This window comes from Bacillus sp. ISL-18 (genome assembly GCF_018613415.1).
GTDB lineage: Bacteria > Bacillota > Bacilli > Bacillales > Cytobacillaceae > Neobacillus.
The window spans coordinates 230687-288357 of sequence record NZ_JAGGQG010000006.1; the positions used below are offsets into that span (position 1 = coordinate 230687).

Annotated in this window: 56 protein-coding genes and 1 tRNA gene (2 of these 57 running past the window's edge); 38 read left to right on the forward strand and 19 right to left on the reverse strand. The window is 38.7% G+C overall.

All coding sequences use genetic code 11. The features are described 5' to 3' along the window. Together hemG and J7E81_RS10320 are read right to left on the reverse strand one after the other, a co-directional pair. Window positions 1-540: the 5' end (the start) of a protoporphyrinogen oxidase gene (gene hemG / locus J7E81_RS10315; protein ID WP_215042101.1), read on the reverse strand. Its footprint begins 843 nt before the window's first position; only the first 540 of its 1383 coding nucleotides appear in the window; its start codon is at window positions 538-540; its stop codon lies beyond the left edge, outside the window. 192 nt (window positions 541-732) lie between these two features. After that, window positions 733-1158 (reverse strand): YfmQ family protein, encoded by a 426-nt coding sequence (locus tag J7E81_RS10320; protein ID WP_215042102.1) that lies wholly within the window; start codon window positions 1156-1158, stop codon window positions 733-735. A gap of 528 nt (window positions 1159-1686) precedes the next feature. Between J7E81_RS10320 and J7E81_RS10325 the strand changes: the two genes are divergently transcribed. Beyond that, the gene (locus J7E81_RS10325) at window positions 1687-2682 is read left to right on the forward strand and encodes a DoxX family membrane protein (protein ID WP_215042103.1); all 996 of its coding nucleotides are present in this window, start codon (window positions 1687-1689) and stop codon (window positions 2680-2682) included. A 62-nt stretch (window positions 2683-2744) separates the two neighbouring features. Here the strand turns inward: J7E81_RS10325 and J7E81_RS10330 are convergent, their stop codons facing one another. Further along, on the reverse strand, window positions 2745-3215 hold the full coding sequence (locus J7E81_RS10330; RefSeq protein ID WP_215042104.1) for a divergent PAP2 family protein: 471 nt from the start codon (window positions 3213-3215) through the stop codon (window positions 2745-2747). 281 nt (window positions 3216-3496) lie between these two features. Here J7E81_RS10330 and J7E81_RS10335 point away from each other — a divergent pair, with 281 nt between their 5' ends. Then, the gene (locus J7E81_RS10335; RefSeq protein WP_215042105.1) at window positions 3497-4891 is read left to right on the forward strand and encodes an MATE family efflux transporter; all 1395 of its coding nucleotides are present in this window, start codon (window positions 3497-3499) and stop codon (window positions 4889-4891) included. Window positions 4892-4960: 69 nt separating this feature from the next. On the opposite strand, the gene J7E81_RS10340 is transcribed toward J7E81_RS10335, so the two are convergent. After that, window positions 4961-5446, reverse strand: coding sequence for a DUF2798 domain-containing protein (locus tag J7E81_RS10340; protein ID WP_215042106.1), 486 nt, complete (start codon window positions 5444-5446; stop codon window positions 4961-4963). 233 nt (window positions 5447-5679) lie between these two features. On the opposite strand from J7E81_RS10340, the gene J7E81_RS10345 reads away from it, so the two are divergent. From J7E81_RS10345 to J7E81_RS10360, 4 genes are all read left to right on the forward strand, one after another. Beyond that, window positions 5680-6264, forward strand: coding sequence for a DUF2269 family protein (locus J7E81_RS10345; RefSeq protein ID WP_215042107.1), 585 nt, complete (start codon window positions 5680-5682; stop codon window positions 6262-6264). A 292-nt stretch (window positions 6265-6556) separates the two neighbouring features. Continuing rightward, window positions 6557-6961, forward strand: coding sequence for an FAD-dependent monooxygenase (locus J7E81_RS10350; protein ID WP_215042108.1), 405 nt, complete (start codon window positions 6557-6559; stop codon window positions 6959-6961). A gap of 15 nt (window positions 6962-6976) precedes the next feature. Further along, on the forward strand, window positions 6977-7822 hold the full coding sequence (locus J7E81_RS10355) for an FAD-dependent monooxygenase (RefSeq protein ID WP_215042109.1): 846 nt from the start codon (window positions 6977-6979) through the stop codon (window positions 7820-7822). Further along, window positions 7819-8112: a Dabb family protein gene (locus J7E81_RS10360; protein WP_215042110.1), complete on the forward strand. Its 294-nt coding sequence runs from the start codon at window positions 7819-7821 to the stop codon at window positions 8110-8112. The genes J7E81_RS10355 and J7E81_RS10360 overlap by 4 nt, the downstream gene beginning before the upstream one ends. A gap of 232 nt (window positions 8113-8344) precedes the next feature. Here J7E81_RS10360 and J7E81_RS10365 read toward each other — a convergent pair whose 3' ends face one another. Beyond that, window positions 8345-9061: a 3-ketoacyl-ACP reductase gene (locus J7E81_RS10365; RefSeq protein ID WP_215042111.1), complete on the reverse strand. Its 717-nt coding sequence runs from the start codon at window positions 9059-9061 to the stop codon at window positions 8345-8347. Between the two features lie 140 nt (window positions 9062-9201). Then, window positions 9202-10827 (reverse strand): PTS sugar transporter, encoded by a 1626-nt coding sequence (locus tag J7E81_RS10370; RefSeq protein ID WP_215042112.1) that lies wholly within the window; start codon window positions 10825-10827, stop codon window positions 9202-9204. 336 nt (window positions 10828-11163) lie between these two features. Here J7E81_RS10370 and J7E81_RS10375 point away from each other — a divergent pair, with 336 nt between their 5' ends. Both J7E81_RS10375 and J7E81_RS10380 read left to right on the forward strand, forming a co-directional pair. Continuing rightward, complete coding sequence (locus J7E81_RS10375; protein ID WP_215042113.1) at window positions 11164-12768, forward strand: acetate--CoA ligase; 1605 nt, start codon at window positions 11164-11166, stop codon at window positions 12766-12768. A 270-nt stretch (window positions 12769-13038) separates the two neighbouring features. Further along, window positions 13039-14121: a sulfate permease gene (locus tag J7E81_RS10380; protein WP_215042114.1), complete on the forward strand. Its 1083-nt coding sequence runs from the start codon at window positions 13039-13041 to the stop codon at window positions 14119-14121. A 76-nt stretch (window positions 14122-14197) separates the two neighbouring features. Here J7E81_RS10380 and J7E81_RS10385 read toward each other — a convergent pair. Continuing rightward, a tRNA-OTHER gene (locus J7E81_RS10385) sits at window positions 14198-14283 on the reverse strand. A gap of 218 nt (window positions 14284-14501) precedes the next feature. Between J7E81_RS10385 and J7E81_RS10390 the strand changes: the two genes are divergently transcribed. Next, entirely contained in the window at window positions 14502-16655 is a 2154-nt protein-coding gene (locus J7E81_RS10390) for a sensor domain-containing protein (RefSeq protein WP_215042115.1), read from the forward strand. Window positions 16656-16724: 69 nt separating this feature from the next. Here the strand turns inward: J7E81_RS10390 and J7E81_RS10395 are convergent, their stop codons facing one another. Then, window positions 16725-16904, reverse strand: coding sequence for a hypothetical protein (locus J7E81_RS10395; protein ID WP_215042116.1), 180 nt, complete (start codon window positions 16902-16904; stop codon window positions 16725-16727). Window positions 16905-17023: 119 nt separating this feature from the next. Between J7E81_RS10395 and J7E81_RS10400 the strand changes: the two genes are divergently transcribed. Then, the gene (locus tag J7E81_RS10400) at window positions 17024-17521 is read left to right on the forward strand and encodes a hypothetical protein (protein ID WP_215042117.1); all 498 of its coding nucleotides are present in this window, start codon (window positions 17024-17026) and stop codon (window positions 17519-17521) included. Window positions 17522-17535: 14 nt separating this feature from the next. Further along, complete coding sequence (locus tag J7E81_RS10405) at window positions 17536-18435, forward strand: TIGR01777 family oxidoreductase (protein ID WP_215042118.1); 900 nt, start codon at window positions 17536-17538, stop codon at window positions 18433-18435. Window positions 18436-18451: 16 nt separating this feature from the next. On the opposite strand, the gene J7E81_RS10410 is transcribed toward J7E81_RS10405, so the two are convergent. Next, window positions 18452-19504, reverse strand: a complete 1053-nt coding sequence (locus tag J7E81_RS10410; protein WP_215042119.1) for a DUF3231 family protein — start codon at window positions 19502-19504, stop codon at window positions 18452-18454. 142 nt (window positions 19505-19646) lie between these two features. Between J7E81_RS10410 and J7E81_RS10415 the strand changes: the two genes are divergently transcribed. Next, a complete protein-coding gene (locus J7E81_RS10415; RefSeq protein ID WP_215042120.1) occupies window positions 19647-20009 on the forward strand; it encodes a group I truncated hemoglobin in 363 nt (120 codons plus the stop codon). Between the two features lie 52 nt (window positions 20010-20061). On the opposite strand, the gene J7E81_RS10420 is transcribed toward J7E81_RS10415, so the two are convergent. Continuing rightward, complete coding sequence (locus J7E81_RS10420; RefSeq protein WP_215042121.1) at window positions 20062-20436, reverse strand: SET domain-containing protein; 375 nt, start codon at window positions 20434-20436, stop codon at window positions 20062-20064. A gap of 155 nt (window positions 20437-20591) precedes the next feature. On the opposite strand from J7E81_RS10420, the gene J7E81_RS10425 reads away from it, so the two are divergent. The 4 genes from J7E81_RS10425 (at window position 20592) to J7E81_RS10440 (ending at window position 25274) form a co-directional block, all read left to right on the forward strand. After that, the gene (locus J7E81_RS10425; RefSeq protein WP_215042122.1) at window positions 20592-20999 is read left to right on the forward strand and encodes a hypothetical protein; all 408 of its coding nucleotides are present in this window, start codon (window positions 20592-20594) and stop codon (window positions 20997-20999) included. 96 nt (window positions 21000-21095) lie between these two features. Continuing rightward, a complete protein-coding gene (gene ilvA, locus J7E81_RS10430; protein WP_215042123.1) occupies window positions 21096-22307 on the forward strand; it encodes a threonine ammonia-lyase in 1212 nt (403 codons plus the stop codon). A gap of 736 nt (window positions 22308-23043) precedes the next feature. Then, window positions 23044-24261 (forward strand): sensor histidine kinase, encoded by a 1218-nt coding sequence (locus tag J7E81_RS10435; RefSeq protein ID WP_215042124.1) that lies wholly within the window; start codon window positions 23044-23046, stop codon window positions 24259-24261. Between the two features lie 281 nt (window positions 24262-24542). After that, a complete protein-coding gene (locus J7E81_RS10440; protein ID WP_215042125.1) occupies window positions 24543-25274 on the forward strand; it encodes a response regulator transcription factor in 732 nt (243 codons plus the stop codon). Between the two features lie 57 nt (window positions 25275-25331). On the opposite strand, the gene J7E81_RS10445 is transcribed toward J7E81_RS10440, so the two are convergent. After that, the gene (locus J7E81_RS10445; protein WP_215042126.1) at window positions 25332-26057 is read right to left on the reverse strand and encodes a MurR/RpiR family transcriptional regulator; all 726 of its coding nucleotides are present in this window, start codon (window positions 26055-26057) and stop codon (window positions 25332-25334) included. Between the two features lie 236 nt (window positions 26058-26293). On the opposite strand from J7E81_RS10445, the gene J7E81_RS10450 reads away from it, so the two are divergent. The 9 genes from J7E81_RS10450 (at window position 26294) to J7E81_RS10490 (ending at window position 34820) form a co-directional block, all read left to right on the forward strand. Continuing rightward, window positions 26294-27736 (forward strand): glycoside hydrolase family 1 protein, encoded by a 1443-nt coding sequence (locus tag J7E81_RS10450; RefSeq protein WP_215042127.1) that lies wholly within the window; start codon window positions 26294-26296, stop codon window positions 27734-27736. Between the two features lie 761 nt (window positions 27737-28497). Next, window positions 28498-28758 (forward strand): metal-sensitive transcriptional regulator, encoded by a 261-nt coding sequence (locus J7E81_RS10455; protein ID WP_215042128.1) that lies wholly within the window; start codon window positions 28498-28500, stop codon window positions 28756-28758. 84 nt (window positions 28759-28842) lie between these two features. Continuing rightward, window positions 28843-29070, forward strand: a complete 228-nt coding sequence (locus tag J7E81_RS10460; protein ID WP_215042129.1) for a sulfurtransferase TusA family protein — start codon at window positions 28843-28845, stop codon at window positions 29068-29070. A 66-nt stretch (window positions 29071-29136) separates the two neighbouring features. Beyond that, window positions 29137-29616 (forward strand): DsrE/DsrF/DrsH-like family protein, encoded by a 480-nt coding sequence (locus J7E81_RS10465; RefSeq protein WP_215042130.1) that lies wholly within the window; start codon window positions 29137-29139, stop codon window positions 29614-29616. A 28-nt stretch (window positions 29617-29644) separates the two neighbouring features. Next, window positions 29645-29941, forward strand: a complete 297-nt coding sequence (locus J7E81_RS10470; protein WP_215042131.1) for a rhodanese-like domain-containing protein — start codon at window positions 29645-29647, stop codon at window positions 29939-29941. Between the two features lie 52 nt (window positions 29942-29993). After that, the gene (locus tag J7E81_RS10475; RefSeq protein ID WP_215042132.1) at window positions 29994-30569 is read left to right on the forward strand and encodes a sulfurtransferase TusA family protein; all 576 of its coding nucleotides are present in this window, start codon (window positions 29994-29996) and stop codon (window positions 30567-30569) included. Between the two features lie 61 nt (window positions 30570-30630). Then, entirely contained in the window at window positions 30631-31758 is a 1128-nt protein-coding gene (locus J7E81_RS10480) for an MBL fold metallo-hydrolase (protein WP_215042133.1), read from the forward strand. A 44-nt stretch (window positions 31759-31802) separates the two neighbouring features. Next, entirely contained in the window at window positions 31803-32579 is a 777-nt protein-coding gene (locus J7E81_RS10485) for a sulfite exporter TauE/SafE family protein (RefSeq protein ID WP_215042134.1), read from the forward strand. Window positions 32580-32801: 222 nt separating this feature from the next. Beyond that, complete coding sequence (locus J7E81_RS10490; protein WP_215042135.1) at window positions 32802-34820, forward strand: glycoside hydrolase family 3 protein; 2019 nt, start codon at window positions 32802-32804, stop codon at window positions 34818-34820. Window positions 34821-34907: 87 nt separating this feature from the next. On the opposite strand, the gene J7E81_RS10495 is transcribed toward J7E81_RS10490, so the two are convergent. Together J7E81_RS10495 and J7E81_RS10500 are read right to left on the reverse strand one after the other, a co-directional pair. Continuing rightward, a complete protein-coding gene (locus J7E81_RS10495) occupies window positions 34908-36083 on the reverse strand; it encodes a sulfite reductase subunit alpha (RefSeq protein WP_215042136.1) in 1176 nt (391 codons plus the stop codon). Window positions 36084-36487: 404 nt separating this feature from the next. Continuing rightward, window positions 36488-37663, reverse strand: coding sequence for an endo-1,4-beta-xylanase (locus tag J7E81_RS10500; protein ID WP_215042137.1), 1176 nt, complete (start codon window positions 37661-37663; stop codon window positions 36488-36490). Between the two features lie 467 nt (window positions 37664-38130). On the opposite strand from J7E81_RS10500, the gene J7E81_RS10505 reads away from it, so the two are divergent. The 4 genes from J7E81_RS10505 (at window position 38131) to J7E81_RS10520 (ending at window position 42203) form a co-directional block, all read left to right on the forward strand. After that, window positions 38131-39327, forward strand: a complete 1197-nt coding sequence (locus J7E81_RS10505) for an amidase (RefSeq protein WP_215042138.1) — start codon at window positions 38131-38133, stop codon at window positions 39325-39327. 24 nt (window positions 39328-39351) lie between these two features. Beyond that, entirely contained in the window at window positions 39352-41007 is a 1656-nt protein-coding gene (gene ggt, locus J7E81_RS10510; protein WP_215042139.1) for a gamma-glutamyltransferase, read from the forward strand. A gap of 87 nt (window positions 41008-41094) precedes the next feature. Further along, entirely contained in the window at window positions 41095-41676 is a 582-nt protein-coding gene (locus J7E81_RS10515) for a chromate transporter (protein ID WP_215042140.1), read from the forward strand. Continuing rightward, a complete protein-coding gene (locus J7E81_RS10520; protein WP_215042141.1) occupies window positions 41673-42203 on the forward strand; it encodes a chromate transporter in 531 nt (176 codons plus the stop codon). The genes J7E81_RS10515 and J7E81_RS10520 overlap by 4 nt, the downstream gene beginning before the upstream one ends. Before the next feature lie 50 nt (window positions 42204-42253). Here J7E81_RS10520 and uraH read toward each other — a convergent pair whose 3' ends face one another. The 5 genes from uraH to J7E81_RS10545 form a co-directional block, all read right to left on the reverse strand. Then, on the reverse strand, window positions 42254-42607 hold the full coding sequence (gene uraH / locus J7E81_RS10525) for a hydroxyisourate hydrolase (RefSeq protein WP_215042142.1): 354 nt from the start codon (window positions 42605-42607) through the stop codon (window positions 42254-42256). A gap of 45 nt (window positions 42608-42652) precedes the next feature. After that, window positions 42653-44080, reverse strand: a complete 1428-nt coding sequence (locus J7E81_RS10530; protein ID WP_215042143.1) for an NAD(P)-binding domain-containing protein — start codon at window positions 44078-44080, stop codon at window positions 42653-42655. 50 nt (window positions 44081-44130) lie between these two features. Next, the gene (gene uraD, locus J7E81_RS10535; protein WP_215042144.1) at window positions 44131-44640 is read right to left on the reverse strand and encodes a 2-oxo-4-hydroxy-4-carboxy-5-ureidoimidazoline decarboxylase; all 510 of its coding nucleotides are present in this window, start codon (window positions 44638-44640) and stop codon (window positions 44131-44133) included. 16 nt (window positions 44641-44656) lie between these two features. Next, window positions 44657-45982 carry a nucleobase:cation symporter-2 family protein gene (locus J7E81_RS10540; protein WP_215042145.1) on the reverse strand — a complete coding sequence of 442 codons (1326 nt, stop codon included), beginning with the start codon at window positions 45980-45982 and terminating at the stop codon, window positions 44657-44659. 177 nt (window positions 45983-46159) lie between these two features. Beyond that, complete coding sequence (locus J7E81_RS10545; RefSeq protein WP_215042146.1) at window positions 46160-47761, reverse strand: PucR family transcriptional regulator; 1602 nt, start codon at window positions 47759-47761, stop codon at window positions 46160-46162. Window positions 47762-47958: 197 nt separating this feature from the next. Between J7E81_RS10545 and allC the strand changes: the two genes are divergently transcribed. The 5 genes from allC (at window position 47959) to J7E81_RS10570 (ending at window position 53694) form a co-directional block, all read left to right on the forward strand. Continuing rightward, on the forward strand, window positions 47959-49206 hold the full coding sequence (gene allC / locus J7E81_RS10550; RefSeq protein WP_215042147.1) for an allantoate deiminase: 1248 nt from the start codon (window positions 47959-47961) through the stop codon (window positions 49204-49206). A gap of 15 nt (window positions 49207-49221) precedes the next feature. Beyond that, on the forward strand, window positions 49222-50460 hold the full coding sequence (locus J7E81_RS10555; RefSeq protein ID WP_215042148.1) for a pyridoxal-phosphate-dependent aminotransferase family protein: 1239 nt from the start codon (window positions 49222-49224) through the stop codon (window positions 50458-50460). Between the two features lie 117 nt (window positions 50461-50577). After that, complete coding sequence (locus J7E81_RS10560) at window positions 50578-51387, forward strand: spore coat protein (protein ID WP_215042149.1); 810 nt, start codon at window positions 50578-50580, stop codon at window positions 51385-51387. A 182-nt stretch (window positions 51388-51569) separates the two neighbouring features. Beyond that, window positions 51570-52316, forward strand: a complete 747-nt coding sequence (locus J7E81_RS10565; protein ID WP_215042150.1) for a hypothetical protein — start codon at window positions 51570-51572, stop codon at window positions 52314-52316. 187 nt (window positions 52317-52503) lie between these two features. Further along, a complete protein-coding gene (locus J7E81_RS10570) occupies window positions 52504-53694 on the forward strand; it encodes a MalY/PatB family protein (RefSeq protein ID WP_215042151.1) in 1191 nt (396 codons plus the stop codon). A gap of 92 nt (window positions 53695-53786) precedes the next feature. On the opposite strand, the gene J7E81_RS10575 is transcribed toward J7E81_RS10570, so the two are convergent. Continuing rightward, window positions 53787-54140, reverse strand: coding sequence for a c-type cytochrome (locus tag J7E81_RS10575; RefSeq protein ID WP_215042152.1), 354 nt, complete (start codon window positions 54138-54140; stop codon window positions 53787-53789). A 463-nt stretch (window positions 54141-54603) separates the two neighbouring features. On the opposite strand from J7E81_RS10575, the gene tatC reads away from it, so the two are divergent. The 4 genes from tatC to J7E81_RS10595 all read left to right on the forward strand — a co-directional run. Beyond that, window positions 54604-55341 carry a twin-arginine translocase subunit TatC gene (gene tatC, locus J7E81_RS10580; protein WP_215042153.1) on the forward strand — a complete coding sequence of 246 codons (738 nt, stop codon included), beginning with the start codon at window positions 54604-54606 and terminating at the stop codon, window positions 55339-55341. 60 nt (window positions 55342-55401) lie between these two features. After that, window positions 55402-55599, forward strand: a complete 198-nt coding sequence (gene tatA, locus J7E81_RS10585; protein ID WP_215042154.1) for a twin-arginine translocase TatA/TatE family subunit — start codon at window positions 55402-55404, stop codon at window positions 55597-55599. Between the two features lie 87 nt (window positions 55600-55686). Beyond that, window positions 55687-56451 carry a gluconate 2-dehydrogenase subunit 3 family protein gene (locus J7E81_RS10590; protein WP_308162192.1) on the forward strand — a complete coding sequence of 255 codons (765 nt, stop codon included), beginning with the start codon at window positions 55687-55689 and terminating at the stop codon, window positions 56449-56451. Between the two features lie 21 nt (window positions 56452-56472). Then, on the forward strand, window positions 56473-57671 hold the 5' portion of the coding sequence (locus tag J7E81_RS10595) for a GMC family oxidoreductase (protein ID WP_215042155.1). The gene runs 517 nt beyond the window's last position; 1199 of the gene's 1716 nt are visible here — the first part of the coding sequence; its start codon is at window positions 56473-56475; its stop codon lies off the right edge, out of view.

Genomic DNA, 57671 nt, shown 5'->3' on the forward strand with positions numbered 1-57671 from the left:
CAAGTCATTGAGATTTCCCGAGTATACACCGGAAAGGACAGGGGATATTTGTTTTTCCACTATTTCAATACCAAGGAAATACTCAAGAAAGGAACCGATCGAGTCGTTTTTAGTAAAGGTTTCATTTTTTGTATAAAAGTCTTTAAGTGCTGCCACTTTTCCTTCTGCAGAAATGAGCGTGCTGTTAGCCAATGATTCAATACTTGCAGGAATGCCAAAAACAGCATCCTCCGGAATGAGCTTCAATTCTTCATCCGTATAAATATAGGAACGGCCTGTCGCATTATAGACTACTTCTTTTTCTAAACCAAGTTCTTCGATCAGAGTCATCGTCTCCATTTTACGTGCCACAATGGAATCCGCTCCTGTTTCCATGATATATCCACTTTGGTTTATGGTTCTGATTTTCCCGCCAAGCTGCTCTTCCGCTTCTGCTAAAACCAGCCTCACATCTGTTCTATTCGATTTTTTCCATTTTTGTAATTCATACATGGCAGCTAATCCTGTAATTCCGCCACCGATTACTACAATTGTTTTCACTTTTGCCACCTCTTATGTTAGCTCATACTTTGTATCTCCTAGTGTACCATACCATGGAAGTTGAAATCATATTGGCTTACCCGAGAAAATCACTAAAAAAATTGAGGTATAAAAAAGGCCCAGTTTATTGAACTGAGCCATCGTGCATTATTGGTCTTTTTCTGAATGGACTACTTGAAATTAGTGATTTTATTAAAATGAAAATTTCTGAAGGTTATCAGATAGAAGACTATAGGCGATTATTTTCTTCTTGTCCTGTTTCACTACATCAATGTGATCATGATATCGGTACAAAACCAACTTAATCTCTTTTTTGCCTCTTTTGGTATCAATAACGAGTGGAGGCTCACTGGTGTCTGGATTTAAAAATAATTCCTCTGTTCCTGGGAAAATATAGTGTTTCTTTAAAAAGATTGCTTCGTTAAACTCATTAATCACTTTCGTTTTGTTGTCACCTTCAAGCGGTTTTCCATCGATCGTTAAGGTGAGATTCTCTTCATTGAGTTTTGAGTGTGTTTCAAACTTCCTGATTAACCAATTTACAGAACCGGTTGGAAGACAGGTAATTAATATTTTAACTAAACTAAGAAGGATTATTGAAATAATAGTCCATATCATATTGATCATCTCCGTTTAACATCTTACTATATTGGTTATATATTAGGTTAACCAAATGTAAATCCCTAAGGAAATTATGGCTAAAAAAATAATGACAATATAGATTAAAGATAAATTTATGGTGTTTCTTTTTGTTGAACTACTGTAATTTTCGTCAGACTTTCCAGTTAACAGCAGTGTAGCTACAACTGCAATAATTAAAATTAACGTAACTAAGCCAAACATTATATTCATGATACACCTCGTAAACTGATAAAGATTTAATTGTGCTCAAATTTTAATAATTTAATCATAACGTAACTGGATGGAAAATTAACCATCCAATTTACACAAAATTAGACCATCCACTTAAGTAGAAAGACATGATTACCGATTTCATTATTATCGTTCACTGTCTGGGAGGACATTATATTAAGTAATGTGAAACATTTCACAAAACGTTCACGAATAGTCCGGTAACAGGACTCCTTTATCAAGTATATTAACACTATATTCATATTGTTTATGTTATCTAGGGGGATTTTTATTATGAAAAAGATATTTCAGATTCTAGTTATGATGGGCCTGATTATGACGCCAGTTTTTGCCGAAGCACATGTGAAATGGTTCACTACTGTTAAGCCGCATAAGGAGTCAATTGAACATATAGTATCACCGGCATTCCTATTTTTTGCACTAGTCGCAGCGGTTGTGTTAGCTTCATTGACGTTAATCATTCCGAAAATGGCTGAATGGGGACTCATGATCAAGTGGGAAGACCGTTTATCTGGTTTAAGAAAATATTCTCGTTATATACTTAAATATGGAACAGCGATTGCGCTGATCATCCAAATGGTCAACGGAACATTATTTGCTCCTGAGTTTCATATTCATAACACAGTGGCAGTTGTTTTAACATGGATTACGATTGGCTTTTTATTAATCCCGCACCATATCTCCACTAAACTTGGTGCAACAATTTTACTCGGATTATTTATTTATGAAACGATCCACCAAGGCGTATTCCATATGTTAGACTACGGCTTTTATGTTGCCATTATTGGGGTCTTATTGGTAGGAAATACAAAGCTGGAAAAAGTAGGCTTCCCGTTTTTATATTTAGGAACTGGATTGTCACTTAGCTGGGTAGCCGTGGAAAAATGGGTTTATCCGGATATGGCCTTAGATATTGTTGCCCACCACCATGTCCCTACATTTGGTTTTGCACCGGATTTATTTGTGGTCATGGCCGCGTTTATTGAATTTGTTGTAGGATATTTATTAGTAGTCGGTATTTTAAACAGAGTGCTTGGATTTGTTGTAACGGGTATTTTTATCTCAACAACGATGCTATTTGGCATGACAGAAGTGATTGGCCATTTCATGATTCATATCGTATTAGTAATCTTTATCATAGAAGGTGTATCCTTCTACAACCCGCCCATTAAAATGCACAAAACGAAGCTGGACCAATTTATCTTTGTATTCCTGAATTTCATTTTCGTATTAGCTACATTCTTATTGATTTATTATCGATTTGCCTAAGGATGTTTGAAGAATGATTAACCTAAACAATCCACCCTTGTTCATTGGGTGGATTGTTTAGGTTAGAACGGATAAAGATAGTATGTAGCCAAACCAATAATGATCCCAGTGATCGCCCCGCCAAAAACTTCAATGGGCTGGTGACCTAATAATTCTTTTAGTTTTTCGCGAGACTCGGGTTTCTTAATTTTCGGGTTCTTTAATGTTTCAATTAAAGAATTGAAATCAATTAATAAAGCATTTAAAATTGCGGCATGATATCCCGCATGTCTGCGAACGCCTGTCGCATCATGCATAACAATTGCCGAAACGACCACACAAATGGCAAATTCATTTGATTTGAATCCAGACATCAATCCAATCGCTGTCGTTAAGGAGATAATGGTCGATGTATGCGAACTAGGCATTCCGCCGGTGCTGAACATCAAATTCCATTTTAGTTCCCTTGTTGAGATAAAATGGATTGGGATTTTTACAAATTGCGCAATCAGCATCCCCAAAAGGGCAGCCAGAATGGGACAGGATAAAAACATACATAATCCTCCTTATCCTTCAATAAAATTTTATCATCACCTCTAAAACTCCAGTAAGAGTAGAGGCCGTAATCCCAGTTATTTTTATTTACCCTTCATTTAATTAATATAGACTATTTTAAATAAAAAATGGTAAGATTCACAAAATTAATCCCATAAAATTAATCTTGTTTTTATTGCAAAAAAGTTCCTTTTAACATCCAAAAATAGTGCTATAATAGTCCATGTTAATTTGACAATCATTATTAAATTCATAACAAAACGAAAAGAAGTGTAGCGGTATGAACAAACTTGCAGTGAAAATGAAACCTAGAACTGTCTTTTTGTTAGATAAGTATTTTACTGGTGAATCCATTGATTATAAGAAATTATTTGCGATTATCACGCCTATTTTTGTCGATCAAGCTTTCTTAATCATCATGAGTCTATTAAACACCGCCATGGTTAGCTCCGCTGGGGTTGCTGCTGTAAGTGCAGTAAGTATGGTAGATTCATTGAACATATTCTTAGTTAACGTTTTTATTGCGGTAGCAACGGGTGGTACGGTCATGGTGGCGCAATATAAAGGCAGCGGCAATACAGAGATGGTGTCCAAAACTGCCACGCAAGCGATATCAGCGGTAACCTTATTTTCTGTAGTCCTTAGTGCATTAGTTATCACCTTCCACACGCCAACCTTAAACCTTTTATTCGGTAAGGCGGAAGCGGAAGTGTTTCAAAACGCCAGAATTTATCTAATTGGCAGCTGTCTTTCTTATCCGTTTATTGCCATATTTCAAGCCGTAACGGGGGCATTAAGGGGTGTCGGTGAGACCAAACCATGCTTGAATTTATCCTTATTAATGAATGTAACTAATACCATTCTCAATGTTTTACTGATTACCGTTTTTGATATGGGAGTGGAAGGGCTTGTCATTTCCACCATTTTTGCAAGATTACTAGGTGTCGTTGCGGCTATAATTTATATTATTAAATACAATGAAACCATCCGATATAAATTGACCAATGCGTTACATATTGATATTTCTATTTTAAAGAAAGTCATGTTTATTGGACTTCCGTTTGCGGCAGAACAGTTATTCTTCAATGGCGGAAAGCTGTTAACACAAACATTTATAGTCCAATTAGGAACACTTGCATTGACGTCCTATGCAATTGGAAATTCGATTGCCCTGCTATTTCAAATTGGACCCAATTCATTAAGTATTGCAATTGTAACAGTAGTAGGACAATGTATCGGAAGAAGGAACGTCCAAGATGCAAGGAAATTTATTATTTCCATGATGGGACTAGGCACGATCCTGTTTGTAGTGGCGGATGCCGTGTTGCTCCCTTTGTTTCCGATCCTAATTAAACTGTTCAGCCCGCCGGTTGAAATTATCCCAACCATTTTTATGATGATTTTAATTTCGGCAGTAGGTCATCCATTGCTATGGCCAGCAAGCTTTATTATGCCATCGGCGTTAAGGGCAGCAGGGGATTCCAACTTTACATCGATTGCCTCCTTGCTCTCGATGTGGCTCTTGCGGGTCATTTTAGGATATCTATTGGGAATTACATTTGGATTTGGCATTATCGGTGTTTGGGTAGCGATGAATATCGAATGGGGAATGCGGACATTGATCTTTGTTTTGCGATTTAAAGGAAAGAAATGGTATGCGCATAAGCTGGTGTGACGATCATCCAAAATTATAGGTAGAGTATCAAAGAATAAAGCTGCCAAAGCAGCTTTATTCTTTTGATATTTATGCAACACTCATGGAATTCTTTGCTTTAACAATCTTAACAAATAAAAAACGAACAATTGGTCCCATAATTAATAGTTGCAGTGGAAAAGCAACGATAAAGTTCTTAATGACAATGGAGAAGTAGCTAGTAATCATGGATCCTGTCATTCCTCCGTTAGTAAGGAAGGCAGTTCCGAGTCCGTATAAAGACATAAACAGTACCATTCCTACTACCATACAAAAAGATATCGCTAAAATGACATAGACCTTTTTAGATTTGTCATAAGGAAGCATCAATGCCACTTTTTTTGCCGCTGGACCAACAAGAAATAGATCCAAAAGCAATGCAATCATAAATCCAATGGCCCCTTCGATAAACATTTCTCCTACCGACAGTTCACCGATCAATCCATTTAGAAATAAATTATAAACCGACATAAAGAAAACCATTCCAAAACACATCATTGTTCCAAATAAAATACTTTCTTTCTTATTTGTAGGCATTTCTCAATCATCCCTTCCTTTTATCTTTTGTATTATAGCGATAGTGGTAACCTCTTCATAAGTGAACGTTTTGTGAACATTAATTAGAAAACCTAAATACTGTGCTTTTACTAAAAAACTAAGATAATATACCTAAATTCACTATTGGAAATATAGAAATATTTTAAACAAGGACTTTCGCCCTATGAAAAAATTATATATAATTGGAAAGGAAAATTAAGGGGGTATAGGAAGTGCTTTATAGTATTGTATTATTTTTACACATCATAGGCGCTGTGGTTATGTTTGTTGCAGTAGGAATTACGTTATTAGCGATGATTTCCATGCTGAATTCGAAGACTACAGACACTTTGAGAAATTGGGCTGCGTTGGCAGTTAAACTGGATGGGCTGCTGCCTTTCAGTGTTATTTTGATTTTAGTACCAGGGTTATATCTTGTTTTTACTCGATGGGGATGGGGGAACCCTTGGATTGAGCTATCATTGGCTTTGTTGATTGTTATGACATTTATGGGGCCAATTATTAATTTACGGCGATTAAAAGCGATATTAAATGTCGCAAATGCAGAAAAGAATGCAGTGCCATCAGCTGTTTTATTGGAAAAGGTAAGAGACCGGGTGCTATGGAATTCAGTCTTGATTATGACAATGCTTGCGTTAGCGATTGTTTTTTTAATGACTGTGAAGCTATCTATCATAGGTTCGCTTGTTGCGATCGTGATAGCGGTTGTTCTTGGATCTATTGCAGCTAGTAACCTTTTAAATAGGACTTCAACTAAGGTAACAATCTCAAATAAGAAAACAAATTCCATTAATTAAGAGATACATAGAGTAGGGGAGAGTCCGGTTTGGATTTTCTCCTATTTTATTTTAAGCAGCGACTTGTCCGTTCGATTAGAAATATCGAGGGATTTAGACATCGAAGCATTTGAGACCGGGGCTATTTGATTGGGACGAGGAATCGGACAAGGGAAGGTGGAATCTACGGGCCCTGCCCAAATAAGCAAAACAACAACCGTACCTTACGTAGAAAATAAAATATTGATATATTTTCGGTTTGTGTAATAATTAAGAATAGTCAGCAAGTTATGAAAAATAAGGGGAGAGTTAGATGACTAATATCAAAACGGCCATTGTGGTTGGCGGCGGGATTGGCGGACTTGTGACTGCCCTAAAACTTCACCGCGTTGGCGTATCAGTGCGTGTATTTGAAAGTGTAGAAACAATTAAAGCTCTCGGTGTTGGGATTAACCTCTTACCACATGCAGTAAGAGTTTTAACCGAACTAGGTTTAGAGGGCGAACTAGAAAAAATTGGCTTACCTACAGCCGAACTCCTTTATGTAAACAAATTTGGTCAAAATATATGGCGGGAGCCTCGAGGTGTGGAGGCGGGGTACCACTGGCCGCAATACTCCATCCACCGTGGAAAACTGCAAATGTTGTTGTTGGAAGCAGTTAAAAAGGAACTTGGGGAGGCAGCGGTGTTTACCGGCCATCATTTAAAATCTTTTTAAACCTTTGGCGACATAGTGACAGCGCAGTTTGAAAACCGAAAAACGGGCGAAAGTCTTGGGTCTTACTATGCTGACATCATGATTGCGGCCGATGGGATCCATTCCGTTGTAAGGAAATTTTATTATCCGGATGAAGGTCAACCTAAATTTAGTGGCCGAATTTTATGGCGTGGTATTACAGAGTCTTCGCCTTTTTTAACAGGAAGATCCATGATTATGTCAGGCTATCAGGATCAAAAATTTGTCGCTTATCCCGTTTGCCCCGATACCGCTGCAAAAGGAAGTTCGCTTGTTAACTGGATTGCGGAACTAGCGGTTGGTGATGAAATGCCTTCGAGGGCAGATTGGAATCGAAAAATTGATAAGGAGATCTTTGCACCGGCCTTTGCATCATGGGATTTTGACTGGCTGAATGTGCCAAAGTTGATTGATGAAACAGATGCCGTTTATGAATTCCCGATGGTGGACCGCGATCCCCTGCCGCAATGGACTTTTGGGCGCGTCACTTTATTAGGGGATGCTGCACATCCCATGTATCCAATTGGGTCCAATGGTGCTTCACAAGCGATATTAGATGCTGATGCACTAGGTGAGGCCATATTAGAACATCATGATGCCGAACGGGCGTTAAAAGCTTATGAAGATGATAGGTTAGGAGCTACTGCAAATATTGTTTTGACAAATCGTAAAAATGGTCCTGAAGTTGTTATGCAAATTGTTGAAGAACGTGCCCCAAATGGATTTACAACCTTAGACGATGTCATTTCCTATCAGGAACTTGCGGAAATTGCAAATCAATATAAACAGATAGCCGGTTTTGACAAAGAAAAGCTGAACAGTAAAATAGGTGTTCAATCATGATTGAGCATATGGTCTTATTAAAGTTTTCCAAGAGTACGACGGAAGACCAAAAGCTGGAACTGATACGCCGGACATTATTATTAAAAGACAAGATTCCAGGGATCATGGATATTCAGCAGGGGAATAATTTTTCAAATCGAAGTCAAGGATTTGAGATGGGATTGACCGTTCGCTTTGAAGACAGAACTTCTTTGGAGAACTATGGCCCACATCCAGCACACCAAGAGGTTTTCAGTTACTTGAAAGAGATTGGATTGGAAGATAGTATCATTGTTGATTTTAAGATATGATTCTTTTTTGTTTCCTCCCATTATTAAATCTATGATTCAAGTCTTCTGAAGTTTCGTTGATATCTAATATTGGAGGGAAAATAGATAAAAGCAGACTTTTTTAAAAGGTCTGCTTTTGGTATTTGGAAAAATAATAAAGATAAATTTCTCAGAATATGAAGAAGCTGCCTGAATATCTTCCAAGTTCGGACAAGTAAACAGTCCGAAGAGGCTCCAATTCGAAAACCATACTCTAAGGATTTGTCGACCATAGTCCTGCAGATTTAAGGAAAACCCGTGGATGCAGCTTTAAACCAGCAACTAATAAATCTGCCAAGTCTTCCGGCTGCATTACATTTTCAGCATTTCCAGAGATTAGATTGGTTTCAATGGCTAAATCTGTAGCAACAGTACTAGGTGTTAAGGCAGTGACACGGATATTATGCTTTCTTACCTCAAGAGCGAGTGATTCTGTAAGTCCCAAAACCGCAAATTTAGAAGCGCTGTAAGCACTAGTGACAGGTGCTCCTTTTTGACCTGCAGTAGACGAGATATTGACGATATCTCCTGCTTTCCGCTCTATCATCCCAGGTAATACTACTCGTGTAACATTATAAACACCCATCAAGTTTACTCGAATAATATTTTCCCATTCCTCAGGAGCTAAATCGAGAAAGCCGCCAAATTTGGCTACACCAGCATTGTTAATTAAGATATCAATGTTCCCAAAATCAGATTTAATATGACTAACAGCATGAGTGACCGAATCTAGGTCAGATACATCGGCTGTTGCAGCTGAAAGTTGTATATCATATTGTTCGAGTTCAGATGTTACTTTCTCAAGATTCGTCATATTTAATCCAATTAATCCTAGGTTAACACCTTCTTTTGCTAAGGCGATGGCCACAGCCCTACCGATACCTCTTCCTGCTCCAGTGATAATAGCGTTTTTTCCATTTAGTGAAATCATTGTATCAATCCCTGCCTTTAAATTTACGAACAACTATAAATTGAGCAATTACAAGACCCAATATACTTTGATATTGGGTAATATAATGAAATACATATAAAAAAACCCCAGTAATAAAAAACTGAGGTACTTAAAAACGATTAAATCACTAATTCGTTTGTAGTCTTTTTAGGTTCCTGTTTTTTTACTTTTTTTCTAGAAATTTTATTTGCAAAGAAAGTAATAAGAAAGGAACAAACTAAACTTCCAACCATGGCTACAATAAACCCTGTGGCATTATTGGATAAAAACGGGGCCATAAAAGATGGAACATAAGCCGTACCTCGTACATCAAAAAAGCCAACAAGCAAACCGCCTAAACCTGATGAAATGATTGCACCGGCAAAGATCATTTTGTTGGAAAACATGAACGGATATGCCGCCTCAACAAAGGTACCAAAGCCCATGTTAATAGCAAAACCAGGAGCTGCAACAGCTGCCTCACCTTTGTCTCTTGGTGAAATAATATTGGCCAGTGTAATCCCAGCTGATACCATTACTAATCCAACCATATCGACTGCTCCTAAAAAGCTGTTTCCAGTCTTCTCCATCTCCAATAGGACAATTGGTAAAATAGCTGCATGATAAACACCGCCAATAATTGCCGGCCAAATTAACAGCCCTGCTATTAATCCTGCCAGGACACCATTAGTAGAAACTAAAAAATCTATCAAAGCACGAATTTCTCCGCCAAGCCATAATGCAACCGGAGCGATAAGGAAGTAAACGGCTAAACCGGAGGCCAATCCGGCGATTCCTCCTGCTGCAATATTAACCGTTGTGGCAGGAAATCTCCATTCTACGCATTTTCTAAATATGAATTGAACTAAAAGACCGGCGAGAATACCTGCAATAATTCCGCCAATGATTCCGCCTTTAACAGATAATACTCCTGCAACAATTCCCGCCACAATCGAGACCTCGTCAAGTTCAGCGACTTGTTTAGCGGCAACAACAGCTAATATAATGGGGAGAGCGTTAATCATTAAATCAAACACTTCACTAAGCCCTGACAATCCTGGTATCTTGCTAATAGCTAAAATCAAGGCCATCGCAATAAAACCAGGAAGAGAAGACAGCATCATTCCGCGTAAGTTAATTCGTTTAATAACTGAAGCGGATGATTGTTCGAATTGGTTATTGGCAGCTGCCTTGCCAATGATTGGGCGGTAAGCAAGGCCAAAATGCTTACTTAAGGAAGTAATGAAAGTAACAGCTCGTGTTCGATTCGTTGTACCGGTGGTTCCAGAAGTAGAAATGACGTGTACCCCTTTTGAAGCAATCGTGGCCATTGAGGTTCCGCCAGTTCCGGTTGCAGGCAATTTCTTATTGGCAGCTGCTTCCACAGTATGTATATTTGCTCCCTTAGGATCCGCACTCATAAAAATGAGAGCATCGATTTCTCCATTATCAATTTTTTTAGCTATTTCCTTATCAACTAAAGAGGCCGCCTTGTTGACCTCAGCAATCGTTCCAACTGCTGTTACAACAGGGCTGTTTGTTTGTTTATCCCAACTATATAATTCGGCCTGTGTATCATCCTTTATGTTATCCATGCTAGCTTTTGCTGCAATAAACTGTAACGATGTACAAACCATGCCTGCAGCATGAATCTGCAGTAGAAGTTCATCTAATAGTTTTGCAGGATCTTTCCCCCCCAAGTAAAATAGATTGCCTCCACTGCTGGCTATAATAGCAACTTTCTTTTTTGCAAAAAAATCCTCCATCGCATTCACCATTCCCCTTGAAATTCCTAAAATTATTGTGTGGTATATCTTTCTATTAAGATGATTCAATACGATAATACAGTAAAATTTTAACTTATTAAAGTGTTAAATACAATATTCTAACTGTTTTAAAAAATGCCTACGACTGGTAAATCAAAAATCTAAAAGGGAATACCAAATATCTTGTTAATAAATACTAAGATTAAGTGAACTTCGAAGTTAAATAATTTACATTCCATTTTAAAGTGGTATTATTGTAAGTATATAATTTTTAAAGGCTTGTACTATTACTAGGTACTAATTATTAGGAATTTCAAAAAAGACACAGGATTATTTATGAAAGTGTTTTTTAAAATATTAGATTGGAGATTGACCACAGTGGATTTGAAATCATTGTTAGCACCAGAACACTTTAATTTAGCAAGTGAAATTTCAAAGCATGTATCCGATAAAATCGCTTTGAAATGGGAAGATGAAAATGGCGAATCTAAGACATTAACTTATGATGAGCTAAATAAAAAGGCAAACAAATTAGCTAATGGTTTAACGAAACTAGGTCTCCGTAAGGGGGATCGCATTGTTGTGATGACAACGCGATTAATCGAGTCATATGTGATTTATTTAGCCTGTTTAAAAGCAGGGATTGTCATAAGTCCATCATCAGAATTGCTTCGTGCAAAAGATTTAGTTTATCGCTTGAATCACTCCGAAGCGAAAGCTGTTATTTCCTACTACAATTTAATTCAAGAATTTGAAAATATCACAGACGAAACACCTTTCCTTCAATATCAGATTGCCTTCGGTCAAGAAGTACCTAATTGGCTCTCAATGGAAGCATTAATGGAAGAAGAGCTTGAAACGTTTAACGATGCAGATACCTTAAAAGAGGATGTCGCCTTTTTAGCTTATACATCTGGTACCACAGGGCAGCCAAAAGGGGTCGTTCACAGTCATGGCTGGGGTTATGCTCACGTACGAATTGCCGCTTCAAAATGGCTCAACATTAGTGAAGACGATCTTGTATGGGCAACTGCTGCACCAGGTTGGCAGAAATGGGTTTGGAGTCCTTTCTTATCAATATTAGGTTCCGGTGCAACCGGCTTTGTCTATAATGGAAGATTCCAGCCGCATAAATACTTGCAGCTCCTTCAGGACAACAAGGTCAATGTTTTATGCTGTACACCTACAGAGTATCGAATGATGGCAAAATTAGATGATCTCTCAAATTTCGATCTAACCCCATTACATACTGCAGTTTCAGCAGGTGAGGCACTAAACCGTGAAGTGATTGATGTCTTTAAAAATGAATTTAACATCCTCATTCGTGACGGTTATGGCCAGACTGAAAGTACTTTATTGATTGCGAATTTGAATATTGATGAAAGTAAATTAGGTTCAATGGGCAAGCCTCTAATGCCTGAATTTATTGAGGTAGTAAACGAAGAAGGCCAGCCAGCACCTGTAAAGGAAGTTGGGACGATTGCGATCAAAAAGGATTTCCCAGCCCTTTTTCAACATTATTATAAAAATCAAGAATCCACTGCTGCCTCTTATCTAGGTGACTACTTTTTAACTGGAGACCGTGCTTTTAGAGACGAGGACAATTATTATTGGTTCCAAGGAAGAAAGGATGATGTCATCATCAGCTCCGGCTATACGATTGGACCTTTTGAAGTGGAAGATGCATTAATGAAACATAAGGCGGTAAAAGAGTGTGCTGTTGTTGCATCACCGGATCCTGTTAGAGGGAATGTTGTAAAAGCGTGCGTGGTATTAAAAGATGGGGTTGATGGTACATCTGAGTTAACGAAAGAATTGCAAAGCTTTGTGAAAAACTTAACTGCTCCTTACAAGTATCCACGCGTGATTGAATACATGGAAGCACTGCCTAAGACCGATTCAGGAAAAATCCGCCGGGTGGCTTTGAGAGTGCAGCAATAGAATGATTAAAATGATAAAAGATGCTATAGCCTTATCGGTTATAGCATCTTTTTTTTGAAAAGCTGAAAACAACCTTCACACAAACTTTACTTTTAAAAAATTTTTAAAAAATTCTGTGACATAAGTAATTTGGATGTTGATTATTAGGAAAAGGACTTGTATAATATAAAATTAATCCTACCTGAATAGTGCGAATTGAAGTTTCGGAACATTGCGAGATTTATTCTGCTAGCTAGATAGATAGATAGACATACATAAGGAGAGATTGATATGTTTTGGACGTATTTAGCTTTTATCATAGCATTCTTCTTCGCGATGAACATTGGAGCAAGTGGCACTGCCGCATCAATGGGATCGGCCTATGGTGCTGATGCGATAAGGAATAAATGGCTTGCTATGGTGTTAGTAGCGATCGCCGCTTTTTTAGGTGCCGTTCTTGGCGGCGGAGAGGTCGTTAAGACAATAGGAAGTGGGATTATTCCTTCGAAAATCCTTACGATTGAACTAGTGGTTCTTATTTTAGCTGGGGCAGCCCTAACCTTGTTTATTGCAAACTTAATGGGAATCCCATTATCGACGAGTGAAGTTACCGTTGGCGCAATCGTCGGTGCGGGAATTGCCTATAAAAGTTTGTTCATTAATAGTCTAATCGTTATTATTGCTTTTTGGATCATTGTCCCAATAGTTTCCTTCATCATTACGTTTATTTTTGGAAAGATGATTGCCAAATCTGAAAAGCGCTGGTCTGGTTTGACAAAGCAAGGAAAATGGAAAAAATGGCTTGGTCGAATCCTTGTCTTGGGCGGGTGCTTTGAAGCCTTTTCTGCAGGGATGAACAATGTGGCCAATGCCGTGGGACCATTAGTCGGAGCAGGTATGCTTTCTACATCCAAAGGGATTTGGATCGGCGGATTATTTGTTGCAATAGGTGCAATTCTCTTGGGGGGCAGGGTAATCGAAACTAATGGGAAAAAAATTACAAAACTGTCCTTATTAGAGGGCAGTGCGGTTTCGTTTACTGGTGGAGCATTAGTTACGATTGCCTCTATCTTTGGACTGCCGATTCCGTTAACTCAAGTCACTACTTGTGGAATTTTAGGAATCGGGGCATCACAAAAAGGAATTGGCTTTTGGCAAAAAGCGGTGATAAGAAAAATATTAAAAGTCTGGCTGATTTCACCATTAGCTTCTTTGGTTATTTCTTATACATTGATTAATTTGTTGGTCAAAACTAATTTTTACAATATTATCGTAATCGTAAGTACGTTAATCGCTGCTCTAGGGACGTTAAGCCTTTATGCTAACATTCGTAAAGAAAACAGCACGATTCATGACGAGGGTGGCGGGATCTAATCTGCTGCCCCTATAAAAATATAGAGCTCCAGACTTCATCCGATTGGCGATGAAGTCTGGAGCCGCTTCATTTTAAAGGACTTGGTGGGATTCAAACCCACAAGATACGTTACAGTCTTCATAGGATGACTGCAAGTTGCTCTATCATTGAGCTACAAGTCCTATCTATAAAATGCCCCTAATCTGATATTTTATACAATACCCACGCTCGGGCTTCATTTTTTCTTTTATCTTCATAAATCTTTCTTAAATTAAAAATATGTGTAAATTTTCCTATTATATAATGTTATATAATAGAAAAATAATCATTCATTTTTTAAAACTTAAACTAACTACTTTAAATAAAATACACAATACTATCTATTTTGAGGAGGGTGTAGATGAACGTTCAGTCTAATCAGCAGGTAATTGAATTAGAAAATCTGCGTTTACAGGTCGCTGAACTGGAACGGCAGAACCAGGAGCTTTCAAAGCAAATTCGTGTTAATGAATCATTATATCAAAGTATACTGGACGCTTTACCCATTAATATCTTCTTGGAAGATCCGGAAGGGCGCACCCTTTATGCCAATAAACAAGTATGCCTGTCAAATGGCGTAAGTTTAGATAAAATCGTAGGAAAGACGATTTTTGATTACTTTCCCCGTGAAATTGCCGAATTGAATCGAGCTTATGACCTTGAAGTTTGGAAGAAGCGTCAGCTAATTACCAAGGAATTTCCAAGCGGATACAAAGGCGAGGAACATCATATGTTTTCTGGAAAGACCATCATCCATATTGATGAATCGGATGAGGACGTTTTACTTGGTTTTGCGTTAGAGATAACCGATCGGGTCAGAGCTGAAAATCGGTTAAAAGAGAGTGAAGAGAAATTCAGAAGTTTGACAGAGCAGGCTGCGGATAGTTTTTTCTTAATTGGAACAGATGGAATGTTTACGGAGGTCAATCCGACTGCTTGCGAAGTATTAAACTTTTCTAAGGAAGAATTGCTCAGAATGAGTACTGAAATGGTCTTTTCAAAGCTTCCAGAAAAAATAAAACACTTAAAAATTGATTCCAAAGAGCAGGCTTCCAGTAATTTTGAGGATATTATGATGGGAAATTTTGATACCCAAATTCCGGTTGATATCAATATTCGCCTCATTCATATTGGGGAAAATCAAATGTATTTTGCCCTTTGCAGAGATATTCGTGATAAAAAAAGAGCTGAAGCCCAAATCAAACATATGGCTTTTCATGATGCCTTAACTGATCTGCCCAATCGTTGGGCAATCCAATCCATTTTAGAGGAGCATATCGACAAAAAGAATGAACCCTCGAGTCTATTGGGCTTTATTTTACTAGACTTGGACTATTTCAAGGTTGTAAATGATAGCTTGGGACACGAAGCGGGTGATTTGCTTCTTCAGGAAGTTTCAAAAAGGCTGCAAACAGCAACAGATCATAGAGAGGTTAAATTGGCCCGGTTTGGCGGGGATGAATTTATCGCATTGATCCCTCAACTATCATGTGAAAAGGAAATTACCGGAATTTGCGAGCGGATTATGGAAGTGATGGCAGTCCCTTTCCTAATAAAGGGACAAAAGCTCAATATCTCAACCAGCATGGGGATTAGTTTTTATCCTAAAGATGGGACAGACCTTAATTCGCTCATTAAAAATGCTGACCTTGCGATGTATGGTTCTAAGGAATTGGGAAGAAGCTGCTATAGTTTATACCATCCTGAGATGAAACATCATGCGAATAAACGGATGGACCTAGAAATTCTGTTAAGAAGGGCATTGGATGAAAATGAATTTATTCTCCATTATCAGCCTAAAGTAAACTTACAAACAGGTGAAATCAAAGGGTTCGAGGCGTTAATACGGTGGAAAAATAAACTCGATCAGCTAATTCTTCCCAATGCCTTTATCCCTATCGCCGAAGAAACGGGTCTGATTGTTCCAATTGGTGAGTGGGTCATGCGGGAAGCCTGCAGGCAATGTAAAGAATGGCAGGAATCAGGCTTTGGAGATATCACGATTAGTGTAAATTTATCACCAAAACAATTTCAAAGACAAAACCTGATGGAGATGATTCTTTCCATTCTTGAAGAGACCGGTTTATCACCTGATTCATTGGAATTGGAGGTAACAGAAGGGATGGTCATGAAAAATCCGGATGAAGCCGTGAAGGTTTTACAAAAATTAAAACAAGTAGGAATTAAGATATCCCTTGACGATTTTGGCACTGGATTTTCTTCCCTAAGCTATTTAAAATTTTTCCCGGTTGATACGCTTAAGCTTGACCGCTCGTTTATGGCTAACATTGAAAGGGACGACACTGATGCAAAGATTGCGTCTGCAGTTATTTTCTTGGCCCATAATTTGAAAATGAATGTCGTTGCCGAGGGTGTGGAAAATAGGGGACAGTATGAATTCCTTGTCAATCGTTCTTGCGACTTTGCTCAAGGAAACTATATTAGCAAACCTATCGAAGCGAAGGAAGTAAAAAGGCTGCTTGTCGACGAAGAAGAATCTCTTATTTTAACTTAATATTGAGTAGATTGATTACCTATATAAACAGGAGAGCGGTTTTAACCACTCTCCTATGGGTGTATAAAATTATTCCTCATTAGTAGTTTGATGCTGGACAGCTTCCGCTAAATCTAATACACCCCAATCCATCGGACTCTTTCTTTTAATCTCATCTAACGTTTTTTGGTGCTGTCCGGAATTGCTGTTATCATTACTTAGATTCTTTTTTTCTTTTACCATTGTAACCACTCCTTTATTAGTGTTCATAGTATTTACTCCATAAATAGAACCTATCCCAGCCATTTTTCATCCTCAAAAAGCCCATTTGGTGTTATGATGATAAATAATCCATTACATATTTTTAACAACTTTTTGGGGGAACCATTATGGCAGAAGTTAAATCAGTGAAAATTGATGGGGAAAACATTCATATATTTAAAAGTGCGATATATGTGTTTGAAGCAAGTTCAGGATTCACTTTAGAGTTGGACCTTATCGTCAGTGAGGTTGTCGTAAAAAAATATAAAAAGGAAGATCATCTCATCATTGAGATCGAATTAGAAGATGGCAGAATCGTTCATTCGATTATGAATGTAAAAGTCCTAGCAGGGGGCTTGCCGCAGCTTAATTTATTTTGTGAACTTGATGATCCCGATGACTATTATTTTTTAGACCTGGTGAATGAGAATGATTCATGGTTTTCTAATCTTGAAGAAGGCATCACAATGGAAGAAATACGAAAAGTAGAGATGCCAGATGAAGATATTAAGTTAAAACTAAAACTGCCCATTGATCAAGTAGAATGGTTAAAAAGTCAAAAAAAGGTACAACTTAATGAATTGTTTAGGGAATTTATTTATAACCATTGGAAAAAAATAGATTAATGATGGGGGATAAGATGAAATTTGTTATTGCTGGTGGTTCTGGATTTATCGGCCAAAAATTAACCAACTTTCTTCTAGAAAAGGGTCACGAAGTAGTAATCTTAACAAGGACGGTACCTATCCCATCTGAAAAGGTTTCCTATGTGAAATGGCTGACGGCAGGGACTGCACCTGAAGATGAAATCAAGACTGCGGATGTATTTATTAATTTAGCAGGAGTTTCAATCAACCAGGGCAGATGGAATAAGCGACATCAAAAGCAAATATATGACAGTCGGATGAAAGCAACAGAAGAGCTGATCCGGATCATTAACAGGTTGGAAGACAGGCCCAGTGTTTTTATCAATGCGAGTGCCATTGGCATCTATCCAGCGTCCAAATATACGATCTATACGGAAGATTCTAAGGAATTTGCCGGTGACTTTTTAGCAAGAACGGTTCAAGACTGGGAGGAGAAAGCCAAACAAGTAGAGGCAGCAGGAATACGTACTGTCTTTATGAGATTTGGAGTAGTACTTGGTCGGGATGGTGGTGCACTACCATTAATGGCATTACCTTACAAACTCTTTGCAGGAGGGACGGTTGGTTCCGGTCAGCAGTGGGTATCTTGGGTTCATGTGTTGGATGTCGTCCGTGCGATTCTTTTCGCAGTCGAAAATCAACAATTACGTGGACCTGTTAATATTACAGCACCCGCTCCAGTTAGAATGAAGGAGTTTGGTCAAACGATTGGGTCCGTTTTGCATCGTCCGCACTGGCTTCCGGTACCTTCATTTGCGATGAAATTAGTCCTTGGACAAAAGAGTGCCCTTGTATTAGAGGGACAAAATGTTGACCCCAATGTTTTGAAACGCGAAGGTTTTGAATTCTCCTACCCTTCCCTTAAACCCGCCCTGGAGGACTTACTGAAGTGAAAAGAGCATCCAATAATTAAGATTTATTGGATGCTAAATCTGCTCGGTCGGCTGCTTTCGGAGGTTCCTCCATCCAGCCATTGTCAATCAATATATTGGCTCCATCTTCGACATATACCAACATTTCTGCCAGTGAGCGCATATACATGGACCCAATATCTCTTCTTCCATTTACCGCTATGGAATTCCCAAACGCGCGTATTTTCATCGAGAACATATCAACTTTGTGAAAGACCATTAATTTATCGGAAAAAGGTGACAAGGTAGATTCCGTTACTAAATGGTCGATCTGAGTGGGAAAAGGTAAACTATCCTTTTGTAACTTTTCACTATATTGCTTGACTGAGCGATCGGTTATTTCACGGCCGCGAATGAGAAATTGTCGGACCTTTTCATCTTTCGCAACCTGACTAAAAGCGATTAATAAGGCTTTGCTGGTTGTGTTATTTTCGATGTTATCATAAAGATGTGTGATTTCGAGTGCGTGGAGTGAGCGAACGTCTCCGAAAAATCCTTTTAAGTAATTTTGTTTTTTTATAAAATCTACTTTTTCGGGTATAGGCAGAACAGGAGGTTTTATGATCAGACCTTTTGTCATTAATACATCGTTCAACTGGCCAAGAAACGTAATCGTAGAGATATTACAATAAATAAAAAAGTCTCTGATATCTTCTCTAAGCACTAAAGGAATCGCAACATTATATAAACTTAACCCTGCTTTTCCGGCATACTTTAAATAGTGGACATAAAATTCATCTTGAAATAGACGAGGTGCCCCAAGATTTACATCGTCTTTTGTAAAACCAACGGGAATCGGAAAGTTCTCCTTTAAAAGGAATTGCTCAATCCTCTGCATGAAATCCTCAGTCAAACTCAGGCCGTTTTCTACAAGTAGTCGAATATCCTCATCCTCAATATGTTTAAGGAAGTATTTTAATATCCATTTTGACATACTATTTCCCACATAAGTTGCCCAAAGTTTCCCCAATTCAGTTGCAGTTAGCTTAGCATTTGTTTTTAATTTATTTGGGCTTAATTTTAACGGTTTAATAACTTTATTAGGCTGCATCTAGAATACCCCTTAACTCATTTTTCTTAGTTTTTTCTAACAAAAGAAATTTATTCTAATGACTCGTTCCATTAGGATTCGAATATTTAAGCTGTTTTTGAGGAAAATAGCTTTGTATGTTACAGAATAGGAGAGAATGTTTATGGAAGAAAATCTTTATGAAAAACTTGGCGGACAAGAAGCAATCGGAAAAGTAGTCGATTATTTTTATAATGAATTGGTGTTAAAGGATCAGACTGTCAATCAATTTTTTGAACACACCGATATGGAAAAGCAAAAGAAACATCAAACCAAATTTATCAGTTTTGCACTTGGCGGACCCAACCAATATTCTGGTCAATCAATGGCAAAAGCACATCATGGGATGAATTTGCAGCCGGAGCATTTTAATGCAATTGTTAACCATTTGCATGACGCCCTTGCTCATTATGGTGTGAGTGAAGCTGATATTGATCAGGCTTTAACGAGGGTCGCGTCCTTACGAGATGACATCTTGTACCAGTAGAACAAGCGAAAAAGGGACCTATTTCAGGTCCCCTTTGTCTTTTATAAAAGTCTTAAAGGATATCAAACCATACTGGAGTGTCATCTTTAGGGTCGCCATTGTAATTGATTAGAATTTCTTCACCTTCATTTATATCGGTATGGGCATAAAAGTCAATCGTTTTTTGAGTTAAGTTGAGCTTGTATAAAGCATTTGGTGTATAGGAATGGTTAAATAGTGAACCATAGCCTAATGCCAGTGCACATTCCTCTAAATTTTCGCCCCACCAAAATACATACTCTATAAATACTGTCTTCTTTAAGTGTTTGTATTCTTCACTTGGGGAAATAATCACCGGGGCCTCATGAATCAGATCTCCCTTACGAATATTCCTTGTTGCGAAGATGCCCCTGCCGTATTTACACGCTTTTACTTCAAACAATTTCATTCACCGCCCATTTTTCTCATGTGATTAAACTTTTTATTACTCTATGCGAGCGGGGACATTTTGACTAGGTCTCTTTCTAGTGAAAACCATACACGGTTAAAGTGGTTTATCATAAAATAATTCAAATTTGTTTTCTGAGGGTGGGAGTAATCAAGGTGCCTAATCAAATGAATGATAAGAAAAGCGAGCATATTGAAACCGAATACGAACAAAAAATTTTACAATTGGAAAAAGAGGTTGCCTTAGGGCTCTGGATTCAAGTGATTGGACAGTTTATTGAGTTAAAAGGATTAACCGGTTTATTCCATTTAGAAGAAGATGCCAATCGATTGGGTGAACAGCAAATATTATCTGGTGCTTGGCTGAGGACAATCGGACAGCTATTAGAAGCTTTATCTGTACAAAGCCAAATTGGTGAAACCGATAAAATCAAACTGATCCAAGAACAAAAAATTGCCATTTCTGGTGATTTCCTTGTGTCGGTTGGTTCTCTGTATGAAGTAATTGGAGGTCTTCGTGTACTAGAGGAGGAGACCGCCCAACCACCGCGGATTGTTCCGTAGGCAACAGTTACCTGGAAGTTAATCATTGCAGAAGTATAGATCGCTCATCCAAGCACATCCTAAAAATAAGAAAGTGGGATGTAGGAGGTAGTTTATTTGATAACCTTAGATGATATCATTCTTGCTCGTGAAAAAATGAAGGGAATTGTCCACACAACTCCATTAGATTTTTCACAAACCTTCAGCAGTATTTCAGCCAATAACAAAGTTTATCTAAAGCTGGAAAACTTGCAGAAAACTGGTTCTTTTAAAGTGAGAGGATCCTATAATAAAATGATTTCTTTAACGGAGGAGGAATTACATAAAGGGGTTGTGGCCGCCTCCGCCGGAAATCACGCTCAGGGTGTTGCCTATTCCAGTCAAATGTTAGGAATTCCTTGCACCATCGTTATGCCAAAGGGGGCGCCGCTTAGTAAAGTGTCAGCGACCAGACAGTATGGAGCGAAGGTGGTACTTCAGGGACAAACATTCGATGATGCACTTGCATACGCTTTAGAACTAAAGGACCAGATGGGGGCAACATTTGTCCATGCCTTTGATGATGACGCCGTTATTGCTGGACAGGGGACGGTTGGATTAGAAATACTCGAACAGCTTCCAGATGTGGAAGCGATTATGGTACCAGTTGGCGGTGGAGGACTTATTGGCGGCATTGCATTGGCTGTTAAAGAGAAGAATCCCCATGTCCGTGTTTATGGTGTTCAAGCGATGGCTTGCCCAAGCATGAAACAATCACTAGTAGAAAATGGGCCTGTAAGGGTGGAGTCTACGCCAACAATGGCAGACGGAATTGCCGTCAAAAAACCAGGTTTACATAATTTTGAACTGGTTGAAAAGTATGTAGATGATATTATTTGTGTAGATGAAATGGAAATTGCCAGGACCATGTTGCTTCTGTTAGAACGAAATAAGCTGCTGGTGGAAGGATCAGGGGCTGTTTCGTTAGCTTCACTATTATATCAGAAGGTGAATTTTAAAGAGAAGAATGTGGTTGCAGTTATCAGCGGCGGGAATGTAGATGTGAATTTTATCTCACGGATTATTGAACGTGGCATGGTGGAATCGGGAAGGTACGCTAATTTTTCTATGATTGTAAAAGATAAGCCGGGTGAGCTGCAAAAGGTGTTGAGCTCGATTGCAGAGCTGGATGCTAATATACAATCAGTTCATCTTGATCATATGGGCAAGGATATTTATCCTGGCTATGCCCAGCTAGAGCTCGCGTTGGAAACGAAAAATCAGGATCATATTAAGGAGATCAGGAGAGTTTTAAAAAACAGTGGATATGTGGTTAAGGATTCGGACTAGGGGGCTAAATTTCCAATTGGTAGTGTCCGAATCAGAACCGGGTTCCGACAGGCGATCTCGTTTTTAAGCTGTCAGTGTCCGAACTAGGGCCAACTTCGGACATTCGATCTCGAATTCTAGTTGTTTATGTCCGAACTAGGGCCAACATCGGACAAGCCAACTCGATTTCCAGCTGTCAGTGTCTGAACTAGGGCCAACTTCGGACAAGCCAACTCGGTTTCCAGCTGTCAATGTCCGAACTAGGGCCAACATCGGACAAGCCAACTCGGTTTCCAGCTGTCAATGTCCGAACTAGGGCCAACTTCGGACATTCGATCTCGAATTCTAGTTGTTTATGTCCGAACTAGAGCCAACATCGGACAAGCCAACTCGGTTTCTAGCTGTCAATGTCCGAACTAGGGCCAACTTCGGACAAGCGATCTCGAATTTTAGCTGTTAGTGTCCGAACTAGGGCCAACTTTGGACAAGCCAACTCGGTTTCCAGCTGTCAGTGTCCGAACTAGGGCCAACATTTATCTATCTATCTATCTATCTATCTATCTATCTATCTATCTATCTATCTATCTATCTATCGGCTGTTGAATGAAAACCCTAAACATGATAAGTTTAACTTGATTAATTCATTTAATAAACTAACGAACAACACCTACCTAAAAAAATCACAAATTCTTCTAAAATTAATTCTCCGGAGTTATCCAGTCTATTAAAATCAACTGAGTTAGATCCTAAACAAAGCATGATTGAGGCTACCCGAGGCACCTTAAAGGCGGCAGAGTATTCAAGGGCTGATATAAGTAATATCACCATCCTATTAGATAACGTACAAGTCATTGATACTCTTGGTACGAGGAATTTTTACCCCGCCTCCAAAATTAAAGAGGAGTACTGGTATCAGTCGGTTCCACTAAATGGGATGAGTATGCTAGTCACAAGGAAATTGAGATTAGCAAATAATGAGCAGCCTGTTATTTCACTTGTCAGGCGGCTATATAATCCGCGTACAATTATGCCGGTTGGGATGCTCATTATAGATATTAATTTTAGACGGATTGAGGAAATATCGAATAAAGTAACGATCTGCAAAAACGGTTATTTCTTCATCCTCGATGCAAATGGGCATTACGTGTACCATCCCGATTATACAAAACTTGGTAAGAGGGTAGAATACCGGCAGCTTGTTAACTTAAAAACAGCGGGAAGCGATACAGAAATATTAGACAATAAGCGCAAAGATTTTGTTACGTTTACTTTTTCGCAAAACCTGGGCTGGCGGTTTCTGACTGCAGTCCCATACCGAGATTTAACTGGGGGGATTATCCAAATTGAGAAAACGATTTCTACCACAATAATAGTATCATTAATTTTTGCCTACTTAATTGGGTTCGGATTCGCAACTAGCATCATTCGGCCGATTCGACGCCTCCAGCATTTTATGAAGGAAGTTGAGACAGGTCATCTTGAAGGCAGTGTCGTTGTGGATTCCAATGATGAAATTGGTCAATTAACGGCAGGGTTTAATAATACGGTTAAAAAATTGGCTCATTTACTGGAGGAAGTATATGTATCTAAATTAAGAGAAGCAGAAATGTCGCTCAAACAAAAAGAAGTAGAATTAAAAATGCTTCAATCGCAAATGAATCCTCACTTTCTCTATAATTCACTTGAAACGATTAGGGGAATGGCATTAGAAGAAAGTCAGGAAAATATCGCTACGATGTCCTATTCGCTTGGAAAATTGCTCCGCTACTATTTAAATAATCAATCTTCCACGGTCAGTCTGCGTGAGGAATTAAATTTTTGCGAAATGTATCTTATGATTCAAAAGTTTCGCTTTGAGGATCGTTTTGATTATCAGTTTGATATTCCCGAATGGGCAATGGAACTTAAGGCCGTTATTTTCTCTGCAGCCATTAGTAGAAAATTGTTTTATACATGGTCACAATGCCGGAGTTAGAAAAATTAAAATTGTGATTTCTGTTTACCGAAATACTCAATCCTCTTATATGATCAGTATTTGCGATAATGGGAAGGGAATTTAGAAGAAATCAGGAATAGAATCAACCTATTAACACCATCCCACGATGGGAAGAATATAGGAATTTTAAATGTACACCAAAGAATTCATTATTTATTTGGTACGGAGTATGGTATTACGCTTAGAAGTAAATTTGGTTCCGGGACAAAGGTATTGATTCATTTACCGATTTTGAATCAGGAGATGGAAGGGGAGAGACCATGAAGAAAAACATCTTGTTGGTTGATGACGAAAGATGGGTTCGGACTGCCCTTAAATGGACCATAAATAAGTTGAATCTTCCATTGCATGTTGTACACGAATGTGAAAATGGCCTGGAAGCTCTCGATTGGATCAAGCAAAATGATGTGGATCTGATTATATCCGATATACGGATGCCCATCATGGACGGACTTTCATTTGTTAAAGAAATAAGTCATTTGAAAAAGAAACAGGATGTTATTGTGATCAGTGTGCACGACGAGTTTCAATTTGTTCAAAAGGCACTGCGAACAGGCGTGACTGATTATCTGCTTAAACCAGTGGAAGAAACGGAATTAAAAGCATGCCTAGAAAAATGGCTGGAAAAATTAGCTGAAGGCATCGATATCCAAACGGTAGATGAAAGTCTACCTTCTTCAACAATTGAAAGAGTATTGCAGTATATCGAAAAAACACCATTAGATCAAATCACACTAAAAGATGCAGCAGAAAGTGTACATATGAATCCAAGTTACCTCAGTCAATTATTTAAGCAGCAATTGAACAAAAAATTCGTTGATTATCTAACAGAACTGCGGATCGAGGAAAGCAAACGGCTGTTACTAAATACGACCTTACGAATGTCAGAAATTGCGGATAGAGTGGGCTACTCTGATTTAGCCTATTTTAGTAACAACTTTAAGAGAATTACCGGCTGCTCCCCATCGGAATTTCGAAAATCAGCGATGTGAAACGAATATTGTGGAAACTAAAGCTGCCGGTCAGGCAGCTTGTCTTTTGAAAAGAAGCTATGGATTAAGCTGATAAATTTCACGAGCCATGGCTTCAAGAATATAAACAACGGGCACTTGTGTGGTAATGTTCGATTCTTCAATGAATTCTTCCGTTACATAGTAAGAAATATTGAGGTCAGAAATTTTTGCAACAGTTGAGAGTTTATTGTTGGTTATACTGATAATTTTACTTCCTTCTTGTTTCAGTTGATGGAGATGTGTAATCGTAAAATCAGTTTCTCCTGAGACGGATAGTGCAATGATTACACTGTTTGTCCTGAGCTTAGAGTGAATGGGAAAGTGAGGGTCTTTTATATACATTGAAAACTTACCTAAACTTGAGAAGTATCGTGCCCCATATTCCGCCAGAATCCCTGAGCTTCCAATCCCAATAAAAATGACATTGTCCGCTTTGGAAACGATATTTGCAGCATTCTTGATTGTTTCCTCTAATTCCCCTTTTAATGTCCGCTCAAAAAATTCAACTAACGAATGTTGTGGACTTTTAATCATTGTCTTTTTCTTCTCTTCTAAATGCATTTTAAGTTTTACTTTAAATTCAGAGAAACCTTCGCAATTTACTTTTCGACAAAAACGTAAAATGGTCGCAGTTGAGACATGGGTTTCATCTGCAAGCTCACGGATGCGCATGTAGGCCACTTTGTCACTGTTTTGAATGATGTAGTTGTATAAAGAGGTTTCTAATTCATTGAAAGACGCAATTATTTCATTTGAAAACATGAATGTTGGTTATCCCTTCTTTAACTAGTTCGTATTTCATTTTAACATAATCATTTAAATGTTACACAGTGTTACATCTTTGTCACAAGTGTCTTCCAGTGTGAATTGGAACTAGATCATTTAAACATATTTACTATCTTATAAAATATCGTTACGATTCATTAGGAAGAGTGAGATTAAATTTCGGCAACTAACAAATAGTAACTACTATGTAAAAAAGATTAGGGGGTACTAAAATGGAAAATTATCAATTCCCAAACGGTTTTTTATGGGGTGGCGCCACAGCAGCCAACCAAATGGAAGGTGGCTATAAAGAAGGAAATAAAGGGCTAAATATTGCGGACGTCCTTCCAGGTGGAAAGGAGCGTTATAACGTTCTTTTAAATCCAGGATTTGATTTTGAAATCCATCCTGAAAAATACAGCTATCCAAATCATGAAGCGATTGATTTTTATCATCGCTATAAGGAAGATATAGCCTTGTTTGCGGAAATGGGTTTTAAGGCCTTCCGAATGTCAATCGCCTGGACACGAATTTTTCCAAATGGTGATGAAGCAGAGGCCAATGAAGAAGGTTTAGCCTTCTATGATCGGGTGTTTGATGAACTGCACAAGTATGGGATCGAGCCAGTGGTTACCATCTCACACTATGAAATGCCCCTTCATCTTGTAAAGGAATATGGCGGCTGGAGAAACCGTCAAGTGGTGACTTTCTTTGAAAGATACGCAAAGGCCATTCTCCATCGTTATAAAAATAAAGTAAAGTACTGGATGACTTTTAATGAAATCAATAGCGGCTTGGTGATGCCGATTCAAGGTCTTGGTTTTTCGATTCAAAACGAAGAGGATAAATTCCAGCCAACCTTCCAGGCGTATCATCATCAATTTCTTGCTAGCGCGATTGCCGTCAAAGCGTGTCATGAGATCATTCCAAATTCGCAAATCGGCTGTATGATCCTTTATGCTCCTGTCTATGCTTTTGATAGTAATCCTGAAAATGTACTCTATTCCCTTCAGGAAGAACAACTATTTAATTATTTTTGTGGAGATGTGCAAGTACGCGGTGAGTATCCAGCCTTCATTAAGCGCTATTTTAAGGAACATCAAATTGAATTAGAGATTCATGATGGCGACTTAGATTTAATTAAGGAAGGTAAGGTTGATTATATCGGCTTTAGTTATTACATGTCGAGGACAGAAAAAAAGGTGAAAACAGTTGAAGAAGCTTCACAAGGAAATATCATAGGCGGAGTGAAAAATCCTTTCCTAAAAGCAAGTGATTGGGGCTGGGAAATTGACCCTGTAGGATTACGGATTTCTTTAAATAAATTGTATGACCGATATCAAATTCCCCTCTTTATTGTGGAAAATGGGTTGGGTGCTTATGACAAGGTAGAAGAAGACGGTTCGATAAATGATGACTACCGGATTGATTATCTGCGTGAACACGTCCAGGCAATGGGTGAAGCGCTTGAAGATGGTGTTGAACTGATGGGCTATACCACTTGGGGTTGTATCGATATGGTCAGTATGTCTTCAGGTGAGTTCTCTAAACGGTATGGCTTTATTTATGTGGACAAACATGATGACGGCAGCGGGACATTGGAACGCAAAAAGAAAAAGTCGTTCTACTGGTATAAAAAAGTTATTTCGACGAACGGTGAAAATATCGGCAGCTAATTATTAGTCCTTTCCTACTGCTAACGTTTTTCTTGAAACTCGGTTAGGATTAATATTTACTTGGATATGTTTTATTCTGAAAAGAACTCGTAATGGGTTCTTTTTTTTATGAGAAGGAAATGTGAAGATTTCCATAAGAAAACGGACAATAACAAAGAAGGCAGCTTTGAAAGCTGCCTTCTTTGTTATTGTATCTTAAGAAACCTTATTACTTTCAATATATGTTTCAAAAGCTGGGTGAAATTCTTTTTGATAATGTAGTTCCGGACATGATTTAATGACAATTGATTTTAGGATATTCGAGTTTTTGGTCTCTAATACTTTATTACATTTTGGACAATGTTCAATAAAAAGGTTTTTAAATAAACGCATACCCAGCCTCCTATTCAAATAAGCCCTATAGTTATACTTTGAATTATACAATATTAACGTAAATTTACAATTGATATCGGTCATTTTTATTATATGGTTGGTAAAAATAAGGGTGACAATGTATGCAATTTCAGTTGATAGAAAAACAGAGAGGAAGATGATAATGGTATTTAAGGTATTTCTATAAAACAAAAATATTTCGACCGCCATCAATCGAGGTCCATTTTAATTTTAGCCATTTATGTAATTTTTAAAGTTATTCTATTGACTATATACCTATTGGGGTATAATATAGATCATGTTGGAAATACAATTATTAATCACTCGAAGATATTTTTAAAGGAAGATCGTTTGAAAATAGAAACTCATTGTTAAAGGAGGTAATAAGCATGGAATACAATGATCAAATTAAAAATAGAGCCAAACGGATTGAAGGACAGCTTAGAGGAATTTTAAAAATGATGGAAGATAATAAGGATTGTAAAGAAGTAATCACCCAATTATCTGCAGCTAGAACGGCCATTGATCGTACCATTGGAGTAATTGTAAGCTCCAATTTAGTTGAATGTGTTCAAAAAGCGGAACAGCAAGGGGAAAGTATGGAAGAATTAGTAAAAGAAGCTGTTAATTTGTTAGTGAAAAGCCGATAAAAAAGGGTTGACACCCTCTTTTATTTTGAATATTATTATACCCGTAGGGGTAAAGGTAAATAGAAAACAGGAGGAAAATATACAATGAATATAGCAAAAGTATTAGATGCCAAAGGTTTAGCTTGTCCTATGCCAATTGTTAAAACAAAAAAGGCGATCAATGAACTTCAATCTGGTGAAGTCTTAGAAATCCACACAACTGATAAAGGGGCAAAAAATGATCTTGCTGCATGGGCAAAATCAGGAGGACATGAATTAGTAAAGTATGACGAGGAAAATGACATTTTAAAGTTTTGGATCAAAAAAGGATAATTTTTTAATTCCTTAAATACCTGTACAGGTATAGGTTATATTTAATTACAATCAGGAGGTTACAACATGTCAGATAAGAAAAAAACGACAATTGTCTTATTTAGCGGAGATTACGATAAAGCTATGGCAGCTTATATCATTGCGAATGGTGCTGCTGCGTATGATCATGAAGTTACTATTTTTCATACATTTTGGGGATTAAACGCCCTTCGTAAGGATGAGAATATTTCGGTGAAAAAAAGTTTTATGGAAAAAATGTTTGGCAAGATGATGCCTAAAGGCGCTGATAAAATGGGTCTTTCAAAAATGAATTTTGCCGGGTTCGGTCCAAAAATGATTAAGGACATTATGAAAAAACATAACGCACTGTCTTTGCCACAACTAATCGAGATGGCTCAAGAGCAGGATGTAAAACTCGTAGCCTGCACCATGACAATGGATTTATTAGGTCTCAAACAAGAGGAGTTATTAGATTCAATCGAATATGCAGGTGTGGCAGCTTATTTAGGAGATGCAGAGGAAGGTAATGTTAATTTGTTTATTTAATTACAGACAATCTTAGGAGGGCGTTAACATGAAAAAAATGACAGTAAAAGAAGTAGAGGCATTATTAAACGAAGGAAAGCAACTAAACATTATTGATGTGCGCGAAGTGGAAGAAGTAGCAGCCGGGAAAATTCCAGGCGCCCTAAATATTCCTTTAGGTTTAGTTGAGTTTCGCATGCATGAATTAGATAAATCAAAAGAATATATTATGGTATGCAGGTCAGGTGGAAGAAGTGGCCGTGCAACACAATTTCTTGAAAGCTATGGATTTAACGTGATAAACATGTCAGGCGGTATGCTTGCATGGGAAGGTAAAATAGAATAAATTTTTTTAAATTAAAATATACCCATATAGGTATTAAGCAGGAGGATTTATAATGGAAAACATGAAAGCAAACGTTACATTAGATGCAAAAGGATTAGCATGCCCAATGCCGATTGTTAAAACAAAAAAGGCAATGAATACTCTTGAGGCAGGTAATGTTTTAGAAGTTAAAGCCACAGATAAAGGATCTAAAGCCGATTTAAAAGCCTGGGCAGAAAGTACGGGTCATCAATACCTCGGAACAATTGAAGAAGGAGATATACTGAAGCATTATCTTCGAAAGTCTTCGGATGAAGATTCCAAGGAAAAAAAGTACTCAAATGTGACAAATAATAAAATCCTTGAAAACAAAATCGAAAACAATGAGGACATTGTCGTTCTTGACGTAAGGGAAGCGGCGGAATATGCCTTTAACCATATCCCAGGTGCGGTCTCTATTCCTTTAGGTGAATTAGAAATTCGAATGGACGAGCTAAATAAAGATAAAGAAATTTATGTCATTTGTCGTACAGGGAGTCGCAGTGATCTAGCAGCATGGAAGTTAGCGGAAAAAGGATTTACAAATGTAGTGAATGTGGTACCGGGTATGAGTCAGTGGAATGGTCAAACAACAGGCATTAATAAATAACTTAACTTTTTAATTAGCATATTTTTTTAATTGAAATAATACCTTGGGGGGTAATGGGAAAATGACTGTAACTATTATGACTTCAAAAGACGTATCAAAAAAAGTCTTTAATAAGGAAGATCTATTTATTTTAGACGTGCGAAACGAAAATGATTTTCAGAATTGGAAGATTGAAGGAAAAAACTTTGACTATTTAAATATCCCTTATTTTGAATTGCTGGATGGTGTAGAAGAGATCATCGGAAAAATACCATCTGACAAAGAAGTATTAGTTGTTTGTGCAAAAGAAGGTTCCTCTGTAATGGTAGCAGAAATGCTTTCAGAAGCGGGGTTAAACGTGTCATACTTTAAGGGTGGAATGAAAGCATGGAGTGAACATTTAGAACCGGTTAAAGTTGGAGACTTACATGATGGAGGCGAAATTTATCAGTTTATACGAATTGGTAAAGGCTGCTTATCCTACATGGTTGTTTCAAACGGGGAGGCAGCACTGATTGATGCTACACGAATGACTGACACCTATCTTGAATTTGCTGAAAGCATCGGTGCAAAAATTACGAATGTATTTGATACTCATCTTCATGCAGACCATATTTCAGGAGGTCGAACAATTGCTGAAAAAACGGGTGCAATCTACTGGTTACCACCTAAGGATGCTACAGAAGTTACCTTTGAGTACCAGCCATTAGAAGATGGTAATGAAATCAAAGTTGGAGATACACTCATTACGATTCAAGCATTATATTCTCCTGGTCACACAATCGGATCTACATCCTCTGTTGTAGATGGAAATTTTTTACTTTCAGGTGATATTTTATTCATTGATTCAATCGGAAGACCAGACCTAGCAGGTATGGCAGAAGACTGGGTGGGAGATTTAAGAGAAACACTTTATAACCGTTATAGAGAATTATCAGAAGATCTTATTGTTCTTCCCGCGCATTTTATGATAATTGAAGAATTAAACGATGATGGAAGTGTGTCAGAAAAATTAAGTATCTTATTTGCAAAAAATCATGGTCTATCGATTGAAGATGAAAATGATTTCAGAAAAATGGTGACCGAAAACCTGCCGCCACAGCCAAATGCTTATCAAGAAATTCGTGAAACGAATATGGGGAAAATAAATCCTGACTTAGAAAAACAACGTGAAATGGAAATCGGTCCAAACCGTTGTGCAGTTAGATAAATCGTAAATGGATGACTAAGAATGGTAGCCAAAAGGAGGACAACATGGATATTACCTTAATAATCACGCTCTTCCTAATTGGATTTATAGGCTCATTTATTTCTGGGATGCTAGGAATAGGCGGTGCAATTATCAACTTTCCGATGTTGTTATATATTCCAGCTATGCTGGGTGTAGGTCATTTTACAGCTCATGAAGTTTCAGGAATTACGGCTATCCAGGTTTTCTTTGCGACAATTGGCGGCGTTTTGGCTTACCGTAAAGGAGGATTTTTAAATAAAAAACTAACCGCCTACATGGGAATTAGTATCCTTTTGGGAAGTTTTATTGGTGGTTTCGGTTCGACTCATATGCCGGAGAGTGGAATTAATCTCGTGTATGGAATTTTAGCACTAATTGCTGTAGTCATGATATTTGTTCCCAAAAAGGGGATTGATGATATTCCTTTAGAACACGTCATATTTAACAAATGGCTTGCTGCATTATTTGCTTTCTTTGTAGGAATTGGGGCTGGCATTGTAGGAGCGGGAGGCGCGTTTTTGTTAGTACCAATCATGTTGGTTGTTTTAAAGATTCCAACAAGAATGACCATTGCCTCGTCCTTAGCCATTACCTTTATTTCATCAATAGGAGCTGTTTCTGGAAAAATAACAACAGGGCAAGTGGCAATTCTTCCTTCGCTCATTATGGTTGTTGCCAGTTTAATTGCTTCACCGCTAGGAGCAAATGCTGGGAAAAAAGTAAATACAAAAGTATTACAAATCATTATGGGGATTTTAATCTTAGCTACAGCAGTAAAGACATGGATGACGATATTGTAAGTAACAAGGCCTGCTTTAGTTAGCAGTCCTTTTTTTATATTTTTCTAAATATTAAAAAAACACAAATTCTTCTAAAAAAACTCTCTACTAGTTTTTAAATGAAAGATTATAAAATGAAATGGGATTGGAAGCATTTTCTCATTTGTGGGGGTGATGAAGGCTGTTAATATTTAGGTCAATCTTTTTTGGAAAAACTAAACAGGTAAAGGGGGAGGAAAAGATTTGAAACGATTTTCTAAGAGAACAGCAACCTTAACACTTGCAGCTTTAATGCTGTCATCGACGGTCATTCCTTTTGCAAGTGCGGAGCAGGGGAAATCAAATGGAAATAAACAAAATGCTCCTGAGATAGCTGCGACGGCGAAAAGCATTCTTGTCCAAGGTGACAAGAAATTCAAAGACCTCAATAACAATGGCCGGCTTGATCCCTATGAAAACTGGCAGCTGCCGACTGTAGTACGGGTCAAGGATCTTGTCAAAAAGATGACACTTGAGGAAAAAGCCGGCATGATGTTGATAACAGAATTCCCAGCTTTTAAGGATAACAAGTTAGTCTTACCCAATAAATTAATTGATCAAAATACCCGTTATTACATTTTCCGGCAAACCCCAACTGTCGATACCATTGCGTCTTATAATAATCAGCTTCAAGAAGCGGCAGAAGGATCGAGATTAGGAATTCCTATTGTCATTACCTCAAATCCCCGGAATCATGCATCTACTGATTATACGAATAGCAGTGAAGGGGCAGGTTTACATTCATTTTGGCCAGGTCCTTTAGGGCTCGCCGCCACGCGTGACAGCAGTCTTGTCAAGGATTTTGCTGAAACCGCTGCGAAAGAATGGAGAGCAGCTGGAATTCGCAAGATATATGGATACACAGCAGATATTGCGACAGATCCACTTTGGGCTCGAATAGAAGATACGTTCGGCGAACAGCATGCCCTTGCTTCTGGCATGATTTATAACGTCATCAAGGGTTTCCAAGGAGATGAGCTGGGTAAAGACAGTGTCGCCATTACTGTCAAGCATTTTCCTGGCGGCGGGGCACGCGACAATGGCCTAGATCCACATTTTCCGGAAGGCAAATTCAATCCATATCCAACTGCTGGAAGCTTGTTAAAATATCATCTTCCAAGCTTTAGAGCGGCTATTACAGCTGGTGTGTCTTCGGTAATGCCTTATTATGCTTATCCAAGCAATACTAGTGCTGACCAAGGGTTACCATGGTTTAGCCCTACTCAGCAATTTGAGGAAGTTGGTTTTGCATTAAACAAAGCAATCATTACGGATCTCCTTCGTGGGCAGCTTGGATTCAAGGGTTATGTTAACTCTGATACAGGCGCGGTCGGTAATAATGCATGGGGAGCTGAAAGCTTAACGTCAGAAGAAAAATTTGCAAAAGCTATTAATGCTGGTACGAATATTATCTCTGGCGCTTCTGATCCTACTCCCATCATCAATGCAGTAAAACATGGCATACTTAAAGAAGAAAAAGTTGATCAATCTGTTTCATTTTTACTAACAGAGATGATGAAATTGGACCTTTTTGAAAACCCTTACGTAAATGGACGGCATGCCCTTGATGTGGCGAATAATCCGGAGTCACAGAAAAAGGCAGATGCAGCTCATCGCAAGTCCCTTGTTCTTTTGCGTAATGATAAAGTCAATGGAGAGAAACTACTTCCATTGAGTGATGGAAAGATTAGCCAAGTTAAACTTTATGTTGAAATGTTCCCGGGTGGAAATGACGCGGCGGCCACGAAGAAATTAAGAGAAACGATCCAAAAATATGACCCTTCGATCACAGTAACAGATAAGCTTGAAGAAGCCACACATGCATTCGTATGGGTTCGACCTGTTCAATCGAACTGGGACAATAACCCACGGATTTCCGTAGGTCCTGAGACAGGTATCACAAATGTCGATCGAATTATCGAAATTCAGAAAACGGTACCGACCATTACGGCTATTAATTTCACGAATCCATGGTTAATCGACCAAATTGAACCAAATGCAGCAGCGGTGGTTGCGACGTTTGGTACGAAAGCAGAGGCAATAGTGGATATCATTCGCGGTAAATTCAAACCGACAGGAAAACTTCCATTCACCATTCCAGCGAATAAAGCAGCTGTCGATAACGAAGTTGGAGATATTCCTGGATATGAAGAAGACCCTTCTTATGTTTATAAAAATAAGAGTGGGGACAAGTATGGATTTGATTTTGGATTGAATTATTAACAATGATATTGAGTAAATGAAAAGAATAGGAAAAAAGAGTGACTTCACTAATCTGGAGTCACTCTTTTTGATTAAAACTAAATTATTTTAATAGACATCGCGCTGGTAACGGCCTTGCGTCTTCATATCATTTAGATAGGCTTCTGCTTGTTCAGGAGTCATTGATCCTTCTTTTTCAATCACACTTAAGAGTGCGTTGTGGACATCTTTCGCCATATATTGCTTATCTCCACAAACATAAAAGTATGCCCCGTTTTCCAGCCATTCAAATAGTTCCTTACTGTTTTCCAGCATTTTATGTTGTACATATACTTTTTCTGCAGAATCACGGGAGAAGGCAGTATCTAATTTCGTTAGTACGCCATTTTTTTGATATTTTTCTAATTCATCTTGATAAAGAAAATCGGATGCTGCATGTTGATCTCCAAAAAACAGCCATGATTTTCCAGGTGCTTTATTAACCGCACGTTCTTCGATAAACGAGCGGAATGGCGCAATGCCTGTCCCTGGACCCACCATAATAATGTCTTTTTCTTGTGTGTCTGGGAGATGAAAGTGTTTATTTGGCTGCACGAACACTGGTAGTGTATCTCCTTCTTGAATACGTTCTGCAACTTGTACAGAACAAACCCCTTTGCGATCGCGTCCGTGAGCGTTGTAGCGGACCGCACCGATGGTTAGATGTACTTCACCAGGGTGGGCCGCTAGACTGCTCGCGATCGAATAGAGACGCGGAGTCATTTTTCTTAATAAAGAAACAACCTCTTGAGCAGTAGCTTTCCAAGGACCAAAATCTTTTAACAAATCAAGCAAATCACGACCGTTGGTATATTCTTTCAGCTGGGGTGCATTTTCAATTAAAACAAGAGATTTAAGCTCTTCGTTTTCTGTCAATTCAGCTGCCGCTTGGAGAATTTTTTTAGACAATAAGGTAATTTCAAAGAAGTCGGTTAACGCTTCTTTTAATGGAAGTGTTTCACCTTGTTTATTAATGGTGACAACAGTATTTTCATCCCAATTCATTTCTTGAAGTAGTGAAGCCACAAGTTCCGGATCATTCTTTGGGATAATCCCAAGAGCATCCCCTGGATTATAAGAAAGACCTGAACCTTGCAATGATAACTCAATATGCCTTGTTTCTTTACTAGAGCCTGGTCCATTTAAATTGACGTTTTTAAGAGCTTTTGCTGGAAAAGGGTTCGTTCTTGAATAAGTGGTCGGGACTTTTTTATCTTCTTCATTTTTATTTACAGTAAGTTGCATGATTGTCACCTCTAAATGTTATGTTTTATTGTTATTAGATTGATTAGTTGTTTTTTCTTCAGTACACCTTCCATTATATCTAAATAACATTAAATTTCCCTTAAAAATGGCTTATAAAATTTTTTAATTATTAAGATAAAATAGTGAATTTAATTTTAGCATGAAAATCAAACTTAAAAAACAGGGATTTACTAAAAACTTTAGACTTTTTTGTGAAAACACTTACAAAATTGAATAGTTTTATTGTTTTTGAATTAAACTTGAAACAACAAAAGAGATACATGAATGTTATAGCGGACATCGAAAGAGAAATAGTGTATGAACGTTTCTCACCTATATTAATTGAGCTAGAATATGTAATAAAAAAAATCAGCTCCAAAAAACGGAGCTGATTTAAAAGGAAATTATTTATGGTCAATGATTGCCCAATAAGCAGGTTTTACATTGTCATCTGGATCGAAAACAAAAGGTGCATCAACACCAACACCGCCATTGTATTGTTGGGCACGATCGTTTAGCCACGTGTGGCTGTCTGTCACGCCCCAGAAAGTCACATTGCTGATTTTGTCACCTAATTTTTCATATAGCTTAAACAATTGGTCGTAACGTTCGGCTTGTGCTTGTAATTTATCTGCTGGAATCATACCATAGGTTTCATACGCAGGTTTTGGCGGCCAGCCATAGAGACTAACATCTAGCTCGGTAATTTGATTATCTAAGCCAAGCTCAGCAAACATGTTAATTGATTTTTCAATATCCGCAGTGGAAGGCCAGCCTACTTGAATGTGTGACTGATGTCCAACCCCATCAATTGGTACTCCCTGAGCCTTCAAGCTTTTTACTAAGTTATAAAGGCGTGTTCTTTTTGGTTCTACCTCTGTATTGTAATCATTGATATAAAGCTTAGCGTCTGGTGCAGCATATTTTCTAGCTGTCTCGAAGGCAACTTTAATATAGTCTGTGCCAGCTATTTTGTACCAGTTCGATTCACGTAAACCCTCAGGATTTCCGGGATTGCCGTCATCGATGGCTTCATTCACAACATCCCAGGATTTTACGTCATCTTTATAGCGCGTTACGACCGTTTTAATATGATCTTCTAGGCGTTGTAATAAAAGTTTTTTATTTTCTACACGTTTTACAGGATCTGTTTCATCTGGCATCCAATTTCCGTCTTTATCCACGAAGAACCAATTTGGTACTTGTTGATGCCAAACAAGGTTGTGACCACGGACGTCCATCCCATTTTCCTTAGCGAAGTTAATGATTTGGTCTGCTGGTCCAAAGTTATATTCATTTTCGGATGGATGAATACTTTGAGGCTTCATGGCATTTTCGGCCACAATACTATTAAAATGCCGCTTTAACATTTTCGCATCATTTTCATTTAATAATTGATATGGCTCAACAGCCGCACCAATGGTGAAAGAATCTTTATAGCGTTGGTCCAACTGTGGGGCGGTTAATCCACTTATAGCTGGTTTATCGGTTGTTGAGGCTGCAACACTAGAAATACCAACAGGTAACATCAAGGCTAAAGCTAATCCAGAAATCATCGGTTTACGCAAAACTTTTAACATATTTGGGTCTCCTTTTTTAAAAAAATTTTTTAAGCCCTCTGAATAAACTCTATCGATTCCTCCTTATAATAGTTTTCTAGTCAAAGAGTCAAAGAAAAGGTTTTCATTTTGTTTAATACTTATGTAGTCTTTTTACCCTGACACATTCATTATAATGCGGTTTATATAGTTTATCCATACAACAAACAAAGATATTTAAAAATCAGTTCTTTAGTATTGGAATTGAAGGAAAAAAAGCCTTATACCGTGAATCTTTTCCTATTAATCTTTCAGTTTAAGGATAATAATTCAAAAAATACGACCAAACATAGTTTATCGGATAAATAAAGAATGAATTTCTGTAAATTTTGTTACTGAGATTAGTGAAAATAACCAAAAACGATTTAATCTTTAGATAGAATACCAATGACTCGGTTGAATTTTCTCATTATAATAATTTATAAAACATTGCGTCGTGGGGGGATGGTATGAATTGGAATTCCTTTATGAATGAACATTTAACTATTAGTCCGACAGGGGCAGGGAGTTTAAATGACCTAAAGTTTGCCGTTAAGGATGTATTTGAAATTAAAAATTATCATTCTGGTGCTGGAAATCCTGACTGGCTGCAAACCCATCACCCTGCAAAACACCATGCACCTGTCATTGTCCAATTATTAGACCAAGGAGCCCATCTAAAAGGAACGACCCATACAGATGAATTAATGTACAGTTTGAATGGTGAAAATTTTCACTATGGGACACCAACGAATCCACGCGCGCGGGACCGGATTCCCGGTGGTTCTTCAAGTGGTTCCGCTGTAGCGGTTGCTGCCGGATTAGTAGACTTTGCTCTCGGTACGGATACAGGAGGTTCCGTTCGGATTCCTTCTTCTTATTGCGGACTATTTGGGATTAGACCGACACATGGCCTGATTAGTACTAAAGGAGTGATTCCACTCGCTGCCTCCTTTGATACAGTCGGATGGATGACCCGTAATCCTAAATTATTACGGGAGGTCGGTGAAATTCTCATTGACCAGGAAGAGGATTTAGATGATTTTAAATCTTTTTATTTTGAAAAAGAAGCTTGGTCTTTTGTGGAGGGAGACACAAAGGAATTTTTATTGAAAGCCATTAAAACGTTAGAGGTTTTAGATACTGATTGTGTTTCGGTAAACTTCTCTGACGAGGGGCTATCAACTTGTGCGCAGCTTTTTAGGACCATTCAGGGAATTGAGATTTGGAGAGAACATGGTGCTTGGATTAATACAGTTAGGCCATCTTTTGGACCTGGGGTAGCCGAGCGATTTGCTTGGGCGAGTACGTTAACCGTTGAAGAATTGGGGCATTTAAATCATAAAAGAGAAGAACTAAAGCGAAGATTGTCCGGTTTATTAAAAACAAATGGTTTATTGGTTATCCCAACTGCTCCCGGGGAAGCACCATTACTCAAGCTCCCAGTGGAAGACATGGAGCAGTATCGCACAAGAGCGATGCAGCTAACGTGTATTGCTGGATTAACCGGCTTTCCACAGGTAACGATTCCGTTGATGAAAAAGAATGGAATTCCAATCGGGCTGTCGTTTATTGCGAATCAAAACCAAGATATAAAATTATTAAAATTCATTCAAAGAATATCGTCGATTCTGACCAAAGGAAATGTGCAAGTGATAATGAAATAGATTGATGGAAGGTGAGGCAAGGTAATGGATAACCGATCCCATTGGTCGCATCGGCCGACCATAATGGCCCCGAGTGCAATGATCACAACTCCGCATTATTTGGCCTCCCAAGCTGGTATGAAGGTTTTGCAGGAGGGTGGAAATGCGGTAGAAGCTGCGATTGCGGCTGCGTCTGTGATAGGCGTTGTTTATCCTCATATGAATGGAATTGGCGGCGATAATTTTTGGCTCATCTATAATGCTTGTGACAAAGAATTAAAGGGGTTAAATAGCAGCGGCCGCTCTGGAGAGTATGCAACGATTGACTTTTACCAAAGAGAAGGGCACGAGAAAATTCCTGCCCGCGGCCCACTTAGTGCGAACACCGTTCCAGGGGCAGTGGGCGGCTGGGAAAAGGCTTATAATTATTCGGCTGAAAGAATGAAAGCAACTTTTTCATGGGAGGACTTGTTTCAATCCGCGATCCATTATGCCAAGGAGGGCTTTCCGGTTACCCCCAGCCAAGAATATTGGACCAATATCAACTTAGATGACACAAATGAGCAGTTTCGACATTTACAGCGATTTTCCGAATTTAAAAAGATTTTTACAAAAACATCTGGCTTTTCGTATCGTTGTGGTGAAATAATAAAACAGAAGGATTTAGCCTCCACACTTGAGGGAATATCGAAAGAAGGGAACCGTCTTTTTTATCAAGGGGATGTTGCGAAGGCGGCGGTGGAAGATCTCCAAACTAATGGCGGCCTATTAACTTACAACGACTTTGTTTCTCACCAATCTGACTGGGTTAAGCCGCTTTCGGTCGATTACAGAGGATATGGCGTTTACAACTTACCTCCAAATACCCAAGGATTTGCTTCCCTATCGATTTTAAATATATTAAACCAATTTGATGTTCCGTCAATAGAGGAAGGGTCTGCAGATTATTACCACTTGTTAATCGAAGCTACTAAACTAGCATTTGAGGACCGAGATCACTATTTAACGGATCCAGATTTTTCGTTTATACCGATAAAGGAGCTTCTTTCTGCAAAAAGGGGAAGGGAGTTGGCGAACAGAATCGACTTTACTAAGCCAATCAATCTTCAAAAACAATTGGATTCGAAAGGTGATACGGTTTGGCTGGGTGTCGTTGACCAATATGGGAATGCCGTTTCGCTCATTCAAAGTATTTATCATGAGTTTGGATCTGGATTCATTCCTAAAAATACAGGAATTCTGTTACAAAACCGGGGCAGCTTTTTTTCGCTTGATAGAAGCCATGTGAATTGTCTGCACCCTAAAAAAAGAACATATCATACCCTAAATCCCGCAATGATTTTTAAGGGGGATCAGCCTTTTTTAGTTTATGGTACAATGGGAGGAGAAGGCCAGCCGCAAACCCAAGCGGCACTTGTGACGAGGATTCTTGATTACCATTATCCCATTCAGGCAGCGATCGAGGCGCCAAGGTGGTTATATGGCCGGACATGGGGCGCTGCCTCTAATTCCGTTAAAATTGAAGGAAGAGTTCCGGATGGAATAAGCGAATCACTCCAAAAACGAGGACATCAAGTTGAGATTGTCGAAGATTTTACGGATGTCATGGGTCATGCTGGGGTAATTAAGATTGATCCTGATAGCAAAGTAAAATTGGGCGGTGCTGATCCAAGAGGAGATGGAGCAGCGCTAGGATTCTAGGTTAAAAAATAATGAATTAACTAGTCCAAGATCTTTCTAGATTACATCAAAGAATGTGAAGCAAATAAGAAAAAAGGTGATTTAACAGTGAAACTTCAATGGGATCTATTTATCGCATTTTTCAGATCCGGATTATTAGGCTTTGGAGGTGGACCATCCGCCATCCCACTCGTCCATAAAGAAATAGTGGGTACGTTTAAATGGATGAATGATCAAGAATTTAGTGATATCTTGGCACTCGCCAACACACTGCCTGGACCGATCGCCACCAAGATGGCCGGCTATATCGGCTACCGGCTCGGCGGAATCCTAGGGATGATCAATGCCATTTTGGCGACCGTTTTACCAACCATCCTGATGATGCTGGTCTTATTAACTTCCTTTAATCAGTTTAAGGATAATTCTAGAGTCCAAGGGATGACGGGTGCTGTAGTGCCGATTGTGGGTGTAATGATGGGTACCTTAACATGGGAGTTTTTGAAAAAATCAAAGAATGGCTGGGGCTGGAAAAAAGGTCTACTCCTGCTGGCCGGTAGTTTTATCGTGATGGAGATCTTTCATGTCCATCCAGGAATTGTGGTTGGAGTATTACTGGTTGCGGCGTTAGTTATTCCCGATAAAAAAGAAAAACTGGAATTTCCAATTAACGAAAAAAGTGAGAGCCTATGATTTATTTAAAACTATTTATCGCATTTTTTATACCGAGTATTGTGGGATATGGGGGCGGTCCCGCGTCCATTCCCTTAATCGAACATGAGGTGGTCAGTCGTTATGGCTGGGTCACAACGAGTGAATTTAGTGAGATTTTAGCGTTAGCTAATGTATTACCAGGACCCATCGCCACCAAGATGGCCGGCTACATTGGTTTTGATGTAGGCGGGGTATTAGGAGCGGTAATCGCTGAATTCGCCACCATTGCACCGTCTCTCATTTTAATGATTGTCCTGTTACAGTTAATCTTTAAATATAAAGATTCACCACGAGTGAAGCGATTATCCAAAATCGTTGTGCCAACGGTGGCGATTTTAATGGCGGGTCTTACTTTTGACTTTTTTAAAACTTCCTATAGTTCAAATGGGTTGGTTCAAACCATCATAATTGCTATAGTGAGTTTATTGTTATTGGAAAAATGGAAGGTGCATCCTGCCTTTGTAATCGTGGGCGGATTAGCCTATGGTGCACTATTTTTAAGCTGAATAATAAAAAACGTCATTCTATCCAGCAAAACAGATAGAATGACGTTTTTTTAGCTCCCTCTATAGATTTGATAGCCGAAAGGGGATATAAGCAGTGGGACATGATAATGATTTTCTAAATTGGCAACACCAAACCGGACAGGCACTTGGTCTAAAAATAACGGATCAGGAAGCTCAAGGTACTTACTTCGAAAGTAATCTCCGATATGGAAATCCAATTCATAAATGCCAAGCTTTATTTCTTCTTCTGAAAGAAACGGTTGATCTAAGCGTCCATCAGAATTGGTTTTAGATGTCTTTAACAAGTTACGTTCTCCGTTTGAATAGTAATAAAGCTCGATTGTCACATTTGACGCAGGCTGACCATGAGTTAAATCAAGTATATGTGTTGTTAAACCAGACATAGCAGCACCTCTCCTTTATGTAATAAAGCTACCACCGAGATAAGCTTAGGCTAACTCTTCGGTGGTAGTTAAATCAGCGATAAATTCATGTTCTTGATAGTTAAAATATTCATCGAGAATTTCTTTTTGATTATCAAGAAAAAGTTGATTCGCTACTTCAGAAACCAGTTTCGGAATACCGAATCTCATTCCGGAAAGAGCAGAAGCTAAGATCCCGCAGCTGATTAATGCCGAATAGTTGAACGCAAATAGACCGTACAGGAGTTTTTTACCTTCTTCATCGCGGCTTTGGAAAGCAAAACCTGGGCTGAGATAGGGGTGTGAATCAATGGTCGGATTAGCGATTTCGTCTGGAGCCTTGTAGCGATCGCTCCAGCGGATGATGTGTTTTTCTACTAACCTAAGTTCCGGCCGTAAAGCAGGATCGGTAACTAAACCGGTACTGATTATTAAGAAATCAAATCTAAATGCCCCTTGAGGCGTGGTCACGACCGTACCTTTACCCGTATCCTCTACATCAAGCCATGGTGAAGCTAAGTGCAGTTTGAAACCTGGCCATGAAGATGCCCGTCCGAACGTATCATTGGTCGGTGGCTGGCTGTGTTTAAAGAAATGGGACATGACCTTATATTTATTTTCGTCGGATAGAACCTGGAAACGTTCTATCAGTCCTGAACCTTCCATCTGGCGGATGGGGTTGATTCGCTGCATTTCTTTGCGGCGTACAAAGACATGTGCTTCAGCGACACCGTTAGTCAGCGCAAAATGGGCATTATCAAAGGCAGATGCTCCTCCGCCTAAGATAGCCACCTTTTTACCTTTTAAAGCTTGAAAATCAATCGGTTTTGAAGTGTGTGCGTAGAGGTGGGGCGGTAATTGTTCTGCAATCATAGCAGGGACGTGCCACTCGCCGCCGCCTTGAATACCTGTTGCCAAAATGACTTTTCGTGTCAATAGTGTGTTTTCACCCATACCTTGGCCAGCCACGTGCAGCCGATACAGATCTTTTTCTATAGGCTCAATTAGATTGAGCATGACCCTGTTTTGAACTGGAAGACCGAGGACCTTCCGATACCAGCGCAGATAGTTCATCCAGTCTCCCCGTGGAATTCTTTCGATTGCTTCCCAGCTTTTTGCTCCAAATTGTGCTTCCCACCAAGATCGGAAGGTCAGAGACGGGATCCCAAGATCAATGGAAGTGATCTGTTTTGGTGTTCTTAAGGTCACCATCCGGGCGTAGGTTTCCCAGGGTCCTTCAAAGCCCTCTGGGTTTTCGTCCAAAACAAGGATGTTCGTGATCCGTTCCCGCCTAAGTCCAAAAGCGGCGGCTAAACCGCTTTGACCACCGCCGATAATGATCACATCATAGACATGTCCTGCAGGATGCGGGAGGGGACGGACCATATCTGTCCCGCCGAATGAAAGATAGGCAAGATCTTTTTTAACTTGTTGGTTCAATGCTTCTAGACTCATAAACTATCATCTCTTTCAATTTTTTTTATATAATCCCCAAGATCACTTTGTTACATGACTGTATGATCAGTCATTTTCTCTTCTAATCTAAGCAAAGCAATTTTATAGATTTCTGTAAGAGCTATTTCAAACTCTACCTCTTTTGAATGATGAAGTCTTTCCTCTATTGATTGATAAATTTGTTGTTTGTTTTTCCCGCGAACTGCCAAAATGAAAGGGAAGCCGAATTTATCCATATATCGTTGATTCATCGTAATCAATTGGTTGTATTCTGCCGGTGTAAGGCTTTGTAAGCCGGCTCCTTTTTGTTCCTGATTGGAATCAGCCGTCATTGCCACCCGTTCCCCTAAATTGGGGTGGGCTTTAATGAGGGCCAATTTTTGTTCTAAGGAGGAGTTTTTTACAATATTAACCATTTCTTGGTGTAAGTGATAAATCGAATGAAAAGGTTTTAATCCTTCTGCTTGTTCGGCGATCCAAGGTGAATGCTCAAAGATCCCGCTCAGGATTTCCATAAATTGCTGAAAAGTTGTCTCGTTAATTTTTTCGATTGTGTACATGGTTCATATCCTTTCCTTACAAGCCTTTAACATCTGGGGCTAATGGTGAATCTGGAACAACGGTTAAGGAATGCTTAGGTTGCTTAGAAAGTACTAGATTTAACAGGATGGCACAAATGCTGCCTGTAATTATTCCGTCACCAACGAGAATTTGGAGCGTTTCTGGAAGAACTTTAAACAACTCAGGAACTACCGTGGACCCAAGACCTAATGATATCGAGCAGGCAATGATTAATAGATTGTTATTGTCAGAAAAATCGACGCGGCTCAGCATTTTAATTCCAGATGACACCACCATCCCAAACATGATGACTGTTGCTCCACCGAGGACAGCAGTAGGAATAATCGTTGCCAAAGCAGCAATTTTAGGAACCAGTCCTAAGCCGACTAAGATAAAACCTGCTGCAATCGTAACACTTCTATTTTTGATTCCTGAAAGCTGAACGAGACCAACGTTTTGAGCAAAAGTACTGTATGGAAAGGCATTAAACAAACCGCCAAGTGTAAAAGCGATTCCTTCTGTCCGGTAGCCGCGGATGATGTCTTTTTCAGACAAATCTTTACCTGTAATTTTACTTAAAGCGAGGAAGGCGCCTGTTGATTCAACGAGGATAACTGTTCCGACGATAATCATGGTTAATACCGGGACAATTTCAAAGGTAGGAAGGCCAAAATAGAAAGGAGTCGGAATCCGGAACCAAGCGGCATCTGTGACTGCTTGAAAGTTAACCTTTCCCAAAAATGCAGCTGCAATGGTTCCGGCGATAATTCCAATTAATACTGATATGGCACGCATAAAACCGTTAAAAAAACGATTCATTAATAAGATGAAGGCCAAGACACCAAAGGAAAGGATCAGGTTTTCAGCAGAGCCAAATTCAGGGCTTGTTGCACCGCCGCCCATATTCTTAATCCCAGTTGGTATGAGTGATAAGCCGATAATAATGACGACCGTTCCCGTTACAACCGGCGGGAAGAGTTTTAATAATTTCCCATAGACATTGGCAAAAAGGATAATGAATAATCCAGCTGCGATAATTGATCCATAAATGGCTGTAATTCCATAATTGGTACCGATCGTGATCATTGGGGATACAGCAACAAATGAAGTACCTAAAACAACCGGAAGGCCGACACCAATATATTTATTATGGATGGATTGAAGCAGCGTGGCGAGCCCGCATGTCAGCAAATCAATCGCAATCAGGAATGCTTGCTGATGACCGGTAAATTTTAATGCACCGCCTACAATCAGTGGGACTAGAATGGCTCCTGCATACATGGCAAGTACATGTTGTAAACCTAATGAGAAAATTTTTGGCTTTCCGATTTTTTCGTTCATGAGTAAATCCCCCTTAAATGTGTTTCATTACTAATGTTATAAAACGTAACATGGTGTGTAATGATTAGTTACATAATAATCAATCAGCCTTAAACTGTCATTGTGTAAACTAACTAAAAATTCAGAATTACACTATTCATTCTGAACAAAAAACAAAAGAAGAAGCGCTGTGTCTGCTTAGTTTGCTAATAACGACTTGATTCTTAATGCAAGTCTGATTTGCAGAGTTGTATCGGAATCCTTTAAGCTTTTGCCGAGCATTTCCTCGCATTTTTCGATGCGATAAACTACGGTATTGCGATGAACAAACAATCTTTTTGCCGTTTCGGAAATCTGACAATGTGTTTCTAAATAAACAGATAATGTTTCTAATAAGGATTGTGCTTCCTCTGATTTAGTTTGATCAAAACCGCTAAGGGCAAAGGAATAATAATTTTTTAAGTCTTCAAGGGGAATTTGCCGCAATAACTCCATAATGTCTTTCGTATGATAGGTTTGGATATATTGAGTTTTTTTTGAAAGTTTGCCTTGGGATAGAGCGTCGGTTGCTTCTGTATAACCGTTTTTTGTATGTAAGAAATTCTGACATATAGTACTTACGCCAAAAGATATAGTGTTACCTGAATAGTTGGACACTTTTTCTTGAAGCTGCAATATATTTGTCTCAACATATCTGGAAGGGGGAAGGGGGAGATCTTGGATTTCAAAAAGCAGGATACATGAATCGCCTTTTTTGTAAAAGTGAATTTTTGGCGTGTTAACTGATAATTCCCCTTCGATAAAATCAAAAATATCATCCTCCTTCTCGTGGCGTTGAGTGTAAGTAGGGTGCTGAAGATCTCCGTCGATTTTACCGACAGCACAAATATACATTTGGTTGTAGTGTAATGAAAACTCTGCAGCACGGCCAATAATTTCCTCTTGAGAAGCAAATGTACCATCTAAAAAATGAAGAAAGAAATCATTGCGAATGTTTCGAACATGTTGTTTTAATGTATTTTCTTTTAGTAGTGAAAAGGAAATAACATTCGCAGCTTGTTCTATTGTTGATAAGGTTAATTGATCTGTTTTCTGGATTTCTCCGATAATCAATAGAAATCCGTTTTTCTTTTCGCTGATATTTACAGGAAATAAGGTGCAGTCTTGTTTTGTTGATAAGAGAGACAACGTAATTGGGTATGATTTGGTTGCTGGAATCGAAATTCCATCCAATAATGAAGTGAAGTCCATGTTGCTGATTGGCTGTGAAATAGGCTTAAAATGCTGATTTATTAATTGAACGGGGTGCTGGATCATCTGGGATAAATCCTCTAGTAAAGATTGAATCCCTCTTCCTTGCATGATAAGGTTCGTAAATTGCTTATGTGTTTCGAGTACTAATTTAAGTTCCGCTGCTCTTTTATTAAGAATGGTATGAAAGGTTAGGTTTACTATTTGTCCTAGAGATAAATCCAAAGGAAGTTCTATGATTGGTATGGATAACTCATTGGCTAAGGTGATTACTTCTTGGGGGATATGATCTAAAAACCGTTTTGTTTTAATTCCAAGACCCGCACAGCCTTGTTGAGACATCGCCTTTACTAATTCGGTTAGCGTATGAGGGGTGTCTTTAAAATGATATGCTGTAGTGATCAGGAATTCATTCTGGTTTAGAAACTGTATGATATCCGGTGCATCCATCATATTGACAGACTCCACCTCGCGATTCTTTCCAGAAGCTCCAGCAATTATCTGCATTCCCTCTAATCGAGGGATGGTTATTAGTTCATATACTTTCATCAATAACACTCCTTATGTTAGATAATATAACATGATAAGTTAGTTAATCTCTGTACATTGTATCAGACTTTAGTTATTTTGCATAAAAGATTTAGAAAATTTTTACGAATTAGCTAATGTAGTTCAATTATGAGGATTGTAAACTATAAATATAACGATGAATGTTATTTTATATGACGCTATTAGGAGTGAAGATGATGGCCATTCAAGTGGATAAACAGTTTTTAGATAAAGGGCAGGTTGGAGCTATGATTGAATGGCTTGCATCATTTGGGCGAACTGAGATGGGAGGAGTAACAAGGCTTTTGTATTCACCCGCTTGGCAAGAAGCGCAGCAGGCATTAAAACAGAAAATGGACCAAATGAAGTTACAAACGTATTTTGACAGTGTCGGGAATTTATTCGGTCGATTGCCAGGTACAGATTCTGAGGAGAAAACCATTCTGACAGGTTCACATATTGATACTGTTATAGAAGGAGGCAAATACGATGGCGCTTATGGAATCATTGCCAGCTTTATAGCAGTTTTAAGGTTATTTGAAGCATACGGATACCCAAAAAAAACAATCGAAGTAGTTTCCTTATGTGAGGAGGAAGGAAGTCGCTTTCCTTTAACCTTTTGGGGGTCCAGAAATATGAATGGTGTCTATTCGCTGGACTATGTAAAGGATATAAAGGATGATGATGGAATAGAATTTCTACATGCCATGAAATCTGCTGGCTTTGATCCAGCACAATATAAGACACCAGTACGAAATGATATCGACCGTTTTGTTGAAATTCATATCGAACAAGGAATGATTTTGGAAAAAAATCAAAACCAAGTGGGGATAGTCAGCCATATTGTCGGTCAGTGCCGCTATACCATTCGGGTGCTAGGTGAAAGTAATCATGCTGGTACCACGCCGATGGATGATCGTAAAGATGCGGTTACCGCGGTATCGTACATGATTTCTTACTTAACTGAAAAAACAAAGGAAATGGACAAAGGATTAGTTGCAACCGTTGGCAGCCTGCAGGTTAAACCTAATGTAGCAAATGTAGTCGCCGGTGAAGTGGAGTTCAGCCTGGATATCCGGCATCATAAGGAAAGCGTGATCGATCAATATTGCAGCGAGATTTTTGCTGAGTTTGAACGGGTCACAACTAGCCAAGGAATGGAACTTTTCATTTCTCAGTGGATGAGCGTTAAGCCGGTTAAAATGGATGAAAAGATGGGAGAATGGGCACGGGAACTTGCCAAGAAAAAAAATATTCGTTCTCAAGATATGATTAGCGGCGCTGGACATGATGCCCAGGTTTTCGGTGATGTCTGCCCGACTTGCCTTTTATTTGTTCCCAGTCAGAAGGGGGTTAGCCATTCACCAACTGAATATACGTGTCCGGAAGATTTAGAAGTAGGTATTGATTTATTAACCGATGTTTTATATAAATTAGCCTATTAACCGGAGGTGGAAAAGATGGTCTTTTCTGAGTTACATACACCAAAGCGTACGATTATGACGCCAGGCCCGGTCGAAGTGGATCCGCGTGTATTACGTGCAATGAGTACACCAATTTTAGGACAATTTGATCCGGCTTTTACAAGTATTATGAATGAAGTAATGGAAATGCTCCGCCAAGTTTTTCGAACAAAGAATCAGTGGGCTTTTCCAATTGATGGGACATCACGTTCCGGTAATGAAGCGATCCTTTGCAGTATTATTGAGCCTGGTGACCGTGTACTTGTCCCAATTTATGGCCGCTTCGGACACCTATTAGTCGAAATTTGTGAACGGTATGGGGCTGAAGTTCATACCATCGAATGCCCATGGGGAGATGTATTCGATCCAGATGAAGTTATCGCAAAAATGAAGGAAGTTAATCCAAAAATTGTTGCCATCGTACATGGTGAAACGTCAACAGGGAGGTTGCAGCCGCTTGCGGAAATCGGGAAGGCTTGCCGGGAACTGGATATTTTGTTCATTGTGGACGCGGTTGCCTCTATTGGGGGAGTGGAAGTCAATACAGATGAATGGTACATTGACGGGTTGATTGGCGGAACACAAAAATGTCTATCCGTTCCTTCTGGGATGGCTCCTATCACCTACAATGATCGAATTGAAAACATCTTATTTGCCCGAAAAAAGGTGGAACGCGGGATTGCGACGGAAGAGGATTTGCGTTACGCCCGCAGTAAACATGCAATTGCCAGCAATTATTTTGACTTAAGTATGCTCCAGGATTATTGGGGCCCAAGAAGACTTAATCATCATACAGAAGCAACTTCGATGATTTATGCTCTGCACGAAGGATTGCGGCTGGTATTGACAGAAGGGCTTGAACAGCGATTTGAGCGTCATAAGCTACATGAAAAAGCCTTGATTGCTGGACTCGAAGCGATGGGGTTAACACTTTTTGGTGATTCAAGTAACAAAATTTCTTGTGTCACTTGTATAGAAATTCCCAACGGTGTGGATGGAGAATCTGTTCGGAAAATGCTTCTTGAAGAATTTTGTATAGAAATAGCCTCCTCATTTGGACCCTTGCATGGGAAAATATGGCGGATCGGGACCATGGGGTATAGCTGCCGAAAGGAAAATGTCCTTTCTGTATTAGGTGGATTGGAAGCGGTTTTGATTCGTCATGGCGTTAAGGTGAATCGCGGAGAAGCATTGCAGGCGTCCCTTGACGTATATAAAGCAGAACGGATTACTTGAACATCATTTGAAAAGTCGTCCTAAATTTACCACTAAGGAAAAATCAATCAAACACATACAAGCGCGGATGCATGAAGATAATACTTTTGTTAAAGAAAACAAAAGGGAGTGTTATTGATGCCATTCGGAGCTCATGAAGCAATGGAAGTCCATGAAATATTAACAGAAAAAATTAATATGATTAACCATTTTAATCTTTATGCACAACAGGCGAAAAACCCTCAGTTAAAAGAAATGATTCATCGTCACTTACAGGAAGAAATTAAATCCTATGATACTGTGGTCTCTTATACACATGATTATCAAAATTTCGCGCCAATGTCGGCAAATACCCATGTTAATTCCGTTAAACCTGATCAAATTCAATATGGGTTAGATAATCCAAGCATGGTAACCCCTGAGAGCAACACAACTTTTAATGACTATGAAATTGCCAGTGCCTTGCTGATCTGTCACAAGAATGGTGCAGCAAATGGCGTAAAAGCTACTTTAGAAATTGCTGATCCTAATCTTCGTCAAGTTCTATTAAATGGTGCTGTGAACTGTGTGAATCAAGCCTATGAGGTATTTTTATTTATGAACCAGCAAGGGCAGTACCAAATTCCAACGATGAGAGATCATACTGCGAAAACCTATTTACACACTTTTCAGCCTGTCAATGAATCATTAAAAGCTCAGTATATGGTTAATCCTGGTCAAACTCAAAGTGTTGATCAAGGAATGATGGTTAACAACATGATGGGCAGCACTCAAATGAACCAGCCAACACATGTTTCAAGATCAGGTCAAAATATGATGCCGATGGGCCAAGTTGGCGGAATGTTAACTGGAGCAATGCAGCAGCAACATGTTCAAAACCCAATGTATGGTCAAATGAAGGGCAATCAAACGAATATGCAGAACGGCACTCAGTATTTTAATCATTAAACTCTTTCCTAAGTGGACATGGAAGCTTGATACCATGTCTACTTTTGTTTCATGATTATTTACAATCATAGAGGATTGTCCCATTCCAATTATTCATCTGCGAATATGATTTATAAAGGCAGGTGAAAGAGTTGTATTTAGTTGGCTTTTATTCTCCAAAAGCAAAATCAGGGGTTACTGAATTGTCTGTTTCCATTTATCATTGGTTAAAAACAAACACTAATTTATCGGTAGCTCTCATTTCCTATGGCTCCTTAGAAAGAGAAAATCCTTCGAATGAATTAATCCATGAATTTTCGAAATTGTCCGTTACCGAACAAAAGCGCAAAGTCAAACAAATGAAGAAAGCACACGATATTACCATTTATGATGCCTCAAGCCAATTATCAGAAGGGGTATTAAAGCTTTTACCGATCGTCGACCGTTTGTTTGTTGTCGGGGAAGAACATAAAGAATTTGCGTACAATCTCCAGCAAATTATCCAATTTGATAAGATATTTGATAGAAATGTTAAAAGTTTCATTGCTCATTTACGAGGAAATAAAACGTTTATTCTTCAGGAAAGTAAGGACAACCATGTCATCGGATTTAACTATTCTAAGCAGGATACAGGTCATATTGGCCAAATGATCTATTCTGATTATGTAACACATTACTTAAATGAAAAATTGATCGATAAAAACGAGAAGGTCTTTCGAAAAATCAAGAAAATCCCAAGGGGAGATTTCGCTAATGGCCTCTATAAATTGGGACTTGATTACGAAAAAGCTATGCTTTATGAAAGATACGTTAAATTCCGAGAACTTTTGGGGCAGACCTACGAAGACGCACTTGAGGACCTTTTCCCACTATTCATGCACACCCCTTTCCCACAAATACTAGACAAACTTCAAGCCGAACTCTACATGATCTCCAAGCTCAATTTTTAACTTTTACGGTGCCTGTCACCATTTGTACTGCCAGGATATTAGAAATGTCCGGGCAGTTTCTATTGAAATAAGAGAATTAAATGGAAAGTTTCGCTCTTGTGGGTTACGATTTGAGTAAGATGTAAATTATATGAAGTGACTCCTTACTTTGGTTCACACATCTATTCGACGACGAAGGGTGATATGCATGAAATATAATTTTGATGAGATTGTTAATCGCAGAGGAACTTATTCCATCAAGTGGGATGGCGGTGAAATGATTAAAAAGATGGGTCTTACGGACAGGTACGACGAAGAGACGATTCCTTTGTTCACGGCAGATATGGATCTACCCGTTCCACAGCCTTTAATTGATGCCTTACATAAAACAGTTGACCATCGAATCTTCGGTTATTCCATCTTTCCGGACGAGTATTTTGAAGCGATTCAACATTGGTTCAAAAAGAGACATGATTGGGAAATCCAGAAGGAAGAAATTATTTATAGTCCAGGTACCGTTCATGCCTTAAATATTGCCGTCAGAGCATTCACGAATCCAGATGAAGGAATAATCATTCAACGGCCAGTTTATCCTCCATTTACAGCAGCGATTGAAGCAAACGGTCGAGAACTCTTAAATAATGCTCTAAAATGTGATGAGGACGGTTATTATCATATCGACTTTGCCGATTTTGAGGAAAAAGCAAAAGATGAAAAGACAAAAATGTTTATATTATGTAACCCCCACAATCCAACTGGTAGGATCTTTAGCCAAGAAGAATTACAGAAATTATCCGATATTTGTGCAGCCAATGATGTGCTAATTGTTGCAGATGAAATCCATGGGGATTTGATTCGCCAGAATCAAACTTTCCTGCCAATCGCAAAAGTAGTGGAGAATGCAGACCACATCATCTCGTTTACAGCTATTAACAAAACGTTTAATCTAGCCGGACTGCACTGTACGAACGTCATTATCACCAATCCGAAACATCGAAAAAACTTTACCCGTGTAATGGGGAACCATTTACCATCGCCGTTCACCGTATCAGCCTTGATATCTGTATATCACGATGGTGATGAATGGCTTGAGCAGCTGAAGGAATACATTGACGGGACGATGGAATGGGCAGTTGGATTTTTAGCTGAAAACATGCCGAAGGTTAAGGTGAGAATCCCTGAAGGAACCTATATTATGTGGATGGATTTTAGCGGGTATGGCTTAACTCCCGAAGAGGTTCATGATCGGATTTATAATAAGGCAAATGTTATCCTTGAAGACGGAAAAATGTTTGGTCAAGAAGGACTAAACTATCAAAGAATTTGTATTCCCTCACCACGTCCGATGATAAAAGAAGCGTTTGAGAGAATTGCCAGGGAATTTGAAGAGGTAAAATAAAACACCATAAAATGTTTTTTAATTTCAAAGAAGCAATGCCATATCCCCGAAAAGGGGGTGGCATTGCTTTTTCTATTCTCTAAGTATAATGATTACTTTTTCTCTGATAACCATTTTGCAACAACGGCTACATCATCGCCTGAAATCACACCAGCAGGCATACCGTTTTTACCATTTTTAATAATATGTTCTATTTCGCTTTGGTTATATTTAGAACCAATCTTACTTAAGGCTGGGCCGGCTCCGCCTTGTAATTGGTCACCATGGCAAGTAATACAGTTTTTCCCGACAATATCTTCCGCATTTTCTGTAGATGCAGAGGCTGTAACATTTCCATTAGCAGATACAGGTTGAGACTTTTTAGGGCCCTCGTAAACAAAAAGTAAAAATACCAAGCCTGCTGCTAATAGGATATTGAATCCAGTTATCATGATTGTTTTTTTCATATGAATCTCCTAATTAATTATTTTCAGAAAAAAGAATGCCAATTAAAAAAAATGGACCATACAAGGGTGTTGATTAATAAGCCTACGATAAAAAGAGTCCATTGATTTTTCTTTTGCTCCCAACAAGCGACAATCAGAGCTAAACCAACTAAAACTCCGATAAAGGCAAGCCAAGGAAATGAATCAAAGGATTTAGCGCAGTAAACTCCTAAGCAGGCGCTTAACAGTAAAGAAAAAACGAGCTCGCTTAAGAAAGATAATTCAGTTTTTATATGAGTGGTCATGATTTTACACCTCTATTGACAGTAATTTAATTTTGCAGAATCCTAATTTTGAACATTTTGTGACAAAATGTTTGTCCTTTTTTAAATTATAGGCGTATACTAGTAATTGTTTTTTAGGGTAACGAAGTAAAGTATACTAGTTTTTAATTTATTAAAAAAGGGGTGTTCAGCAATTTATTATGGAACAAGCCAATTTACAACAAGATCAGGAACAGCTCCTTGTTGCACATCTAACCGAATTAAGGAAGCGAATTATTATCGTACTAGTTTTTTTATTCCTTTCCTTAATTGCAGGATTTATTGCTTCGCCGACGATCTTACAATACATTAAATCACAGCCATCAGCCGTTAGAATTGAATGGAATGTATTTGGTTTTGCAGATGGAATTGCGATTTATTTTAAATGTGCGCTTGTTTTGGCCTTATTAATAACCTTACCAATTGCCATGCATCAAACGTGGCTGTTTGTGAAACCCGGGTTAACTGACGAAGAAAAAAAGGGTGTATTTATCTTCATCCCGATAACGTTTTTCTTGTTTGTTTTGGGAGTGTCGTTTAGCTATTTTGTTTTATTCCCAATGATGATTCATTTCTTGTCTTCCATTAATCAATCCATTGGTGCGACAGAAACGTATGGAATTAATCAGTATTTTAAGATGATGTTTGGCATTATCTTACCGGTCAGCCTTATGTTTGAATTACCTGTAATTATGGTGTTTCTAACGAAGATTGGTCTGGTAAATCCCAAGTTTTTAAAAAAAATAAGAAAAGCAGCTTATTTTGTTTTAGTGGTCTTGGCGATCACGATCACGCCGCCAGATTTTATATCAGATTTTATCTTTAGTATTCCATTATTGATTCTCTATGAGGTTAGTATTCTATGTTCTAACTGGGTTTATAAAAAAAACAAAAGCTAATAAGGGTTCTTTATTAGATCGATCTAATAACGAAAAATTAATTTAAAGGGGGAATTTGTTTTGTTAAGTTCTATTGGTGTTCCAGGCTTAATTATCATTTTAGTGTTGGCCTTGATTCTATTTGGTCCATCTAAATTACCACAACTAGGAAAAGCTGTTGGGGATACATTACGTGAGTTTAAAAAGTCAACTAGAGAAATGGTTGATGATGTGAAAGAACCTTTCGAAGTCGACAGTAAGAAGGAGAAGCAGGAATAATTTTTTTGCTCAGATATTAGATCGATCTAATAGATCGATCTAATAAATAAACAATCTCAATTTTTCTAATGAAATGGGGGCTTTTCTGTGTCAAATGACGAGAAAAAATTAACTGGGGTTCAGGACAAAACAAGACGAACCTTTATGAGAAATTCAGGATTAACAGTCGGTGGTTTGATTGTTGGTGGAGCAGTGGGAAGCTTATTCGGCATGAAATCCTCGTCTAAAACAGTGCCTGCTTCATCGCATGTACAAGAGATGGCTGCTAACCCAAATGAGGCACTAATGTTCTTTAATCAAGATCAGTATCAGACAACAGCGGCCGCAGCGGAACGTATTTTTCCGAAAGATGAAACCGGTCCTGGGGCGAAGGACTTGAATGTTGCTATCTATATCGATCATCAACTAGCAAGTCCATGGGGAGTAAACGCCAAAGATTACATGATGGGACCATTTAAAACACCAGATGAGAAACAAGGAGGGCAATTACGTATTCTCCGCAAGGATTTATTTGTCTTAGGGTTGAATGGCTTAAATGATTATAGTAATAAAAAATATCAAAAGAAATTCACAGAAATAGAAGCAAAAGAGCAGGATCAAGTATTAGTAGATTTTGAGAGTGGAAAAGCAGGTAACCTGTCAGGTGTATCGACTTCGGCATTTTTTAAAATGCTTCGAACACTAACGATTGAAGGGGCCTATGCTGACCCCATGTATGGCGGCAATAAAGACATGCAGGGCTGGAAAATGCGGAAATATCCAGGGGCTCAAATGGGATACACCAAAGAAATTCAAAGTGACAAATTCGTAGAATTAACTCCACATAGTTTACATGACCATATGAGTCATTGATGATAGAAAGGAATGAATAAAATGGCTAGAAAACTTCCAAAAGTGCCCGTAGTAATTGTTGGTATGGGGTGGGCAGGCGGAATTATTGCCTCCGAATTAACAAAAGCAGGAGTGAAAGTTGTCGGAATTGAACGAGGAAAAGATCGGACGACAAGTGATTATTTAATGGGACATGATGAACTCCGTTATCAGCATCGAACAGAGTTAATGCAAGATCTTTCAAAAGAAACCATTACTTCCCGTAATAATAAAAACATGACGGCCCTTCCAATGCGCAGCTACGGGACCTTTATTGTTGGCGATGGAGTTGGCGGTGCCGGCAGTCACTGGAACGGACAAACGTATCGTTTCTTGCCATATGATTTTGAAATTAAGACCTTAACGGAAAAGAAATATGGCCCTAGCAAAGTGAAGCCTGAGTATCTCATTCAAGACTGGGGTATCACGTACGACGAGATTGAACCCTATTATGATAAATTTGAAAAAATGGCAGGGATTTCAGGCGAGACCGTTGAGAAATATGGGAAACGGACAAATCCATATCCTACTGGTCCAATGGTGAAAACACCCATTATGAAGGAATTTGAAACAGTAACCAAAAAACTTGGCTACAGCCCGTATGTCATTCCTTCTTCTAATTTATCAGAATCATATAAAAATCCAGATGGCATTCAACGTGGTGCCTGCCAATATTGTGCCTACTGTGAAAACTTTGGCTGTGAATACGGTGCGAAAGCTGATCCAGCTGTAACAGTTATTCCAGTGGCAAAACAGACGGGAAACCTTGATTTAAGAACACATTCTAATGTTATTCGGATCTTAAATGATGGTAAAAAAGCGACTGGTGTGCTATATGTAAATACGATTACAGGTGAAGAGTTTGAGCAGCCTGCCGATATTGTAGTTGTCGCAAGCTATGTCTTTAATAATGTTAGACTTCTATTGAATTCTGGTCTTGGTAAGCCATATAATTCAGAAACAGGTACAGGTGTTGTTGGTAAGAACTATTGTTATCAAGTAACCGGAGGAGCCACCACCTTATTCTTTAATGGTCGAGAATTTAATTTGTATGGTGGTGCAGGTGCATTAGGGATGGAGATTCCTGATTTTACAGGGGATAGTTTCGACCATACCCATGAAAACTTCATTCACGGAGGCTGTATTCGTGTGACACAATATGGAAACCGTCCAATTGCGAACAATACCGTTCCAAAAGGTAC

Bases quoted from the DNA above. Each gene is read 5' to 3' on its own strand.
- J7E81_RS10340 (WP_215042106.1), bottom strand. From the start codon at position 5,446: ATGCCTACAAATAAGAAAGAAAGTATTTTATTTGGAACAATGATGTGT.
- J7E81_RS10520 (WP_215042141.1), top strand. From the start codon at position 41,673: ATGATTTATTTAAAACTATTTATCGCATTTTTTATACCGAGTATTGTG.
- uraD (WP_215042144.1), bottom strand. From the start codon at position 44,640: ATGTACACAATCGAAAAAATTAACGAGACAACTTTTCAGCAATTTATG.
- J7E81_RS10495 (WP_215042136.1), bottom strand. From the start codon at position 36,083: ATGCAACTTACTGTAAATAAAAATGAAGAAGATAAAAAAGTCCCGACC.
- ggt (WP_215042139.1), top strand. From the start codon at position 39,352: ATGGATAACCGATCCCATTGGTCGCATCGGCCGACCATAATGGCCCCG.
- J7E81_RS10545 (WP_215042146.1), bottom strand. From the start codon at position 47,761: ATGAAAGTATATGAACTAATAACCATCCCTCGATTAGAGGGAATGCAG.
- J7E81_RS10480 (WP_215042133.1), top strand. From the start codon at position 30,631: ATGACTGTAACTATTATGACTTCAAAAGACGTATCAAAAAAAGTCTTT.
- J7E81_RS10470 (WP_215042131.1), top strand. From the start codon at position 29,645: ATGAAAAAAATGACAGTAAAAGAAGTAGAGGCATTATTAAACGAAGGA.
- J7E81_RS10485 (WP_215042134.1), top strand. From the start codon at position 31,803: ATGGATATTACCTTAATAATCACGCTCTTCCTAATTGGATTTATAGGC.
- J7E81_RS10475 (WP_215042132.1), top strand. From the start codon at position 29,994: ATGGAAAACATGAAAGCAAACGTTACATTAGATGCAAAAGGATTAGCA.
- J7E81_RS10440 (WP_215042125.1), top strand. From the start codon at position 24,543: ATGAAGAAAAACATCTTGTTGGTTGATGACGAAAGATGGGTTCGGACT.
- J7E81_RS10455 (WP_215042128.1), top strand. From the start codon at position 28,498: ATGGAATACAATGATCAAATTAAAAATAGAGCCAAACGGATTGAAGGA.
- uraH (WP_215042142.1), bottom strand. From the start codon at position 42,607: ATGTCTGGTTTAACAACACATATACTTGATTTAACTCATGGTCAGCCT.
- J7E81_RS10350 (WP_215042108.1), top strand. From the start codon at position 6,557: ATGACTAATATCAAAACGGCCATTGTGGTTGGCGGCGGGATTGGCGGA.
- J7E81_RS10530 (WP_215042143.1), bottom strand. From the start codon at position 44,080: ATGAGTCTAGAAGCATTGAACCAACAAGTTAAAAAAGATCTTGCCTAT.
- J7E81_RS10320 (WP_215042102.1), bottom strand. From the start codon at position 1,158: ATGATATGGACTATTATTTCAATAATCCTTCTTAGTTTAGTTAAAATA.
- J7E81_RS10505 (WP_215042138.1), top strand. From the start codon at position 38,131: ATGAATTGGAATTCCTTTATGAATGAACATTTAACTATTAGTCCGACA.
- J7E81_RS10460 (WP_215042129.1), top strand. From the start codon at position 28,843: ATGAATATAGCAAAAGTATTAGATGCCAAAGGTTTAGCTTGTCCTATG.
- J7E81_RS10360 (WP_215042110.1), top strand. From the start codon at position 7,819: ATGATTGAGCATATGGTCTTATTAAAGTTTTCCAAGAGTACGACGGAA.
- J7E81_RS10445 (WP_215042126.1), bottom strand. From the start codon at position 26,057: ATGTTTTCAAATGAAATAATTGCGTCTTTCAATGAATTAGAAACCTCT.
- J7E81_RS10410 (WP_215042119.1), bottom strand. From the start codon at position 19,504: ATGCAGCCTAATAAAGTTATTAAACCGTTAAAATTAAGCCCAAATAAA.
- J7E81_RS10330 (WP_215042104.1), bottom strand. From the start codon at position 3,215: ATGTTTTTATCCTGTCCCATTCTGGCTGCCCTTTTGGGGATGCTGATT.
- J7E81_RS10375 (WP_215042113.1), top strand. From the start codon at position 11,164: ATGAAAGTGTTTTTTAAAATATTAGATTGGAGATTGACCACAGTGGAT.
- J7E81_RS10450 (WP_215042127.1), top strand. From the start codon at position 26,294: ATGGAAAATTATCAATTCCCAAACGGTTTTTTATGGGGTGGCGCCACA.
- allC (WP_215042147.1), top strand. From the start codon at position 47,959: ATGGCCATTCAAGTGGATAAACAGTTTTTAGATAAAGGGCAGGTTGGA.
- J7E81_RS10325 (WP_215042103.1), top strand. From the start codon at position 1,687: ATGAAAAAGATATTTCAGATTCTAGTTATGATGGGCCTGATTATGACG.
- J7E81_RS10540 (WP_215042145.1), bottom strand. From the start codon at position 45,982: ATGAACGAAAAAATCGGAAAGCCAAAAATTTTCTCATTAGGTTTACAA.
- J7E81_RS10465 (WP_215042130.1), top strand. From the start codon at position 29,137: ATGTCAGATAAGAAAAAAACGACAATTGTCTTATTTAGCGGAGATTAC.
- J7E81_RS10415 (WP_215042120.1), top strand. From the start codon at position 19,647: ATGGAAGAAAATCTTTATGAAAAACTTGGCGGACAAGAAGCAATCGGA.
- J7E81_RS10555 (WP_215042148.1), top strand. From the start codon at position 49,222: ATGGTCTTTTCTGAGTTACATACACCAAAGCGTACGATTATGACGCCA.
- J7E81_RS10370 (WP_215042112.1), bottom strand. From the start codon at position 10,827: ATGGAGGATTTTTTTGCAAAAAAGAAAGTTGCTATTATAGCCAGCAGT.
- tatC (WP_215042153.1), top strand. From the start codon at position 54,604: ATGGAACAAGCCAATTTACAACAAGATCAGGAACAGCTCCTTGTTGCA.
- J7E81_RS10380 (WP_215042114.1), top strand. From the start codon at position 13,039: ATGTTTTGGACGTATTTAGCTTTTATCATAGCATTCTTCTTCGCGATG.
- J7E81_RS10435 (WP_215042124.1), top strand. From the start codon at position 23,044: ATGATTGAGGCTACCCGAGGCACCTTAAAGGCGGCAGAGTATTCAAGG.
- J7E81_RS10500 (WP_215042137.1), bottom strand. From the start codon at position 37,663: ATGTTAAAAGTTTTGCGTAAACCGATGATTTCTGGATTAGCTTTAGCC.
- J7E81_RS10560 (WP_215042149.1), top strand. From the start codon at position 50,578: ATGCCATTCGGAGCTCATGAAGCAATGGAAGTCCATGAAATATTAACA.
- J7E81_RS10395 (WP_215042116.1), bottom strand. From the start codon at position 16,904: ATGAACACTAATAAAGGAGTGGTTACAATGGTAAAAGAAAAAAAGAAT.
- J7E81_RS10390 (WP_215042115.1), top strand. From the start codon at position 14,502: ATGAACGTTCAGTCTAATCAGCAGGTAATTGAATTAGAAAATCTGCGT.
- J7E81_RS10335 (WP_215042105.1), top strand. From the start codon at position 3,497: ATGAACAAACTTGCAGTGAAAATGAAACCTAGAACTGTCTTTTTGTTA.
- J7E81_RS10570 (WP_215042151.1), top strand. From the start codon at position 52,504: ATGAAATATAATTTTGATGAGATTGTTAATCGCAGAGGAACTTATTCC.
- J7E81_RS10365 (WP_215042111.1), bottom strand. From the start codon at position 9,061: ATGATTTCACTAAATGGAAAAAACGCTATTATCACTGGAGCAGGAAGA.
- J7E81_RS10575 (WP_215042152.1), bottom strand. From the start codon at position 54,140: ATGAAAAAAACAATCATGATAACTGGATTCAATATCCTATTAGCAGCA.
- J7E81_RS10400 (WP_215042117.1), top strand. From the start codon at position 17,024: ATGGCAGAAGTTAAATCAGTGAAAATTGATGGGGAAAACATTCATATA.
- J7E81_RS10420 (WP_215042121.1), bottom strand. From the start codon at position 20,436: ATGAAATTGTTTGAAGTAAAAGCGTGTAAATACGGCAGGGGCATCTTC.
- J7E81_RS10405 (WP_215042118.1), top strand. From the start codon at position 17,536: ATGAAATTTGTTATTGCTGGTGGTTCTGGATTTATCGGCCAAAAATTA.